Source organism: Streptomyces sp. bgisy027, assembly GCF_057710365.1.
The window spans coordinates 114219-154690 of record NZ_JBYIVZ010000022.1; the positions used below are offsets into that span (position 1 = coordinate 114219).

The following is a 40472-nucleotide window of genomic DNA, read 5'->3' on the forward strand; positions in this document are numbered from 1 at the left end:
CGATCGCCTCGCGGAGGTTCTCGGCGATCTCGTTGATCTGCTTGTCGGTGACGTGGAAGGGGCTGTTGAGCAGCCAGTTGCGCAGTTCGTCGATGCCGTCCTGGACCTGGTCGGAGAGGTTGTCGATGTTCTCCATGACCTGCCAGGTCACGAACCAGCCCATCAGCCCGATGACGACGAACCCGAGAATCGCGGTCAGCGCCGTCGCCGGTCCGCGCGGCAAGCCCCGCCGGGTCAGCCAGGCCACCGAGGGCTGCATCAGGGCGGTGAGCAGCAGGGCGATGACGAAGGCCAGCACGACGAGTTGGACGGCACTGATGACCCGCATCAGCACCCAGACGGTGCCGGCGAGCACCAGCAGCCGCCAGCCGGCCTCCGCGGCGACCCGTACGCCCCACGGCACGACCTGTGCCGGGTCGGGGCGCGGTGCCGCAGCCGCGGGCGCGTGGTCGGGCGGCCGCGGCACGTGGTCGACGGGCGGCGGGTCCACGGTCGGGGGCGGCTCGGTGGCGACGGCGGTCCGCCCCACCGGCCCGGGGCGGGCGCTCTCCCGCTCCACCGCGGCCCGGCGCTCGTCCAACCGCTCACTCATCTCGGTCAGACCGGCACCGACCCGGCCGAGCCACCCTGGCACTCGCGACATGATCCGTCCTCTTCCCCCGTCTTTCCCCACCACTCCCCCCTGGAGTCGTTGAATCCGACCGTACATGGCACTGCGCGGGGAAACGCGAAAGCCCCTCACCGAAAGACGGTGAGGGGCGATGCAGGGTTGAGAAGCGCCGCCGGTTCCCGGCGGAGTCTCTAGTACCAGTTGTTGGCCTGCCAGAAGTCCCAGGCGCCACACGGGCTGCCGTAGCGGTCGTTCATGTAGTTCAGGCCCCACTTGATCTGCGTGGCGGGGTTCGTCTGCCAGTCGGCGCCGACCGACGACATCTTCGATCCGGGCAGGGCCTGGAAGAGGCCGTAGGCACCGGAGGAGGGGTTCACGGCCCGGTAGTTCCAGTCGGACTCGTGGTCCACGATGTTGCTGAAGCACTGGAACTGGTCGCTCGGCACCATCGAACGCGCCATCGACTGGATCTGCGAGATGCTGTACGAGCTCTGGACCGGGAAGTCGGCCGCGGAGGACCGGGAGGCCTTGGCCTCGGCCTCTTCGCGCTCCTTGGCTTCCTGCGCCGCCTTCTCGGCCTTCTCGGCGGCTTCCTTCTTCTCGATGGCGCTCTGGGCGGCAGCCTTGCGGGCGGCCTCCTCGGCGTCCTTCTTTGCGCTCACGTCCGCGGCGATGGCCTGGACATCCGCCTGCGCCGACAGGGACTCGGTCTGCACCTGGGCCTGCTGGCCCGCGGGTATGTCCGCGAGGAGCGTCGAATCGGCAGCCGTCGCCTCGGCGTCGTTGTTCTGCGCGGTGCTGCCCGAGGCAACGCCGACGACGCTTCCGACAGCGGTGACCGCGGTGGCAGAGGCCACTGCGAATCCCCTGACCGAAATCGGACTCACACGGTTTCCTTCCAGCATCGCCCGCTTCGGTGACCCTGGCGGACGCAATCGTGCCCCTGGCTCTGGCCTCCCAACTGCGGGGTCACGGGAGGCGCGGACCCGGTGGGCAACTCCCTCGCGAGGAGCGCCGCGTGAAGACTCGGGCGGCATACGACGACGTTATGGAGTTGGCTGTGGTGCTGGTGTGGTGCCGTACTGCTGGGGGCACAGATGTGTCGCATGCGGGGCCTGACAGGAGTGAGACTCTGCCGTACCCCGACGCCGCAAGGCAATTCTGTGTTGCGTGTGAAAGCTCACACCTCGTTTGCCCCAGGGATTTTGCGGAAAGCCGCACACACCGAGGCGCCGCCCGGATAGGCTCACTGCCTTTCCGGACGGCGCCAACCAACGAGTAGCTACCGCAAGTTGAGCACTTGGGTCAGATCTGGCCGTCCTCTAGCATTTCGGTCACAAGGGCGGCGATCTGGGACCTCTCGGACCTTGTCAGCGTGACATGGGCAAAGAGGGGATGTCCCTTCAGCTTCTCCACGACGGCGACGACACCGTCGTAGCGACCGACCCGCAGATTGTCCCGCTGGGCCACGTCATGGGTCAGAACCACCCGCGAGTTAGCACCAATTCGGGACAGAACGGTCAGTAGGACATTCCTCTCCAGGGACTGCGCCTCGTCCACGATGACGAACGCGTCGTGCAGCGAGCGTCCGCGGATGTGGGTGAGGGGCAGTACCTCCAGCATGCCGCGCGCGGTGACCTCTTCGATGACCTCGCGGCTGGTGACCGCGGACAGCGTGTCGAAGACGGCCTGCGCCCAGGGGCTCATCTTCTCGGCCTCGGTGCCGGGCAGATAGCCGAGTTCCTGCCCGCCCACCGCGTACAGCGGCCGGAAGACCATCACCTTCTGGTGCTGGCGGCGCTCCAGCACCGCCTCCAGACCCGCGCACAGCGCCAGCGCCGACTTGCCGGTGCCGGCCCGGCCGCCCATCGACACGATCCCGACGTCCGGGTCGAGCAGCAGGTCGAGCGCGATCCGCTGCTCGGCACTGCGGCCCTTGATGCCGAACGCCTCCCGATCACCGCGCACCACACGGACGTTGCCCTCGGGCGTGACCCGGCCCAGCGCCTTGCCGCGCTCGGAGTGGATCGTCAGTCCGGTGTGCACGGGCAGGTCGGCGACCTCGGGGACGTAGACATGCCCTTCCTCGAAGAGGATGTCCACCTGTTCGCCCGGCAGGGTCAGTTCGGACATTCCGGTCCAGCCGGAGGAGTCCGTGATGGCGAGTTCGGCGCGGTACTCCTCGGCGAGGAGACCGACCGACGAGGCCTTGATCCTGAGCGGCAGGTCCTTCGACACGACGGTGACGTCGAGTCCCTCGGCCTGCAGATTGCGGGCGACCGCGAGGATGCGGGAGTCGTTGTCCCCCAGGCGGTAGCCGCTGGGCAGCACGCTGGGGTCCGAGTGGTTGAGCTCGACACGGACGGTCCCGCCGAGGTCCCCGATCGGAATGGGGGCGTCGAGTCGGCCGTTCTTCACCCGGAACTCGTCGAGCAGACGCAGCGCCTGCCGGGCGAAGTAGCCGAGTTCGGGATGGTGCCGCTTGGCCTCCAGTTCCGTCACCACGACGATGGGGAGCACGACCTCGTGCTCGTCGAAGCGGTTCAGGGCGTTCGGGTCGGCCAGCAGGACGCTGGTGTCGAGAACGTAGGTGCGCCGGTCTGGCTTGTGGCGCTTTGTGCTGGTCACCACGGAAGGACGTACCCCCTCGGATGAGGTCGGGGAGCGACGGAGTGGGGCTGGACCGGTCGTCGGCCGCTGTGCACGGGCCGAAAACCGGCCCCCCGCGTCTTCTTCCGTGCCGTGACCGCACGGTGGGGCTGGTGCAAAGGGCCTCCCGGGCGGACGGCTCCGGCGCCGCCCGCTGAGATACGACACCCGTGGTTCGGGTGTCGACCTGCTTGGCTTATGCCCTCGAACAAGCGGTGCCATGCCAGTGCATATGACGGCGCGCTGGTGAACTCCTTGTTACTTCCGTCCCGGAGAAGGTCGGTTCTGTCGCGCCGGTATACGGCCGCGACAGCGCCGGAAGGGGCTCAGCCGCCGTAGCGCCGGTGCCGTGCCGCGTAGTCGCGCAGGGCACGCAGGAAGTCCACCTTGCGGAAGGCCGGCCAGAAGACCTCGCAGAAGTAGTACTCCGAATGGGCCGTCTGCCACAGCATGAATCCGGACAGCCGCTGCTCGCCGCTGGTGCGGATCACGAGGTCGGGGTCGGGCTGGTCACCGGTGTAGAGGTGGCGTCCGATCAGCTCGACGCTGACGGACTCGGCGAGGTCCTCCATCGAGGTGCCCTTGTCGTGGGCGTCGACGATCATCGAGCGCACGGCGTCGGCGATCTCCTGGCGGCCGCCGTAGCCGATGGCGACGTTGACCAGTATTCCGTCGACGTGCGCGGTGGACTCCTCGGCCTCCTTCAGCGTCATCTGCATCGGGGAGGGCAGCAGATCGGGGGTGCCGACGTGGTGCACCCGCCAGCGGCCGTCGGCGGCGAGGGAGCGCACGACGTCCTCGATGATCCCGAGGAGCGGGCCGAGTTCCTCCTGCGGGCGGTCGAAGTTGTCGGTCGACAGCAGCCACAGGGTGACCACCTCGACGTCGGTCTCGGTGCACCAGCCGAGGAACTCCTCGATCTTCTCGGCACCCGCCCGGTGACCGTGCATGGTGGTGGAGCCCGCGGCCTTCGCCCAACGCCGGTTGCCGTCCATGATGACGCCGATGTGCTTGGGCACCTGAGCGTGGTCCAGGTGACCTTCCACCCGGCGCGCGTACAGCCTGACCAGCAGGCCGCGCAGCTTGTCGCGCAGGTTCACGTGTTCGTCAGCCCCTCCGTACGGATCGGACAGGCGCGAGGCGCTGCGCGCGGCGCAGTCGAGTGCGGTTCCTGTCCGTATGGCGGTCCCCGGGGGCGAAGCCTACCCCTGCGGGGCCTGGGCCGTGGTTGTGGGGTGCGGTGGGTGGGGGCGCCGCGGGTGGGGGTGTGTGGGGCGCCGCGGGTGCGGGTTCGGTGGGGGCGTTGGCGGGTGCGGGTTCGGTGGGGGCCGGTCGCGCAGTTCCCGCGCCCCGCGCCCCGCGCCCCTGAGGGCGTTGTGGTCCCGCGCCTCAGGAAGTCGCGGTCCCGGGCAAATAAAACGGGCCGGTCCGTGGGGGGGAGACGGACCGGCCCGAGGGGGGGTTTCCACCATAACCCTTCGTAAGTGATGCTGCGTGCATCGGCGTGCCACAACTACTCTCCGAAGTCGCTCGGCAACGGGCCGGTGGCCACCGGAGGGCTCTTCCGTGGCGGATTCGTGGCGAGATCGGGCCTGATTTCCAGGGGAAACGCGGGGGATGCTGATGGATCCGGAGGGTTTGCCGCTCCTTGGGGCCCGAACTGGCGACTTGTCCGGCCTTCCCCCGCGCGGGTGACCCCGACCGTGAACGCCCCATTGACGGCCCCCGGGAGGCGACGGAGCGGAAGCGGTTCCGGCGCGACGCGCGTCCATCAGGAGGGGCGGCCGAGGGCATGGCACCGCGCAGCCCCCTCCTCTGCGCGGTGCCGCCGCGCAGCTTTGCGTACGCGAATTACCTTGGTCTGAACTTACGTGAGGGATAGGAGGAAATCGAGTCGGCCGCCATAACAATGTGGAAAAGGTCAGCCTTCCTTGGATGCGCAGGGGCTCAAGGGTGTTCGCTCATGGATGCACGGTTTGCACCTTCCGGGCACACGGCCCCTGGGGCGGCGGACAGGTTCTGACCTGTAGCCGGCCTACGGCCGGTCCGTGACAGCGACGTCGGGCAGTGCGACGGGCGGCGCGGGCAGGGCGATCACCTGGGACGAGGTGAGTGCGCGACGGCTGGAGCACCGACGGCTCGGCAGGAGCGGGAGCTGGGGGAACAGGTGGAGCGGGTGGGGAGGGGGAAGTGCTGGAGGCGGAGGCGAGGCGGAGGCGGAGGCGAGGCGGAGGCGGAGTCGGTGATCGGGAAGGTGACCGTCGGCCCGCACGCGCAGCCGGACGGCACCCGAAGCCCCCGGCGGGCTCGGCGGGCGGCTCGCGGCACCCTCACGCGTCCGGCTTGCGGGCCTCGAAGAGGTGGCGGGTGCTGTGGGCGACGAAGGGGCCGTCGGACTCGATCTGCTCGTGCAGGGCCCGGAGCCGGGGCCGGTGGGCCTCGACGGTGAAGCCGGGGACCATCCAGACGACCTTGCGCAGGAAGTGCACGACCGCGGCGATGTCGTGGAACTCCATGCGGAGTTCCTCGGCTCGCAGGTCGACGATCTCCAGGCCGGCGGCCTGGGCGTCGGCCCGCTCCCGCTCGGGGTCACGGCCGCCGCGCACCTCCTCGGGCTGGGGGCCGAGGAAGTACTCGACGAGTTCGAAGACGCTGTGCGGTCCGACGTGCTGGGCGAAGTACGTGCCGCCGGCCCGCAGCACCCGGGCGATCTCCGTCCAGTGGGCCCGAACCGGGTGGCGGCTCGTGACGAGGTCGAACGCCGCGTCGGCGAACGGCAGCGGCGCGTCCTCGGGCGAGGCGACGACCGCGACGCCGCGCGGGGCGAGCAGCGCGGTGGCCTTGGCGACGTTCGGGGGCCAGCCCTCGGTGGCGACGGTGAGCACGGGGGCCTTCGGGGCCCGGCCGAGGGCGAAGTCCAGGACCTCCCCTCCCCCGGTCTGGAGGTCGAGCGCGGCGGTCGCGCCGGCCAGCCGGTCGGCCAGCGAGACGGCGTAACCCCAGCTGGGCCGCGCCTCGGTGGCCCGCCCCCGGAACCAGGAGAAGTCCCAGCCCTCGGTGGGCACGGCGGCGCCCTCGGCGAGAAGCTCCTCGAACGGCCTGTTGTCCAGTCCCATACGGCTCATGATCGCAGGGCGTTGTCGGCGGCCGCTGCTAGTTTTCGGCGCCATGACGGACCCGACGTACACGGCGGATGAGAAGGAAACGCTCCGGGCGAGCCTGGACCGGCACCGGGACGCGGTGCTGTGGAAACTCCGGGGCCTGGACGACGAGGGGCTGCGCCGGCCGATGACACCGACCGGCACGAATCTGCTGGGCCTGGTCAAGCATCTCGGGTCGGTGGAGTACGGCTGGTTCGTGTCGAGCTTCGGCGGCGAGGTGGAGCCCCTGTGGTTCGACCCCTGCACCGACCAGGACATGCGGGCCGACCAGGGCGAGACGACGCAGCAGATCGTCGAGTTCTACGACCGTGCGCGCGCCGCGGCCGACCGTGTGATCGCCGGGCGGGCGCTGACGGAGCTGGGGCGGCCGGCGTGGCGGGACGTGGAGGTGTCGCTGCGCTGGGTGCTGGTCCACATGATCGAGGAGACGGCACGGCACGCGGGCCACATGGACATCCTGCGGGAGCTGATCGACGGGGCGACGGGGGATCAGCCGCGGGGCTGAGCACCGAGCACGAGCAGCACGTGCTCGTCGTCGCCGTGGTGCACTGACAACGCCCCCGAAGCGGCCCGCGCCCGGGACGGACCCGAGGCTACGGAACCAGCGGCCGTACTTCCTCCGCCACGAACCGCACGAACCCCTCCGGGTCCGGCTCGTCGCCCGTCGGCTGGAGCACGACGGTGTCCGCGCCGGCGTCCGCGAGCCGCTGTACGGCCTTCGCCACGGCTCCCGCGTCCCCGGCGACACCGAGGTCGGGCACGGATGCCACGCCCTCGGCGGCGAGTTCGGCCTTCAGCCGGGCGGACGCGTCGGGCCCGGTGGCGGCGAGCAGATACACGACGATCCCGTGCGGCTCGGCGCTGTCGCGTCCGGCTGCCGCCCGGCCCTCGTCGACGAGCTGCCGCGCCTTGCGCACGCCGTCCGGCGGTGTCGACGCGGTGAGCAGCGTCCCGTCGGCCGCCTCACCGGCCAGCCGCAGCGAGCGGGGCCCGGTGACCCCGGCGATGATCGGCACCGCCTCGGCGGGCGGCCAGTCGAGGGCGACGTCGTCGAGCCGGACGTACCGGCCCTCGACGGTGACCCGCTCGCCGCGCAACAGCGCCCGCAGCACGTCGAGATGCTCGCGCAGCAACGTCACCGGTGACTCGACCCGCGCACCGACCTGCCCCATCCAGTCCTGCACACCGTGCCCCACGGCGAGGATCGGCCGCCCCGGGAACATCCGGTACAGACCGGCCGCCTCCATGGCGGTGATCGCGACGTTCCGCAACGGCACGGGCAGCAGTCCGACGCCGACCCTGATCCGCTCGGTCCAGGCCAGGGCGGCGGCCGCGGTGGAGATCCCTCCTTCCCGGAAGCAGTCCTCCCAGAGCCAAAGCTCTTCGAGTCCCGCCTCGTCGGCGAGCCGGGCGACGGATCGGAGTCGTTCGGGGGCCAGCTGGGGACGGAATACTGCGCCGAGTCCGGTCATGGGGCCTTCCTACCCGGGCAGCACTCGGCGGACAACAGAAAATCCTGGAGGTGGCTGAGGATGGGGCGACGCCTGCGAGACGGGCGGGGGGTGCTGGTCGTTCACGGGGAGCACGGTGCTGTGCGGGTCCCCCTGGAGATCGCCGCGTCGTACCGGGCCCGTACGAAGGGGCTCCTCGGGCGGGACGGCATCGACGGCGCGATGCTGCTCACGCCGGCCGGCTCGGTGCACACGCTCCGGATGCGCATGCCCATCGACGTCGCCTACCTCGACCGCGGGCTGCGCGTCATCGCCGTGCGCACCATGGGCCCGGGGCGGCTGGGCCGGCCCCGGCTGCGCTCACGACATGTCCTGGAGGCGGAGGCCGGGGCGATGGCGGGGTGGGGGCTGGGGGCGGGGGTCCGGGTGAGCGTGACGGAGGAGTGAGGGGCAGGATCGCCGGTCAGCCGTCCGAGCGGGGGAAGGACACCTCCACACGCCGGTTCTTCTTGCGGCCCGACTCCGTCTCGTTCGAGGAGATCGGGTACTGCTCGCCGTAGCCGCGCACTTCGTACGTCACCGACGAGTCGTTCAGTTCGGCCTCCAGGACTCCCTGTACGGCGTTGGCGCGCTTCCGGGAGAGGACGTCGCCGTGGGCCGAGGAGCCCAGGTTGTCGGTGAAGCCGAAGACACGGATCCGCGTGGCGTTCTGCTTCCCGATCTCGTCCGCGATCGAGGCGATACGGGCTTTGGCCTCGCCGGTCAGCTTCGCGCTGTCCTTGGGGAACAGGACTTCGGCCTGGAGCGCGAACTTCACGTCCGCGTTGGTGTCTTCCCGGCGCTCCTCACCGGCCTGATCCTCGACGACCTGCTTGATGTCGAGAACCTTGGCTTCGGCCAGCGTGGCACCTTCCGGCAGCTTCAGGTCGGGGTCGTTGGCATCCACCTCGACGGGCGCGGTGGCGCTCGCCTCGGTCCCGGGCGGCACGCCGGGGTCGTCGTCCGCGTCGGCGGTGGTGGCGACGAGGAGGTTGGCGGCGACCATGATCGTGGCCGCGGTGAGGGTCAGGGTGAGGCGGGGGGCGCGGGTCATGGGGGCCTCACCCGGAGATCGTGATCGGGGCGCTGGCGAACGTGGGCAGTTGGAAAGTGACTTCGGCCGTTTCCTCCGGCGGCGAAGGGAACTGCATGAACACCGGGACGGACGCACCCGGCTTGATCCTCGGCATGTCCGTGGTCGCCAGGGGACGGCCGTCGGTGTCGCGCAGCACGTAGTACCGCTTCTTGTTGCTGGAGTCGACGAGCGTGGCCCCGCCCAGCGAATCACCGTGCCGGGTGATCTCGGTCTCGTCTCCCCGTGTCTGGATCGGGACCCGAACGGACTCGGCGCCGTCGTTCTTGATCTCGCCGCTCACAGTGACGAAGCCCCCGGAGTCACGCTGAGCGGAGGTGATCGTGAGGATCAGACCGTCCTCGCCCTTGAGTTCGGCAAGGGGATCATCCGTTCCCTCCTGGACACTCTGGTTGGAGCCGTCGTCCTTGGAGGCCGACGCGGACTTCTGCGGCTTCTTGCCGTCGTCGTCCCCACTGCCGCAGCCGGCCACACCGAGGGCCAGTCCGGCCGCGACGGTCATCGCGACCATCCCCCTACGGGCCTTCGTGGTGAACCGAATGCTCATTCCTCTGTTTCCTTCGTCATTCGTCGTTCGCGGTCAGTCGGCCAGATGGACGTCGAAGAGATCCTCGGGGTTCGGAAGGCTGGCCGGATCGTCCGGATCCGGGTCCCAGTTCCCGTCGTCACAGGTGAGTTGCGGCAGCGGCAGTGTGTCGTTGCCGTCGCCTTCGTCCGTGTCCTCGTCGGGGAGGTCGAACCCGCAGAGGGGCTCGATCACGGCGGTGGCCGACGCCGTCGATTTGAAGTCCTCCGTGCCGGGAACGATGGAGTCGCCCACGGACTTGTTGGTCTCCACGGACACCGTGTAGCCGAACAGCTCCGACTCCCCACAGTCCTCGACAGTGGCGTCGTTCTGGTCCGCCAGCTCGTACGCCCGCCAGCACCCGTCGAACACCGCTCCGTCGCCGTCGAGGATGTCCTGCCACTTCGTGGGGTCGTCCACGACCTCCGACCAGTCCCCCGCCATTTGGTTCCGGGTCTCCTGCGCCGCCGCCAGTGCCGCCGCGTCGGCGGCTGTCTGGGCGCCGTTCCTGTTTGCCGCGGCCTGGCCGACCGCAAGGTACGCGAACGCGAGAAAGAGCAGGCCCGCCACCACCATGATGTAGATGGGGAAAGCCTGCCCTGCGTCGCTGGACGTGCGGCGCCTGATCAGGTGAGTTCGTCGATCTTGTCGACGATGGCCTCGTAGATCGTCTCGCCGATGTCCGTCCCCGTGATCGCCAAAACAATCGCCACCACCACCGCGATGATGCCCAGATACTCCACCGCCGTCTGCCCCTTGTCGTCGCGCGCGGCGCGCGAGCGCAGGTAGGTGACGGTGGTGTTGATCCAGTTGCTCATGGTGTTCCCCTCTGGGCTCCAAGGTGCTGTGAGAAGTCTCGGGAGAAAAGTAAGCGGGAATTCCCCGAACACCAGAGGGTCCCTGGGCCCAATTCCGGGCCTCGGCCGAAAACCGTCGCTCCGTCATCGCCGGTCAGCTCCGTCCCGGGTGTGAACCAGGTGCCGTGCCGAGCCACTTGGCGGCGGCTTCCGCTCGGCTCGTGCTGTGGAGTTTGGCGAAGATCCGGTTGATGTGGTTCTTGACCGTCTTCTCGCTGATGAAGCAGGTGGCGGCGATCTGCTGGTTGTTCATGCCCGCCGCGATGAGGTCCATGATCTCCGCCTCCCTCCTGCTCAGCCGGAACCGTGACCTGTACGGGGACGACTGTCCCACATTTGATTGCACTTGCGAAAGCGATTCGAGGGGATTCCCTGTAACAGTTGGGAGTTCATCGTTTGCTTGCGCGAGCGAAGCCGTTGCTGCAGCTGCCGCCGTGGACGTGAGCCGGGTCCTGCCCGCCCTGATCTCCCGTACGGCCTCGATCAGTTCGTCCGTCGTGAACTCGCCGTGGACCAGATAACCGGAGGCCCCGAGCCGCAGCGCCTCGCGGACCGTCTCCGACTCTCCGCTGTAGGTCAGCATCATCACCGGTGCGATCCGCACGAGATGCGGAAGGGCGGTGATGCCGTCCGTGCCGGGCATCCGTACGTCCAGGAGGATCACGTCGGGGCGGTGGCGGCGGGCCGCCTCGTGGGCCTCGTGGCCGTTCGTCGCCTCGGCCACGACCTTTATGCCGGCGTGGGCGGAGAGCAGGGCTCTCAGGCCCGCCCGGACCACGGGGTTGTCGTCGGCCACCACCAGGCGCAGGGGCGTGGCGGGCGGGGGTGACTGGGCCGTCTTCATGGGTGGGTCGCCTTCGTCGTCGTGAGGGCCGCCAGCGGCAGTTCCAGGCGGACCTCCGTGCCGCGGGCGTGGATGCCCTTGCCGAAGTGGATGCGGGCGCCTATCGAGGAGGCTCGTTCGGCCATGCCGAGCAGGCCGAAGTGGCCGGTCCGGCGCAGGTTTTCGAGGGTGGTGCCGGGTGGCAGGCCCCGGCCGTCGTCCCGGACGGTCAGGCGGAGCACCTCGTCCTGGACACCGGCCCGCACCTCCACCTTCGTCGCGTCGGCGTGACGGTGGGCGTTCTCCATGGCCTCCGCCGTGACGGTGAGGAGCTGACGGGCGACGGCGGGCGGGACGGGAGGTGCTGGGGCGTCGCCCTCGGGGCCGTACGTCGCCGGTACGCCCGTGCGGGTCGTGAAGTCGGCGGTCTGTCGCGCCAGTTCGGGGATGACGTCCGTCATCCGGTCCGGGTCGGACTCGCGGCGCAGGTCCGCGAGGAGTTCGCGGGACTCCGCCGCCGCTCTGCGGGCGGAGCGGGCGACCAGTTCCGCCTGTTCCCTGATGCGGGCCGGGTCCATCGGGGCCGTCGCCGCGGAGGCCGCCAGGCCGTCCGCGGCCAGTGCCACACCGTGCAGGGTCTTCGCCACCGAGTCGTGCATCTCGCGGGCCAGCCGGGCCCGTTCCGCGCTCACCGCCTCGGTGACCGCGAGGCGTGCCTGGACCGTCGTCAGGGCCTGGGTGGCGGTGCCGAAGCGGAGCATGAGGTTGCGCAGGGTCGAACCCAGCGCGCCCGTGATGACGCACAGGCCCGGCAGGAGCAGCTTGTCCGCGAGGCTCGCCGACCTCGCGTCGGTGTTGATCGCGTAGGCCAGGAGCAGGATCAGGGACTGCACGCTCGCGAAGAGAGCGGCGCCCCGGTAGCCGTAGACGATGCCGGCCAGGAGCGGGGTGCAGACGCTGACGTAGGCCAGGGTCGTGTCCGGGCCGGCGGAGATGAGCAGCAGGGAGGTGAAGAGGGTGTCCGTGGCGAGCAGGGTGGGGTGGCGCAGGAGGAGCGGGCCGAAGCGTTCCCAGTCGCGGAACAGGGCGTAGGAGCCCATGAACGTGACCACGACCGCCGCGCCCATCAGCCGGGTGCCGAGCCCCGGCGCCGCGTTGAGCAGGGCCGCCGGTGCCGAGAGGGCGATCATGGCGAGCCGGAAGCCGAAGACCTGGCGGCACATCGCCTGTAGTGCGTTGACCTGGAGCGGTATCGTCACGGCCGGCTCGGTCCGCCGGGTGTGCGCGCCCTGCCCGGCAGACTCGCTCTGCGCACCCGGTCCGGCGAGTTCGCCCCGCGCGCCCTGCCCGGCAGACTCGCCCCGCACGCCCTGCCCGACGAACTCGCCCCGCACGCCCTGCCCGGCAAACTCGCCCCGCACGCCCTGCCCGGCAAACTCGCCCCGCACGCCCTGCCCGACGAACTCGCCCCGCACGCCCTGCCCGGCAAACTCGCCCCGCACGCCCTGCCCGACGAACTCGCCCCGCACGCCCTGCCCGACGAGCTCGCTCCGCGCGGCCGGTCCCGAGCGCCGCGACAGCCGGCCCCCGCGCAGGAACCCGGGGCCGAACCGAGACGTCCGCGCGTCCGGCCCCGCTCCCGTCCCGGTCCTCATCCTCAACGGCATGCCCGCCACGGCCCCTCCCCCCTACTCCCCCGTCAGCGACCCGAAGTCCGTGCCCGAGCCCAGCAGCAGACCCGCCCCCAGCAGGATCATCGTCGCCGGGACCATGAACGTCGTGATCACCAGCGTGGCCCTGGGGACCGCGCGGGCGGCCTTGCGGCGGGCGTTCTGGGCGTCGGTGCGGCGCATGTCCTTGGCCAGGGCGACCAGCGTGTCCACGATCGGCGCACCGAGCTCCTCGCCCTGCTGGAGCGCCGTCACGAACATCGCCACCTGTTCGGAGTCGTTCCTGCGGCGCAGCTCCGCGAAGGCCTGGCGGCGGCTCATGCCGAGGTCCATCTGGCGCAGGGTGATGCGCAGTTCGTCGGCCCAGGGGCCCTCGTACCTGGAGGCGACCCGGTCGAGCGCCTGGCGGAAGCCCAGGCCCGCGCTGACGACGACCGCGAGGACGTCCAGGAAGTCCGGCAGGGTGCGCTCGATCTCGTCCTTCCTGATCCGGATCGCCGACCAGATGCCGACCTCCGTCCAGAAGGCGCCGAAGGCAAGGAGCAGCAGTGCGACCAGGACCTGGCCGCGCAGCAGGAACACCAGGAAGCCGACCGCGCCGAGGAAGCCGTACACCGCGCGCCGGGCCGCGTAGCGGTCGATGGTCAGACCGCCGGGGTTGCCCGCCAGGTCGATCTTGCGGCGGTACCTGGCGACCAGCTTCGGGCCCATCAGGCGCAGTACGGCGGGCGCGTAGCGCATGCCCATGCGGTCGACGAGCGAGTCGACGGCGCCGGTGCGGGTCGCGCCGACCTCCAGGGCCAGCGCGAGGTCGCTGGGCAGCCTGGTCTCCGCCCGGTACAGGCGGATCGCGGCGAAGACGCCCCCGACGCCGAGGGCCATGACCGTCGCGAGGAGGATTCCGATTCCCATCAGCCGTCCCCGCCCCTCAGACGTCGATTCGCGACATGCGGCGGATCAGGACGAAGCCCACCGCGTACAGCCCGAACGCGATCAGCACCGCCGCCTGCCCCAGCGGCGAGCCGGTCATGCGGTCGAGGGCGCCGTCCTTCACCCCGTTCATCAGGAACAACGACCCGATGCCAAGGACCGGAACGGCGTACGACGTCATGCTGACCTGCGAGAGCTGGGTGCGGACCTCGCGCCGGGTCTCCTTGCGCTCCTCCAGCGTCTCGGTGAGGTTCCGCAGGGCGCTGACCACTTGGCCGCCGGCCCGGTTGGACAGCACCAGCGTGGTCACCAGGACGACCAGTTCGCGGGAGGGGAGGCGTTCGGCGAGCTCGCCGAGGGCGTCGTCCATCGAGGCGCCCAGCGCCAGCTGGTGGGAGACCTTGGCCAGTTCCTCGCCGGCCGGCGCCTCCAGCTCCTCCGCCGCGAGGCCGATCGCGGTGCGCAGGGCGAGGCCGGCGTGGGCGGCGTTGGCCAGGATGCGGGCGAGTTCGGGGAGTTGGTTGATGAAGCGCTCGATGCGCTTCTGCCGCTGCCAGTTGAGGAACTGGACCGCGGCCCACACGCCCAGCAGGCCGGCGATCGGGCCGAAGAAGGGGGCCAGCGCGGCCTGCCCGATCAGCCACAGGCCGGCCACCGTCGCCAGCATGCAGACGAAGAACTCTCCGGGGGTGACGTCCAGGCCCGTCGCCGCCAGCCGCAGTTCCAGCTGCTTGCCCAGCCGCGTACGGCGCAGGCGCCGGTCCAGGTCGGCGAAGCGGCGCCGCCGGCCGCCGGCCCCGGTGAGCTGACCGGTGGCGGAGAGCCGGTCGACCAGAGCCTGGCGCTGGGCGCGGCCGGCGGCGTAGGCGTGTACGCCCACCACGGCGAGCGCGCAGGTCATGAGCGCGACGCCGGTGGTGAGCGTGATGCGGGTCTGGAGGTCCATGGGGGGTCCTACCTGGCTTCTCGGGTGGCGAGCTCGAGCGGTGACTGGGCGACGCCGAAAGCCTGGGGGATCGGCTGGCTCGCCATGTAGAGGCGGTCCGCGGTGCGGCGGGGCAGCGGGAAGTACGCGAAGGCGCCGTGGACCCGGCCGTCCGGCGCCATGGGCTGGGCGTGGAAGCGGGCGACCGTCGCCAGCCGGTACGGCTCCGCCCCGTGGCTGTCCAGGATGGCGATCTCGGTGATCCGGCGGGCGCCGTCCGGGAACCGGGTCAGCTGGATGAGCACGTCGACCGCGCTGTTGATCTGGTCGTGCAGCGCCTCGAAGGGGACGGAGACGTCGGACATGGACGCGAGGGTCTTCAGCCGCATCAGGGCGTCCTCGGCGCTGTTGGCGTGCACGGTGGCCAGCGAGCCGTCGTGGCCGGTCGACATCGCCTGGAGCATGTCGAGGGACTCGCCGCCGCGGACCTCACCGACGACGATCCGGTCGGGGCGCATGCGCAGGGAGTTGCGGACCAGGTCGCGGATGGTGACCTGGCCCTTGCCCTCGACGTTCGGCGGGCGGGACTCCAGCCGGATCACATGGGACTGCTGGAGCTGGAGTTCGGCGGAGTCCTCGATGGTGATGATGCGCTCGGACTCGGGGATCAGCCCGGACAGGGCGTTCAGCAGGGTCGTCTTCCCGGTGCCCGTCGCACCCGAGACGATGACGTTGAACTTCGCCTGCACCAGCCCGGCCAGCAGATACACCATGGGTTCGTCGAGCGAGCCGAGGCCGGTCATCTCGTGCAGGGTGAAGGAGCGGGGGAAGCGGCGGATGGTGAGGGTCGCGCCGGTCAGGGACAGCGGCGGGATGATGACGTTCACGCGCTCGCCGGAGGGCAGCCGGGCGTCCACCATCGGGTTGGACTCGTCGACCCGCCGGTTCACCGTGGAGACGATCCGCTCGATGGTCTGCATCAGCTGGTCGTGGGAGGGGAAGCGCAGCGGCAACTGCTCGACGCGCCCCGCGCGTTCGACGAAGATCGCGTCCGGGCCGTTCACCATGATCTCGGTGATCGACGCGTCCTCCAGGAGCGGCTCCAGGATGCCGAGGCCGAGTGCCTCGTCCACGACCCTGCGGATGAGCTGCGAGCGCTCGACGGTCGAGAGGACCGGGCCCTCGCGGCTGATGATGTGCCCGAGCACCCGCTCCAGGCGGGCCCGGCGCTCGGCCGCGGCCAGCGAGCTCATCTCCGCGAGGTCGATCTCCTCCAGGAGCTTGGCCCGGTAGGAGGCGACCAGATGGCCGTCCTCGCCCCGGCCGGTGCTCTCCTCCGGGGTGTTGATGCGGGACCGCAGACTCATGGGTACCTCGTTCAGTGGTCGAGCGGCATGGTGGCGGTCTTCTGGGCATCGTCGAACTCCCAGCCGGGGACGATGGAGGGGATCTGGACGGTGGCGGTGACGGTGACCTCGTCGCCGCCTTGCGCCTCGGAGCAGGAGACGGTCAGCCAGTCGCTGATCGCGTTGACGCACCCGTCCTGCGCGCTGCCGGGAAGAAGGGAGGCGGCCCGCGCGCCCGCCCTGGCCGCCGTCCCCGCCTGCTGGGCGGTGTAGGCGATCAGCCCGACCTGCACGCCGGCCATGGCGACGAGGATCAGGACCGGGATGAACCCGAGGTACTCCAGGGCGACCTGACCGCGGTCCCGGCCGCCCGCACGGCGGGGGAAGAGTCGGTACGGCATCTCAGTCCTTCTCCTCCTGGACGGCTCCGGCATGGCCCTCGACCGTGAACGGGAAGCCGATCGCGCCGGGGAAGAGGACGGGCACCCGGAGGGTCACATCGGCCGTGACATAGCCGCCGCCCGCCCCGCACCGCACCGAGGCGTCCCCTTGCCACGCCTGGGGAAGGTGTTGCAGCCCCGCCTCCTCGCAGCCCGCCTGCCCCTCCGACGCCGTCCCCGCCCTGACCGCCTCGTCCGCAGCATTCCCCGCGAGCGTGAAGGTGTACCCCACGAGCACGAACTGCCACATCAGCACCAGGGTGACGACGATCAGCGGCAGCATCCCGAGGAACTCGACCGCCACCTGCCCCCTGTCCCCTCGGCTCCGCCGCCTCACCGCCCTATTTCCTTCCGCCTGCGGAAGGTGAGCGCCGCCCGGTCGCCGGCGCTGCCGCGTGCCCGGCCGTTGCGGCGCGGCTGGACCGCCCCCTCGGTGCCCTTGACCAGCCCCAGCTCCCCCGCGAGCCCCCAGAGCGCCTGCTTGACCGTGCTCTTGGGGTCGAGTTCGTGCACCCGGCCGGCGTCGACGGGGCCCTGGAGTTCCTTGAAGTTGGCGGGGACGGCGGTCGCGGCGATGCCCGTGCCGGTGATGCGCTGGATCAGGGCGGGCTGGATCTCCGCGCTGCGCGTATGGCGGTTGACGACGATCATGGTCTCCTCCGCCTTGCGGATCTGGAGGCGGTCCCACATCCGCACGGTGCGTTTGGCGCCGCGCACCGCGACCACGTCGGGGGTGGTGACGAGGAGGGCGGTGTCGGCCATCTCCACGGCGGCCGCGCTCGCGCCCGACAGCTGGGAGCCGCAGTCGATGACGACGACCTCGTAGCGTGAGCGCAGGGCGCTGACGATGTGGCGGGCGGCCCGGTCGGTGACCTCCTCGCCGCGTTCGCCGTCGCCGGGGGCGAGCAGCAGCGCCACGCCCGTGTCGTGCCGGAACACCGCGTCCGCGAGGACCCGCGGCGTGATGTCGTTGATGGCGGCGAGGTCGACGACCGAGCGGCGGAACTGGATGTCCAGGTAGGAGGCGATGTCGCCGGTCTGGAGGTCCATGTCGAGCAGCGCGGTGCTGCGACCCGACGCCTGGGCGGCCAGGGCCAGCTGGATGGCGGTCAGGGTGGCCCCCACGCCGCCCTTCGCGCCGCTCACCGTGACCACGGTGCCGCCGACACCGCTGAACACGTCGCCGCCGGCGCCCAGATGACGCCGTACGCCCATGGACCACTGGGCCACCGCGTTGACCCGGCTGGCCAGTTCCTCGTAGCTCAGGGGCAGCGCCACCAGTCCCCGTGCGCCGTAGTCCATGGCGGCCTGGAAGAGGCCGGGGCTCGCGTCGGAGGTGACGAGGATGACGCCGACGGCCGGGAAGCGCAGGGCGACCTCGCGGATGAGCTCCAGGGCCGGGACGGGGCCGATGCGTTCGTGGACGACGACGACCTCGGGGAGTTCGTCGATGGACTCGGCGGCCAGGCGGGCCAGCGTGTCGACGAGCTGGGTGGAGTCGGCGACCGGAGCGACCGGCTCGGCGTCGGGGAGCTGGCTGAGCAGCGTCGTGAGGGACCGGACCGCGTCCGCGTCGCCGACCGCCGGGAGGATCCTCGTGGGCATGGGGGCCTCTCACTTGTCCTTGGCGAGTTCGTACGTGCGGTTCGTCGCGGGGATGTCGGAGTCGGAGCCGGGCGCCACCAGGGCGAGCCGGACCTCGTCGGCGAACGACTCGGCGTACGTCAGGCGCTGGGCGTCGATCGGCTCCAGCGCGAAGGTGATCGGCACGGCCTCGGTGGGTTCCCGGCCCCGGTCGCCCTCGTCGGGCCTGAGCGAGGTCAGCTCGCCCACGTCGATGACGCGGGCGTTCTCCACGATGAGCCGGGACTGGTCGGGGTCGGAGTCGCGGGCGCCCTCGAAGGTGGCGTACACGTTGACCTTGGCGCCCGCGGTGATCTTGCCGGCCACGCCGGTCGCCGCGTCGATCATGATGGCGAGCTCCTGCTCGCCGGTCTGCAGGGCGGGCTGGTCGACGATCATGTCGCTCTGGAGCAGGGAGCCCGACTTGAGGGTCGTGACGGCGATCTTGCCCTGGATCTCACGGAGGCTGGTGACCGCGTTCTTCGACAGCCACCGCTCGGGCATCTCGATCTTCTCGAACTGGCCCGCGCTGAGCGGTGTGTAGGGGGCCACGTCCTTCTTGAGCCGGTACGCCGTGACCTCGGGGCCGACCTTGGACTTCACGTCGTTGATGACGGACAGGACACCGGCGAAGGCGCCGAGGGCGCAGACGATCGACAGGAGCAGGAGTATCACGCCGCGGCGCTGACGGGAGTTCATGAACCGTGGAACCTCATCGGGGGAATCGGTCGGGGGCGGTCGGACAGGGTCGTGGCGGCCTTGCGGCCTTGCCGGCCGGGGTCCGGTCAGCCTGCGCGGGCCGGTTGCTCGTGGGTGGGCGGGGTGGCGGAGCAGAAGACGCAGCGGTCGCCGATGACGTCGATGCCGCACCAGTGACAGGAGTTCTGCCGTACCGAGGTGACGAGCTGGTAGAGCACCGACAGGTCGGGCAGGTGGGCGCAGAACTCGATGAGCTTGCCCGTCCCCCACCAGGTGGCCGACTCGGCGGGCAGCACGACCTCGCGCAGCCCCTGCGCGTTCCAGGACTTGGCCAGGGTCGCGGTGACCCAGTCCGACTGCAGCTGTCCCTGTGCGACCAGCATCGACGTGCCGAACTCCGGGCCGGGCAGGGTGACTGAAGGGGCGATGCGCACGAGGTGCGGGGCGGGGTGGGCGAGGACGCCGAACTGGCTGCCGGGCATCCAGGACTTGGCGTGCGACTTGAGGTCGACGGGGACGCGGTCGAGCCGGGTGACGGAGCCGAGGAGCGCCCCGGCGTGTATGTAGTGGGTGAGCAGGCGGCCGGCCGAGGCGAGGACGCCGGGGCTGAGGTCGCAGGAGGCGAGCTGGCGCAGCTGGCGGGCCAGGACGGCCAGTGCGAGCGGGGGCAGTTCGGGACGGAAGACGGCGATCCGGTCGCTCTCCAGCAGGGACCGTACGGTGTGCAGCCGCTGCCGCACGCCCCGGGGGACGGCGGCCGAGCAGACGACGATCACGTGGCCGTGCTGCTCCACGAGCGTCTGCATGCCCGCCAGCGACCGCTCCAGCGGCTCGCGTTCGAGGTCCTGGAGCACGACGGCGGGCACGGTTCGCTCGTCCTGCGCCGGCAGCGCCATGTCGGCGCTGGTCACGGCAATGGCAGTTGGCACGCGTCGCTCCCCGTTCCCGCCCGGTCCGGTGAACCGGTGTTACTGCGGTGCACCGGAATGACTTCATTGCGTGACTATCTCAGCACTGTATCCACGGCTCGATGACCGGAGAACAGCGTTTGTGCAGCCGGGAAGGAACTCTGCGCGCACAACTCACGCCAAAACGGGGCAGGTTGCGCACACCAATTCTCCACGACCGGAATCTCTTGACACTCGGATTGGTCTGGACCAACTTGGTTGACATGTTCATACTTAGACGACAGAGGCGTCGTGGCCGACCGGCACGCCTCTGGGCGGCGGTCGTCACCTCCGCCCTCTCCCTGACCTTCCTCGGCGCGGGCCACGCGTCCGCCGCGGACGTCAACAACGCCAAGAACGCCGGCTTCGAGGCCGGCCTGAGCAACTGGACGTGCTCCGCGAACAGCGGCACGACCGTCTCCTCCCCGGTGCACGGCGGCGCGGCCGCGCTCAAGGCGACCCCGGCCGGGCAGGACAACGCCCGCTGCACCCAGGCCGTGGCCGTCAAGCCCAACTCGACGTACACGCTGAGCGCCTGGGTCCAGGGCGGCTACGCCTACCTGGGCGCCACGGGCACGGGCACGACGGACGTGTCGACCTGGACCCCGGACTCCTCCGCCTGGAAGCAGCTGTCGACCACCTTCACCACCGGCTCCTCGACGACCTCGGTGACGGTGTACACGCACGGCTGGTACGGGCAGGCGGCCTACCACGCCGACGATCTGTCGGTCTTCGGCCCCGACGGCGGCGGGGGCACCGACCCGGCCCCCACGATCCCCGGCGCCCCGGGCGGGCTCAGCGTCCCGGGTACGACCTCCTCGTCGGTCTCGCTGGCCTGGAACACCGTCTCGGGCGCGACCGGCTACAACGTCTACCGCGGCGGCACCAAGGTGACCGCGGTGACCGGCACCTCCGCGACCGTGACCGGGCTCGCCGCCTCGACGTCGTACTCCTTCCAGGTCACGGCGACCAACTCGGCCGGTGAGTCGCCGAAGTCGGCGGCCGTGACGGGTACGACCACGGCCGGGCCGGTGGGTCCCGCGCTGCCCAAGCACGCGGTGACCGGCTACTGGCAGAACTTCGACAACGGCGCCACGGTCCAGAAGCTCGCCGACGTCCAGTCGCAGTACGACATCATCGCGGTCGCCTTCGCGGACGCGACCGGAACGCCGGGCGCGGTGACCTTCAACCTGGACTCGGCCGGGCTCGGCGGCTACACCGTCGACCAGTTCAAGGCGGACATCAGGGCGAAGCAGGCCGCGGGGAAGAAGGTCATCGTCTCGGTGGGCGGCGAGCGCGGCACGGTGGCCGTGAACGACTCCGCCTCGGCGGCGAACTTCGCGAACTCGGTGTACTCGCTGATGCAGACGTACGGCTTCGACGGCGTCGACATCGACCTGGAGAACGGCCTCAACGCCACCTACATGACGCAGGCCCTGCGCTCGCTGTCGTCGAAGGCGGGCTCGTCGCTGATCATCACGATGGCGCCGCAGACCATCGACATGCAGTCGACGTCGAACTCCTACTTCCAGACGGCCCTGAACATCAAGGACATCCTCACGGTCGTCAACATGCAGTACTACAACAGCGGTTCCATGCTGGGCTGTGACGGCAAGGTCTACAGCCAGGGCTCGGTGGACTTCCTGACCGCGCTGGCCTGCATCCAGCTGGAGGGCGGCCTGGCCCCGTCCCAGGTCGGCCTCGGCCTGCCCGCCTCGACCCGCGGCGCGGGCAGCGGGTACGTGTCGCCGACGATCGTGAACAACGCCCTGGACTGCCTGGCCAAGGGCACCAACTGCGGCTCGTTCAAGCCGTCCAGGACCTACCCCGACCTCAGGGGCGCGATGACCTGGTCCACGAACTGGGACGCGACGGCGGGCAACGCCTGGTCCAACGCGGTGGGGCCGCACGTGCACGCGCTGCCGTAGCCACCGCGCCCGACCCCGGTGGGGTGAGGGGCGGCGGCCCCTCACCCCACCGGCCGGTAGTGACCGAGCACCCAGGCCAGCTGCTGGAACCACTCCTGGAGCCGTGCCCGGGGCCTGGCCTCCACCACGCATTCGAAGAACCGGCCGTCCAGGTGCACCACGGCCACCATCAGGGCCTTGCCGTCCGGGCTCGCCTTGTAGTGCACGCCCTGGATCTCCGGCCAGCGGAACTCCATGGTGAAGGCCGACATCTCGAAGACGACGCCGGACGCGTCCACGACGACCGCGTTGCGCTTGTCGACGGCCAGGAACTCCGGACCCGCCGGCTCCGGCTGGGGCGGGACGGGGGCATACGGGGGTTGCGCGGGCGGGTACGGGGGCTGCGCGGGCGCGTACTGCGGCGGGGGCGGGCCGAAGCCCGGGCCGGGTGGGGGTGGCTGCTGGGTCATCCGTCGGGTCCTGGGTCCTGGTCTCTCGTGGTCGCGGTGAACTTCTCGGGCTTGCGGTGAAACATTCTCCCCGGCCCGCCGCATCAGTGAAGTGGGGGACCTCACGAACAGCCGGCGCACAGCAGCAAGGGGGACACATGATCCAGGCCCGTGCGGACGACTACGCCCAGTTCGCGGTGGCCAGGGCCGGGCATCTGTACCGCTCGGCATGTCTGCTGACCGCCGGGGACACCCATCTCGCCGAGGACCTGGTGCAGGAGACCCTCGGGCGGCTGTACGTCCGCTGGGCGCGGGTCTCCCGGACGGAGAACCCCGCCGGCTACGCGCAGACCGTCCTCACCCGGACCTTCCTCGCCCATCAGCGGCGGCGCAGCAGCACCGAGCGGGCCACCGACGTGCTGCCCGAGCACGCGGCCGAGGGCGGGCCCGGTGACGTACCGCTGCGGCTGACCCTGCTCCAGGCACTCGCCGGACTGCCCGTGAAGGACCGGGCCGTGGTCGTCCTGCGCTACTGGGAGGACCGCTCCGTCGAGGAGATGGCGGACGTGCTGAACTCCAGTTCCGCGGCGGTGCGCACGCGGTGCACCCGGGCGCTCGGGCGGCTGCGCGCGCTGCTCGGCGAAGACCTCGGCGAGTACGCGACCTCCTGACCCACGGCCTGCCGGCCGCACGGCCCCCTCCTGACGACCCGACCCTCACGAACGGTGGTTTGCCATGCCTGTGGAACACGACGAGGAACACTTCGAAGGGCGGCTCGGTCACGCCCTGCACGACCTCGGCGACCGCTTCGAGGCCGACCGCACCGCGCTCGCCGACGCCGGCCGGGCACGGGGACGCCGGCTGCGGCTCAGGCGCCGGGCCGCGGTGGCCGGCGGCGCCGCCGGTATCGCCCTGATCGGCGTGGGCGGGGCGCTGCTGGTGCCCTGGGGCGGCACGCCTGCCCCGCGGCCGTCGGGCTCCGACGTGGCGCAGCAGCCCTCGGGCACCCCGACCGCGACTCCCGTCACGGGCAGCCGGCTCATCGAGGCGCTCGAAGGGCTGCTCCCCGAGGGCGAGTTCAGCGCGCAGGAGGCACGCGGCACCGACGAGGGCCCCATGCTGCCGCCGTACGTCCGTCTCGTGTTCGACGACGGAAAAGGCCCCGCGGCCGTCGCCGTGGGCCTCGACCGGATCGAGCCCGGCAGCGACCGGGCCCGTGAGACGACGGACTGCCCGGACAAGGCGCTGGTCCCGCACGACAGCTGCGTCACCGACCGGCTGCCCGACGGATCCCTGCTCAAGCTGTTCCAGGGCTACGAGTATCCCGACCGGCGCGCCGACACCAAGCTGTGGTCGGCCGACCTGCTCACCCCGACCGGGCAGCACATCTCCCTCAGCGAGTGGAACGCCGCGGCCGAGAAGGACGCGCCGATCAGCCGGCCCACGCCCCCGCTGTCCACGGCCGGGTTGAAGGAGCTGGTGACGGCGCAGGTGTGGCGCACCGTCGTCGACTCCCTTCCCGAGAACCCGAAGAAGCCCACGACGGCGGCCACCCAGGACGACGCAACCGGGGAGCCGGGCACCGAGGCGGTCCTCGGCACCCTGCGGCCGCTCCTGCCCGAGAACGTCGACGTCGTCGACAAGGGCAGCGACTACACCTACCTCGTCCTCGACGACGGCAAGGGCCGCAGCTACGTCCAGATCGACGTCCAGCACGGCATGGGCGACGTGGCGGACGAGCTGTTCGGCGGCGGCTCCGAGACCCTGCCCGACGGCACGAAGGTCGCCTTCCGCGAGAGCGGCGGCGACAAGGGCGTCGCGGGCGCCGTGATGTGGACCGTCGACACCCTGCGCACCGACGGCTTCCGGGTCGTCGTCAGCGCCCTGAACGCCGGGACCCAGCACGGCGCCCCGACCCGCAAGGCCCCCGCCCTCACCAAGGACCAGCTCAGGGAGATCGCCCTGAGCCCCGAGTGGGACCGGTACCGCTAGAAGAACTCCGACCACGGCTGGTCCCAGACCTGCTTCACGCACAGCACCACGAACAACAGCCCGGCGATCGCCAGCATCACGTTGCTGAGCGGGCCGTTGCGCCATGGCGCGGGCGTGCGGGAGGAGTTGAGGAGCCAGATCAGGGTGCCGGCGAGGAACGGCAGGAAGGCGGCGCCGAGGACGCCGTAGATGATGATCAGGCGGAAGGGCTGGTCCTGGAAGAGCAGGACCATGGGCGGGAAGGTCAGCCACAGCAGGTACGCACGGAACGGCCAGGAGCGTTCGCGTGCGCCGGAGGCGACCTCCTCGCCCTTCTGCTCGTCCTGGCCCCGGAAGCGGGCCACGAAGTCCGCGAACATCAGGCTCACGCCGTGCCAGACACCGATCAGGGACGTGAAGGAGGTGGCGAAGAAGCCGATCAGGAAGAACTTGGCGGTCGCCGTGCCGTACTCCTCCTCCAGGATGCCGCTGAGCTGGAGCAGCCCCTTGTCGCCGCTCGCGATGGCCACGTTCGCGGAGTGCAGCAGCTCCGCGCCGACGAAGAGCATCGCGACCACGAAGATGCCGGTGGTGATGTACGCGACGCGGTTGTCGAGCCGCATCACCTTCATCCAGCCGGTGTTCGTCCAGCCCTTGGCGTTGACCCAGTAGCCGTACGCGGCAAGGGTGATGGTGCCGCCGACGCCGCCGATCAGGCCCAGGGTGTTGAGGATCGAGTCCTTCTCGTCGGGCAGGACCGGCAGCAGTCCGGCGAAGGCGTCCCCGAGGTTGGGCGCGACACGGATCGCGAGATACACCGTCACCACGAACATGACGCCCACCAGGACCGTCATGACCTTCTCGAAGACCGCGTACTTGTTGAACCAGACGAAGACCAGGCCGACCAGACCGCAGGCGATGGCCCACCACCGAAGGTCCATCACGTCCGGGAACAGGGCCTGCAGCGGCAGCGCGCTGGAGGACATCGCGGCGGCGCCGTAGACGAAGCCCCAGATCACGACGTAGACGCCGAAGAACCAGATGGTCCAGCGGCCGAGGCTCGCCCAGCCGTCGAACAGGGTGCGGCCGGTGGACAGATGCCAGCGTCCGGCCGCCTCGGCGAGGGAGATCTTGACCAGACAGCCGATGACGGCGGCCCACAGCAGGGTGTAGCCGAAGTTGCTGCCCGCGATGAGGGTGGCGACCAGGTCGCCGGCGCCGACGCCGGTCGCGGCGACGACGATGCCGGGCCCGATGTAGCGCCAACGGGACTTGCCCGATGGGGTGTCGGAGGATGCCTCAGTGTCCGTGGGGTTTCCTGTGGTGTCCGCCATGCAGATCAAGAAAGCCTAAAGAGGCGGACCCGGCAAGGGGGCGGGAGGGGATCAGTCCGCTCCGCGGAACGATCCGCCGACGACCAGCCCGGGCGCACACCGGCACGTGCCGAGCTCGAACCACACCGTTTTGCCCACCCCGTCGCGCACCTCGCAGCGCAGGATCCCGTGCGCGGCGGACAGGGTGAGCCGGAAGCGGGTCGCAGCCTGCCGCAGCGCGTTCGCGGCGAGGTCGCTCACCAGGCGCTCCGCCACGTCCACCAGGTCGTCGAGGTCCGCGAGCCCCCATCCCTCCAGCTGCCGGCGGACCGCCGCGCGGGCCTCGCCGACCGCGGCGGGGCGGGGCTCGTACTCGACGCTCAGATGACCTGCGCCCAGGGGCGGCTGGGGATAGGAGCCGTACAGCATGGGTCCAGGGTGACGGGTGCGAGGGCACGGCCGCAGGGGGAGAAATACCCGATTCCATACCTGCGTGCGCACTCCGCTACCCGTACTGGAGCCGTACGCTCGCACCCTCCCGGTCGTCGCGGACGTCGACATATGCGCACACCTGGCGGGCGAACCACAGTCCCTGCCCGGGTTCCGGTTCCACGCGCGGCGGCGGTACGAACCCGGCCAGCGGGTCCTCGACGCGGCGCACGGCACGCAGTTCGCAGACGCATGCCGGGGCCTCGCCCCACAGCAGGGCGCCCTCCAGCGGGCCGAGCGCGGCGGCCGCCTCGGTGACGGCCGTGGCGAACAGCTCCCCGTCCGCCGCGGACAGTCCCTGGACGGTGGCCCAGGTGCGCACGGCGTCGGCGGCGGGGACCGGACCGGACAGGTACTCGGCGTCGGCGGGCGGCGAGGGCAGCGGCACGGCGTCGAGCTCGGCGGCGAGCCGGACCGGGTCCACGTACACACCGGTGTGGGGGTGGGCCCGGCGTGCGGCGGCGACGATGGCGTGGCCGGCGACCCGGGTGTCGTAGGCGCACAGGGCGGTCGTGGCGAGCGGGGCGAACAGGAGGTTGGCGAGCGCCTCGTAGCGGATCCACTCGGCGGTCTCGCGCGGCGAGCGTCCGGCCCGCCCGCCCCAGACGGGTTCCATGAGCAGATGGATACGGCCGCCGGGGCCGGCGTTGGCGGCGAGGTGACCGGCGCTGCGGGCGATGGCGTTGGCGGCGGAGCCGGTGTACCACTCGGTGTGCGGGACGAGGACGACGTCCTTCACCTCGTCGCCGAGGGCGTCGCGCAGGAGGTCCAGGTTGCCGGGCGCGGCGATGGCGACCGGCGGCGGCTCGTCGGGCGCCCCGAGGGCCTCGGTGAGGAAGGGCAGGGCGGCGGCGAGGAATTCGTCGTCGCTGCGGAAGACCGCCATGCGGTGGTCGAAGCAGTCCTGCGGCGGGGTGGACGGGACGGGTCGGGTGGTCATCGGTACGGACTCCCCTCGGATACGGGTCGACGGCGGTGGGGCGGCCTCGTGGGCCGTGGGCGTCAGCGCTGCGCCGCCACCCAGGCGGCGATCTGACTGCGCTTGTTGAAGCCGAGCTTGCGCAGGACGCGTTCGACGTGGCCCTCCGCTGTGCGCCGGGCGATGACCAGGCGGTCGGCGATCTGCTGGTTGGCGAGGCCCTGGGCGACGAGTTCGGCGACCTCGCTCTCGCGGCGGGTGAGGCGGACGCCGGTCGTCGACGGGGCGGATCTGTGACGGCCGTTCGTCCTGCGGCCGGCCGTGGGCCGGGTGGCGTCGCCGACGGCGTACTCGACGGTCCGGGCGAGGTCGAGCGCGGCGCCGCGCTCGTAGGCCCGCCGGTAGTCGGACGGGCCAAGTCCCGCACGTGCCCGGGCCTCGCTGTCGCGGCGGGCGGAGGTGAGGGTCGCCGAGCCCCAGCGGCCGCGGTCGATGGCGGTCCAGGTGCGGTCGGCGGCGCCGAGCAGGGCGGCCGCTCGCTCGTGGGTGCCCTGCTCGACGGCGGTGCGGGCCAGCAGGTCGAGGGTGAGGGCGATGCCGATGACGTCGTGCACGGCGATCTTCAGACGCAGGGCGTGGCGGGCGTGGTGCTCGGCGCGGTGCCAGTCGCGCCGCACGGTGTGGGCGAGGGCGAGCATCCGCAGGACGTAGGAGTGCACCCACTCCTCGCCGTGCCGCTCGCACATCCGGCGGGCGGTCTCGCAGACCTCCACGGCACGGTCGGCCTCGCCCAGGAAGCCGAGGGCGCAGGCGAGTTCGACCTGGTCGAGCCCGTGCAGGCTGAGGTGCTGGCCGGGGACGGGGCCGCGCGCGACGCTCGCCTCGAAGTGCCTGAGCGCGGTCGGCAGGTCGTCCATGAACAGGGTGATGACGCCGATGACGTACTCGGCGTGTGCCGTCTCCGCCGCGTCGTCGAGGTCCTGGGCCAGGAGACGGGCGTCGCGGGCGAGGGCGAGGCCCGCGGTCAGGGCGTGGGTGGCGGCGGCCAGGAGGCCCGCGATCCACAGGCCGCGCGCCCGCTCGGGGGTGGGCTCCGGGTTGGCGGCGAGGGCGCGGTCGAGCCAATGGCGGCCCTCGCGCGGGGCACCGCAGGCGTGCCAGTAGAACCAGAGGGTTCCGGCGAGCCGCAGGCCCGCCAGGCGCTCGTGCGCGGTGGTGAGGCTGAAGTCGAGGGCGGTGCGGAGGTTGTCCTGGTCGGCCCGCAGCCGGGCGGCTGTTTCGCGCTGGCCCGGCCCGAACCAGCCCCGCTCGCAGGCGGCGGCGCGGCGCAGCATCCAGTCGCGCTGGAGCCGGCGTGCGGCGGCCTCCTCGCCGGGCAGGGCGCGCAGGCGGTCCAGGCCGTAGTGGCGGAGGGTGTCGAGGAGGCGGTAGCGGATGCCGTCGGGGCCGGACTCCCGGGACAGTACGGACTTGTCGACGAGGCCGGTGACGGCGTCGAGGACGTCGTGCCGCTGGATGGCCTCCTGCTCCTCGTCTCCCCCGTCGGCCGCGCCCGTCGCCGTGCACACGGCCTCCGCCGCCTCCAGGTCGAAGCTCCCCGCCAGTACCGACAGCCGTGCCCACACCGACCGTTCGCGTTCGGTGCACAGTTCGTGGCTCCAGTCGACCGCGGCGCGCAGGGTCTGGTGGCGGGGCAGGGACGCGGGGCTGCCACCGGTGAGGAGGCGGTAGCGGTCGTCGAGGCGGTCGAGGAGCTGCTCGACGTCGAGGACCCGTATCCGGACGGCGGCGAGTTCGATGGCGAGGGGGAGCCCGTCGAGGCGGTGGCACAGGCGGGCGACGGCGGCCCGGTTGGCGGCGGTGAGGCGGAAGCCGGGGACCACCGCGGCGGTCCGGTCGGCGAACAGGGCGAGTGCCGGTGAGCCCTCGGGCGCGGACAGGTCGCCGTCCGGGTCGGGGACCGGCAGGGGCCGCACCTCCAGGAGGTGTTCCTCGGTGAGGCCGAGGCGGTGGCGGCTGGTGGCGAGGATCCGTACGCCGGTCGTGCCGTGCAGCAGGGCCGCGGTGAGTTCGGCGCAGGCCGTCGGCAGGTGCTCGCAGTTGTCGATCAGCAGGAGCAGCCGGCGGTCCCTCAGCTGTGTCACCAGCGCGTCGAGCGGTGGCCGCGCGGAACGGTCGGGCAGGTCGAGCGCGTCGGCTGCGGCGAGCGGCACGAGCGCCGGGTCGTCGAGGCCGGAGAGCGGCACGAAGCGCACGCCGTCCGGGAAGGTGCGCCGCAGGCCGGCCGCGAGACGTGCGGCGAGGCGGGTCTTGCCGACGCCGCCGGGCCCCGTCAGGGTGACGAGCCGGGCCCTGGCCAGCAGTTCGCGTCCGGCGGCGAGTTCACCGCGCCGGTCGACGAAGCTGGTCGTCTCGACCGGCAGCTGCCGGTCCCGTCCAGGCGCCGATCCGCCCATGATCAGCCGTTCCTCCGGGGTGATGTCGAAGGGAGCGGGAAGTCCGCGGCCCGGGAGGCGGCGGGTGCGCCGGTCCCCACCGACCCGTCGCTCCCGCCGTTCCCCCCTTGCGCGGATCACCACACTCCCCCACCCGGCACCGTCCCGCATGCCCGGCTCACACCCGCGGGTGGACTTCCCCGTGGACCGCTCGGCACCAGGGCCGTACGCGTACACTGCGCGGCCGATTTTCGGATGGTTCACACCCCCGAGCCCCTTCGCACCCTTGACCTGTTCATGCCACCGCCGCACCATGAGCGCCACACCCGCACCAAGTACGTACGTCGCACTGAACCCCACCCCCCACTCCCACAAGGAGAATTCATGCGACTTCGCATACGCGGCTCAGGCGCCCGGAGCGGCAGACGGACCGCCGCCCTCGCCGGCCTGCTCGCCCTCGCCCTCGCGGCGCCGCTCTCGGCGAACGTCTCCGCGAACGCCGACAGCGCCACCAAGGCGGCCTCCTCGGCCGACGACATCCGTCAGTACGAGGTCCGGCTGCACGGCGGCGCCGAGGCCCGCACCGCACTTCAGCGCACCGGCGTGAGCGTGGACGCCACCGACGACCACGGCGTCGTCGTCTCCGGCCGGGCCGACCAGATCAAGAAGCTCAGGTCGCTCGGCTACGACGTCACCCCGCTCGGCGCGGTCCCCGACCGGTCCGCCGGCGAGGACGACGTCCGGCTCCACGACTTCCCGTCCGGCGACTCGCGCTATCACAACTACGCGGAGATGACGAGCGAGATCGACTCGATCGTCTCGGCCAACCCCTCCATCGCGAGCCGGCGTGTCATCGGCACGTCGTACCAGGGCCGCAACATCGTCGCCATCAAGATCAGCGACAACGTCGGCACCGACGAGGCCGAGCCGGAGGTGCTGTTCACCCATCACCAGCACGCCCGTGAGCACCTCACCGTCGAGATGGCGCTGTATCTGCTGCGCGAGCTGACCTCGGACTACGGCAGCGACTCCCGGGTCACGTCCATGGTGAACAACCGTGAGATCTGGATCGTGCCCGATCTCAACCCGGACGGCGGCGAGTACGACATCGCCACCGGCTCCTACCGGTCGTGGCGCAAGAACCGCCAGCCCAACTCCGGTTCGTCGGCCGTCGGAACCGACCTCAACCGCAACTGGGCCTACCGCTGGGGCTGCTGCGGCGGCTCGTCGGGGTCGACGTCCTCACAGACCTACCGTGGCGCGTCCGCCGAGTCGGCGCCCGAGGTGAAGGTGGTCGCCGACTTCGTGCGCAGCCGCGTCGTCGGCGGCAAGCAGCAGATCACGGCCGGGATCGACTTCCACACCTACAGCGAGCTGGTGCTGTGGCCGTTCGGGTACACGTACTCGGACACCACGACCGGGATGACGGCCGACGACCGCAACGCGTTCGCCGCGGTCGGGCAGAAGATGGCCGCGAGCAACGGCTACACGCCGGAGCAGGCCAGCGATCTGTACATCACCGACGGGTCGATCGACGACTGGCTGTGGGGCAACCAGAAGATCTTCTCGTACACCTTCGAGATGTACCCGCGGTCCGGCGGAGGCGGGTTCTACCCGCCCGACGAGGTGATCGAGCGGGAGACGTCCCGCAACCGCGATGCGGTGCTGCAGCTGCTGGAGAACGCCGACTGCATGTACCGGTCCATCGGCAAGGAGGCCCAGTACTGCTCCTAGCTACTGGGCGTCGGACTCCTCGGCGGCCTCGGCTTCGGCACCCTCTTCGAAGTAGGCGTCGAGGACCGCGTCGAGCTGTTCGTCCCACTCCTTGAAGCTGCTCCTGGCCGTCGCCTCGATCTCGATCGGGTACCAACGGCGGTCAGGAGTGTGCACCGTGACGGTGTAGCGCTTCCCGAAGCGCGGGGACTCGGTCTCGATCGCGCCGATCTCGTCCCAGCGGAATTCGCACTCCTGGTCGTCGAGGGTGAGCCGAACGCCCTTGTGATCGACGACGATCCGGGCCCGGCGGTCGGCGGCCTCGAAGACGGGGCCGTCCACGGGGGCGTCCTCCTCGTCGTCCTCGTCGACGGCGTCTTCCACGTCGTCATCGGCCTCGTCGATGCCGTCGGCGGCCTCCGTCCCGGGCTCGTCGGCGTCGTCGAGGGCGGTCTCCTCCGCGTCGGCCTCGTCGGCCGCGTCCTGCTTCTTCGCACCCTTGGGCGCGACGGACGCGGGCGAGGTGAGACCGGGGATGAAGGCCGGGTCGAACCCGGCGCCCTCCAGGGGCTGGCTGCCTGAACCTATGCGCTGCTCCACAGCCGAGCAGTATGGTCGACAACCCTGTGTCCCGCGCAACCAGCCCCCGCATCGTTATACGAACAGGCTCAGCGCCGCCGCCACCACGAACCCGGCCACCGACAGGACACTTTCCAGCACGGTCCACGTCTTCAGCGTGTCCCGCTCGCTGATGCCGAAGTACTTGGCGACTATCCAGAAGCCGCCGTCGTTGACGTGCGAGGCGAAGATCGAGCCGGCCGAGATGGCCATGATGACCAGGGCGACGAAGGCCTGGGAGTGGTCGCCCCCGGTGAGCAGCGGAGCCACGATGCCGGCCGTGGTGACGATGGCGACCGTCGCCGAGCCCTGGGCGACCCGAAGGACCACCGAGATGAGGTACGACAGCACGAGCACGGGCAGCCCCACGTCGTTGAAGGTGTCGGACAGGGCCTGGGCGACGCCGCTGGCCTTGAGGACGGCGCCGAAGACACCGCCCGCGCCGACCACCAGGAGGATGTTGCCGACGGGCTTCAGGGAGGAAGTCGACACCGCTTCGAGGGACTTGCGGGACCAGCCGCGGCGGATGCCCAGCAGGTAGTAGGCAAGCAGCAGGGCGATCGTCAGGGCCACGAACGGGTTGCCGAAGAACTCGACCACCGAGCGGAGGGTGGAGGGGTCCAGGGCGATCGAGGAGAACGTGGCGGCCAGGATCAGCACCAGCGGCGTACCGATGATGCCGAGCACCGTGCCGAGCGGGACCGGGTTCTCCTGGGGCTCGACCCCGGCCTCCCGCTGCTCGTTGACGACCGCGAGCTTCGCCTCGGCGGCCGCCTCGACCATGTCCTGCGGCACGGCGACGAAGATGCGCTTGCCGATCCAGGCCGAGAACACCCACGCGGCCAGCACCGCCGGGACGCCGCAGACGATGCCCATGAGGATGACCCAGCCCAGCTCGACGTGGAGCAGGCCGGCCGCCGCGACCGGACCGGGGTGCGGGGGCAGGAAGGCGTGGGTCATCGACAGGCCCGCCAGCAGCGGCAGGCAGTACAGCAGGACGGACTTGCCGGAGCGCTTGGCGGCGGCGTAGACGAGCGGCGCGAGGACGAAGATGCCGACGTCGAAGAAGACCGGGATGCCGAAGATGAGGCCGGTGAGGCCCATCGCGAGCGGGGCGCGCTTCTCGCCGAAGAGGCGGAGCAGACGGGACGCCAGCACCTCCGCGCCGCCGCTGACTTCGAGGATCGCGCCGAGCATGGTGCCCAGGCCGATGATGATCGCGACATGGCCGAGGATGCCGCCCATGCCGGACTCGATGGTGGACACGGCGTCCGAGCGCTGGACGGTGCCGAAGAGTTCGGTGACGGAGAGACCGGCCATCAGGCCGACGGCTATGGAGACGGCGAGGAGCGCCACGAACGGCTGGAGGCGCGTCTTGATGATCAGGAAGAGCAGCAGGGCGATGCCGATGGCGGCGACGGTGAGGAGACCGGCCGTGCCGTCGATCAGGAGGAGCAGGCCGCCGGTGTGGGACGGGGTCTCGGGGGTGGCGGCCGCGGCGAGCGGATGGGGCATTGGGGGGGGTCCTCTGCGTAAGTACATGGAGCTTTCGGGCAGGGGGGATCGCGGCACGGCGCCCAGGGGGTGCGGGCCGCCGTGCCGTTCACGGGTGCGGGGGGTTGAGGAGGCGTCAGCCCAGTACGGCCAGCGCGTCGATCTCGATGAGCAGGCCCGCGGGCAGACCGACGTAGACGGTCGTGCGGGCGGCGGGCGGCTGGGTGAGCCCCTGCTCCCCGAAGTAGGTGTTGTAGAGGTCGTTCATCTCGGCGAAGTGAGCGACGTCCGTGAGATAGACGCGGATCATCATCACGTCGTCCCAGGAGGCACCGCCCTCCTGAAGGATCGCCTCGACGTTGGCGAGGGTCTGGAGGGTCTGCTCGCGCAGGGTGGGACCGGCCGGCGTCGGGGGCTGCCCCTCGACCGCGGGGAGGAAGCCGACCTGACCCGCGACCTGGAGGATGTTCCCCTTCTTCACGCCGTGCGAGAACTTCGCCGGGGGCGTGGTGTGGGTCTTCGGGGTGAGTGCGGTCTTCTCGGTCATGCCGTGCCCTTCGCTGGGTTTCTGCCGGAGTACTCGCCGCTGATGTCGTCCGCCGTACGGCGCACCAGCGGGAGCAGGGTGAGGAGTTCGTCGGCGGTGACGACCACGTTCGGGGCGGAGACCGACATCGCGGCGACGACACGGCCGTCGGCGCCGCGGATCGGCGCGGCGACGCAGTTGATGGACTCCTCGTGGCCACCGAGGTCGGTGGCCCAGCCCTGTTCGCGCACCTTGGCCAGTTCCCTGAGGAAGGCCTCCGGGTTCGGTGTCGAACGGGCCGTGTACATGGGGTAGTCGAGCTTCTCGGCCAGCGGGCGGCGCTCGTGCTCGGGCAGGTCGGCGAGCAGCAGCTTCGCCACCGCGGCGACGGTGATGGCGACGGGCTTGCCGATCCGCGAGTACATCCGCACCGGGTAGCGGCTCTCGACCTTGTCGATGTAGAGCACCTCGTCCTCCTCGTACACGGCGAGGTGGACGGTGTGCCCGCAGCTCTCGTTCAGCCGGACGAGATGGGGGTGGGCGATCTCGCGGATGTCGAGGTTCTCCATCGCCTCCTGGGCGAGGGCGATGAGGCGGGCGCCGAGGCGGTAGCGCTGGTCGGACTGGCGGTAGACCATGCCGTGCTCGTGCAGGGTGCGCAGCAGGCGCAGCGCGGTGGACTTGTGGACGCCGAGGCGGTCGGCGACCTGGCCCAGGTCCGCGGGGCCCGCGGCGAGCAGCGGCAGGATGCTGAGCGCCCGGTCGACGGTCTGGCTCATGGCGTACGTACCTCCTCGTCGGCCCGCTCGATGGCTTGCGTCCAGCCGGGGCCGAGTCGAAGTCTCTCCCACCCGGCGTCGCCCAGGGCGGCCAGGCGGTCGGCGGTGTCGCGGGCGGGGGGTGCGGCGAGGTCGCCGGGGGCGGTGAGGGTGGCGGCGGCCCAGAGGTGGCCGTGGCGCAGGCGATCCCGTACCGGCAGCCCGCGGAGGGTGGCGGAGAGGAATCCGGCGGCGAAGGCGTCGCCGGCCCCGGTCGCTGCCACGATCTCGACCGAGGGGGCCGGGACGAACACCGTCGGCTCCGAGGTGTCCGGCGCCGCGGCTCGGGCGGGCCGAGGGGGCTGTGCCGGCCCAAGGGGCGCGGGGAACTGCGCGACCGGCCACGACGAACCGGCAGCCGACACGAATGCGGCCGCCCCCGCCCCTCCTTGCTTCACCACCAGCACCAGCGGCTCGGGCAACGCCGCCCGCACCGCGTCCGGTCCGCCCGTGATCCCCCAGACCTCCTCCGCCTCGTCCTCTCCCACGAACACGACATCGGCACCACGCGCCAGTTCCAGCAGCACCCGCGGACCGTCGGCGTCACGCCACAGCCCCGATCGGTGATTCACGTCGAAGGACACGAGCGGGCGCCCCGCACGCGGTGCCGTCAGCTCCCGCATCAGGCCGAGACAGTCCTGCGACAACGCCGCCGTGATTCCCGACAGATGCAGCACCCGCCCTGACCGCACCGCGGCCAGGTCCACGTTCTCCACGGACATCGCCGACGCCGCCGAACCCGCCCGGTAGTACGCCACCTCGTGCGCGTCCGACGCCCGGTCGCCCGCCGTGCGGAAGTACACGCCGGTCGGACGCCCGCGGTCCCTCCCCACCGCCGAGACGTCGACGCCGTGTCCCGCGATCGCCTCCAGCAGATGGTCGCCGAACCCGTCGGACCCGACCCGGCTCACCCACCGCACGGTGTGCCCCGCGGCGGCGAGCCCGCAGGCGACGTTGGACTCCGCGCCCCCGATCGCGCGCTCGAACGACGGCACGTCGGCGAGGCGTCCGGGCCGCGAGGGAAGGAACGTGACCATGGACTCGCCGAGCGCGACGACATCCACGCCGTCGGGGGCATTGCAGGGTCCGGTGATGGTCACGATCGTCGTAGCTCCAGGGCTTGTGCGGGTGGAACGGCGGCTCCGTTGACCCGCGGTTGGCCGAGATGTTAGACAGCGGTAAGCGATATACGCAATGGGCGTTGCAGCAAATGCAACACCACAGATCAGGGAGGTTCCATGAGCAACGAGGCGCTCGCCGGTCTGGCCGAGGAACGCGTCGACCACCGCTTCAAGGGCCTCCCCCCGGACGCCGACGGCCTGACCGTCGCCGAGCTCGCGGCCCAGCGCCGCAACCTCTTCACCGGCGGCTTCGCCACGCCCGTGCTCGCGCTCTCCGCCGAGCGCCTGGAGCACAACCTCGACCTGATGGAGACGTACGCCACCCGGCACGGCCTCGCCTTCGCCCCGCACGGCAAGACCTCCATGGCTCCGCAGCTCTTCCAGCGGCAGATCGAGCACGGAGCCTGGGGCATCACGCTCGCCGTGCCGCACCAGGTCCGGGTGGCGCGGGCGTACGGCACCGAGCGGATCTTCCTGGCGAACGAACTCGTCGACGCCGCGGCCCTGCGCTGGATCGCGGCCGAGCTCACCGCCGACCCGGCCTTCCGTCTGGTCTGTTACGTCGACTCCGTGCGCGGCGTGGAGCTGATGGACGCGGCGCTGCGCGACGCCGGGGCCACCCGGCCGGTGGACGTCGTGGTCGAGCTGGCGGCCGGTGAGGGCGCCCGGACCGGGGTCCGTACGGAGGCGGAGTGCGCCGCCGTCGCGGACGCCGTGGCGGGCGTGACGACGCTGCGGCTGGCCGGAGTGGCCGGCTACGAGGGCGAGGTCCCGCAGGCGGACCCCGAGCGGGTGCACGCATGGCTGCGCCGGCTCGTGGCGCTGGCCGTCGAGTTCGACAAGGCGGGCCGGTTCACGGGGCTGGAGGAGATCGTCGTCAGCGCGGGCGGCAGCGCCTGGTTCGACGCGGTGGCCGACGTGTTCGCCGAGATCCCCGAACTCTCCGTGCCCGTGCTGAAGTTGCTGCGCTCGGGCGCGTACGTCTCGCACGACGACGGCCACTACCGCAAGCTGACCCCCTTCAACCGGGTCCCGCAGGAGGGCGCCCTCGAACCCGCCTTCCGGCTCTGGGCCCAGGTCGTCTCCCGCCCCACCCCCGAGCAGGCCTTCGTCAACGCGGGCAAGCGGGACGCGGCCTACGACCTCGACCTGCCGTTCGCGCAGGTGGTGCGGCGCGACGGCGCCGAGCGCCCGGCCACCGGCATCTCGGTGACCGCACTGTCCGACCAGCACGCGTGGCTGGCGACGACCGGGGAGGCGGACCTGGAGGTCGGTGACTGGGTCGGGATGGGGCTCTCCCACCCGTGCACGTCGTTCGACAAGTGGCAGCTGATCCCCGTCGCCGAGGCGGACGGGACGGTCGTCGACTACATCCGTACGTTCTTCTAGGAGGGGGCGGTCGTGGAAGAGCTCGTCATCCGGGACGCGGAGGTCGTGGACGGCGGCGGCGGTGCGTCCTACCGCGCCGACGTCGTCGTGGACGGCGGCCGGATCGTCTCGATCGTGCAGGAGGCCGCGGCGGCCGGCTGCCAGCGCCCGAAGGCGCGCCGGGAGCTGGACGCGGAGGGCCTGGTCCTGGCGCCCGGCTTCATCGACATGCACGCCCACAGCGATCTGGCGCTGCTGCGCGACCCCGACCACAGCGCGAAGGCCGCGCAGGGCGTCACCCTGGAGGTCATCGGCCAGGACGGCCTGTCGTACGCGCCGGTCGACGACCGCACCCTCGCCGAGGTCCGCCGCGCGATCACCGGCTGGAACGGCTCCGGCGACGACATCGACTTCGACTGGCGGTCGGTCGGCGAGTACCTGGACCGGCTCGACGCCGGATTCGAAGGCCGTGGCATCGCGGTCAACGCCGCGTATCTGATCCCGCAGGGCACGGTCCGCGCGCTCGCCGTCGGCTGGGAGGACCGCGAGGCCACTGCGGACGAGCTCGACCGGATGCGCCGGCTGGTCGCCCAGGGCCTGGAGGAGGGCGCGGTCGGCCTGTCGTCGGGGCTGACGTACACGCCGGGCATGTACGCGGGGGACGCGGAACTGACCGAGCTGTGCCGGGTGGTGGCGTCGTACGGCGGCTACTACTGCCCGCACCACCGCTCCTACGGGGCCGGGGCTCTTGAGGCGTACGAGGAGATGGTGGCCCTGACCCGGGAGGCGGGCTGCTCCCTGCACCTGGCGCACGCCACCATGAACTTCGGCGTGAACGAGGGCCGGGCGCCGGAGCTGCTGTCCCTGCTGGACAAGGCGCTCGCCGACGGCGCCGACATCAGCCTGGACACCTATCCCTACACGCCCGGCTGCACGACCCTCGTCGCCATGCTGCCGAGCTGGGCGAGCGAGGGCGGTCCGGAGGCGGTTCTCGCCCGGCTGGCTGACGACGACACCGCCGAGCGCATCCGCCACCACATGGAGGTCATCGGCGCGGACGGCTGCCACGGCGTGCCCATCGAGTGGGACACGATCGAGATCTCGGGCGTGAGCGACGCGTCGCTGGGGGACTTCGTGGGCCGCACGGTCCAGCAGTCCGCGCAGGCACGCGGAGAGGCGCCCTGGACGACCGCCCGCCGGCTGCTCCTCGACGACCGGCTGGGCCCGACGATCCTCCAGCACGTCGGCCACGAGGAGAACGTGCGCACGATCATGCGGCACCGCGTCCACACGGGTGGTTCGGACGGCATCCTGCAGGGCGCGAAGCCGCACCCGCGGGCGTACGGCACGTTCCCGCACTATCTCGGCCACTACGTGCGGGAGTTGGGGGTGCTGTCGCTGGAGGAGTGCGTGGCCCGTCTGACCTCGCGCCCGGCGGCGCGGCTGCGGCTGCCGGACCGGGGTCTGGTCCGCGAGGGACACCGGGCGGACCTGGTGCTGTTCGACCCGCGGACGGTGGCGGCGGGTTCGACGTTCGAGGAACCGCGGCGACTGCCGACGGGCATCCCGTACGTCCTCGTCGACGGCCGTTTCGTGATGGAGGACGGCCGCAGGACGGATGTACTGGCGGGACGGGCGGTCCGCAGGACGACTCGATGACGTACGGACCGCCCGCCGCGGGGCCTTACGGCTTGGGCAGCACGCACCCGCTCGCGTTCAGGTCGAGCTTGTTGTCGACGCCGAAGCAGGCGGGGATCTGGTAGGTCTGCTGGGCGTAGTTGATGCCCTGGTGAACGGTGACGTTGCCGCTCTCGTCGACCTCGCACGGGTTGTTGACCGTGCAGCGCTGGCCGTCCTCGTTGCCGGTGTTGTTGACGGCGACGACCTCGTTGGTGGCCTGGTCGATGACGGGGGAGCCGGAGGTGCCGCCGATGGTGTTGCAGGCGGAGGTGTAGCGGACCGAGTCCTTGAAGGTCCAGTCGCCTTCCTTGAGGCGGTAGGCGAACCCGTCGATGTTGCAGCTGTACAGCCGCTTCCAGTAGCCGGAGGCGACCGTGATGGCCGTGCCGGCGGTCGGGTGGCTGTCGGCCACGGTCAGCGCGTTGATCCCGTACGAGCTCTTGATCTGCGCGTACGTGGTGGTGAGCTGATAGATCGACACGTCCGTGTCGGTCATCGTGCCGTAGGCGATCTTGCCGGCGCGCAGGGTGGCGACCCGGCTGCCGTTGGCGTTGAGCAGACCGAACGTCCGGCTGGAGGCCCGGTCGACGACGACCTCACCGGGGCCCGGCATGCCGGTCTCCAGACAGTGGCCGTTGGACATCACCAGCGCGGGGTCGTTGTCCTCCGAGGCGGGGAACCGGACGACCGAGCCGGAGCAGTTGCTGAGCGAGACGGTACCCGCGAAGTTGACGGCCTTGACCTTGGGGGTCAGGACCTGGCCGAGCGTCTCCGCCGTGGCGGCGAGGGTGTCGTTGGCGACCGACGTGACGGAGGCCGTGTCCACCCCCTTGCCGAAGGAGCCGGCCGAGTCCACGTCAGCCGCGGCCGCGGGTGCGGCGCCGGCCCCGGCTATCGCCAGGGCGAGGAGGGCGGCGCCGAGCGGTTTTCTCATGTGGGGGTCCCCTCGTACGAGGAGGGTGACCGAAGAATCTCCGGCCACCCGCACTTTTGTCATGCGCATTGTCACGCAGGAGGGGGGCTCGGACAAGGAGTTGATTACCGGCGGGTTCGGGCCGTAGGGGTTTCCCTATCACGGGGAGCCAGGGGTGGCGGGCGGGCGGCGCAGGACGTTCACGGGAGGGCGATGAGATCGCCATACCCAGCACACCGGGGCTCCCCGAAGCGTTCCTCCAGCCCGGCGCGCAGCCTCCGGTTGCCGTCCACTATCCGTCAGGGCGTAAACGAAGCAAGCGCGAACCATGCCACAGGCAGTATCGCCGGTGGCTGACGGAGCCGCAGATGTCTCACACGTACTCGAAGTACCGGTCGTGCCAGTACGCCTTCCCCGCCTCCTCCTCATCGTCCTCGTCTCCGGTCACCTCGCCCGCCGCTACGAGCGCCGCGACCAGTTCCTCGTCTCGATGCGCCTCCAGGAACGTCGGTCCGTCGTACGGCTCACGGAGCAACTCGGCCGGGACGAAGGTGCACCCCGCTGCCGTACAGACGCCGTCGAGCCACGTCACGAGCTCCTCGGTCAAGCCCGCATCGCCGCTGGGCACCCCCTCACCGACCACCACGTCAGCAGTGACGAAGTAGTCGCCGAAGTTGCTCATCACGAACCGCATGGGCCGGCCAGGACCCGTCGCGTCCGCCGGGACATCGATGACACCGTAGAAACTGGCGTCCTGAGCCAGGCCCCCTGAGCAGGACGGACCGAAGCGTTCCCTCAGTGCGCTCACCAGCCGGGCGAAACACTCCCGCGAAGTGTCCAGGTCGAAATCCGCGGGGCGTTCCAGGTCGTGAGGGTCATCGTGCTCCAGCAGGAGCGCCCGGATCCGGTC

40 protein-coding genes (1 of these 40 only partly in view) are annotated in these 40472 nt (G+C 71.1%); 8 read left to right on the forward strand and 32 right to left on the reverse strand.

Annotation, left to right across the window (positions count from 1 at the left end; all coding sequences use genetic code 11):
• The 5 genes from AC3ETA_RS23510 to AC3ETA_RS23530 form a co-directional block, all read right to left on the reverse strand.
• Positions 1-643 carry the start of an AI-2E family transporter gene (locus AC3ETA_RS23510; protein ID WP_432194865.1) on the reverse strand. It extends 770 nt beyond the left edge of the window, so 643 of the gene's 1413 nt are visible here — the first part of the coding sequence; its start codon is at positions 641-643; its stop codon lies off the left edge, out of view.
• A 158-nt stretch (positions 644-801) separates the two neighbouring features.
• Positions 802-1497 (reverse strand): aggregation-promoting factor C-terminal-like domain-containing protein, encoded by a 696-nt coding sequence (locus tag AC3ETA_RS23515; protein ID WP_488187645.1) that lies wholly within the window; start codon positions 1495-1497, stop codon positions 802-804.
• Positions 1498-1915: 418 nt separating this feature from the next.
• Positions 1916-3241 carry an RNA 5'-3' helicase PhoH2 gene (phoH2, locus tag AC3ETA_RS23520; protein WP_432194867.1) on the reverse strand — a complete coding sequence of 442 codons (1326 nt, stop codon included), beginning with the start codon at positions 3239-3241 and terminating at the stop codon, positions 1916-1918.
• A gap of 344 nt (positions 3242-3585) precedes the next feature.
• A complete protein-coding gene (locus AC3ETA_RS23525; RefSeq protein ID WP_432194868.1) occupies positions 3586-4359 on the reverse strand; it encodes an isoprenyl transferase in 774 nt (257 codons plus the stop codon).
• Between the two features lie 1230 nt (positions 4360-5589).
• The gene (locus tag AC3ETA_RS23530; protein WP_432194869.1) at positions 5590-6375 is read right to left on the reverse strand and encodes a methyltransferase domain-containing protein; all 786 of its coding nucleotides are present in this window, start codon (positions 6373-6375) and stop codon (positions 5590-5592) included.
• Between the two features lie 52 nt (positions 6376-6427).
• On the opposite strand from AC3ETA_RS23530, the gene AC3ETA_RS23535 reads away from it, so the two are divergent.
• Positions 6428-6925, forward strand: a complete 498-nt coding sequence (locus tag AC3ETA_RS23535) for a DinB family protein (RefSeq protein WP_432194870.1) — start codon at positions 6428-6430, stop codon at positions 6923-6925.
• Between the two features lie 88 nt (positions 6926-7013).
• On the opposite strand, the gene AC3ETA_RS23540 is transcribed toward AC3ETA_RS23535, so the two are convergent.
• On the reverse strand, positions 7014-7892 hold the full coding sequence (locus tag AC3ETA_RS23540) for an LLM class flavin-dependent oxidoreductase (RefSeq protein WP_432194871.1): 879 nt from the start codon (positions 7890-7892) through the stop codon (positions 7014-7016).
• A 60-nt stretch (positions 7893-7952) separates the two neighbouring features.
• Here AC3ETA_RS23540 and AC3ETA_RS23545 point away from each other — a divergent pair, with 60 nt between their 5' ends.
• Complete coding sequence (locus AC3ETA_RS23545) at positions 7953-8318, forward strand: DUF192 domain-containing protein (RefSeq protein WP_432194872.1); 366 nt, start codon at positions 7953-7955, stop codon at positions 8316-8318.
• A 16-nt stretch (positions 8319-8334) separates the two neighbouring features.
• Here the strand turns inward: AC3ETA_RS23545 and AC3ETA_RS23550 are convergent, their stop codons facing one another.
• From AC3ETA_RS23550 to AC3ETA_RS23615, 14 genes are all read right to left on the reverse strand, one after another.
• Positions 8335-8964, reverse strand: coding sequence for an OmpA family protein (locus AC3ETA_RS23550; RefSeq protein WP_432194873.1), 630 nt, complete (start codon positions 8962-8964; stop codon positions 8335-8337).
• Between the two features lie 7 nt (positions 8965-8971).
• Positions 8972-9550, reverse strand: coding sequence for a hypothetical protein (locus tag AC3ETA_RS23555; RefSeq protein ID WP_432194874.1), 579 nt, complete (start codon positions 9548-9550; stop codon positions 8972-8974).
• A 33-nt stretch (positions 9551-9583) separates the two neighbouring features.
• Positions 9584-10195, reverse strand: a complete 612-nt coding sequence (locus AC3ETA_RS23560) for a pilus assembly protein TadG-related protein (protein WP_432194900.1) — start codon at positions 10193-10195, stop codon at positions 9584-9586.
• The gene (locus AC3ETA_RS23565) at positions 10195-10386 is read right to left on the reverse strand and encodes a Flp family type IVb pilin (protein ID WP_432194901.1); all 192 of its coding nucleotides are present in this window, start codon (positions 10384-10386) and stop codon (positions 10195-10197) included. The genes AC3ETA_RS23560 and AC3ETA_RS23565 overlap by 1 nt, the downstream gene beginning before the upstream one ends.
• Positions 10387-10519: 133 nt before the next feature.
• Positions 10520-11269: a response regulator gene (locus AC3ETA_RS23570; RefSeq protein ID WP_432194875.1), complete on the reverse strand. Its 750-nt coding sequence runs from the start codon at positions 11267-11269 to the stop codon at positions 10520-10522.
• Entirely contained in the window at positions 11266-12903 is a 1638-nt protein-coding gene (locus tag AC3ETA_RS23575; RefSeq protein WP_432194876.1) for a sensor histidine kinase, read from the reverse strand. Before AC3ETA_RS23575 ends, AC3ETA_RS23570 begins: the two co-directional genes overlap by 4 nt.
• 33 nt (positions 12904-12936) lie before the next feature.
• Positions 12937-13830 carry a DUF5936 domain-containing protein gene (locus AC3ETA_RS23580; RefSeq protein ID WP_432194877.1) on the reverse strand — a complete coding sequence of 298 codons (894 nt, stop codon included), beginning with the start codon at positions 13828-13830 and terminating at the stop codon, positions 12937-12939.
• Between the two features lie 16 nt (positions 13831-13846).
• Complete coding sequence (locus tag AC3ETA_RS23585; RefSeq protein ID WP_432194878.1) at positions 13847-14794, reverse strand: type II secretion system F family protein; 948 nt, start codon at positions 14792-14794, stop codon at positions 13847-13849.
• Positions 14795-14802: 8 nt separating this feature from the next.
• Complete coding sequence (locus AC3ETA_RS23590; RefSeq protein ID WP_432194879.1) at positions 14803-16140, reverse strand: TadA family conjugal transfer-associated ATPase; 1338 nt, start codon at positions 16138-16140, stop codon at positions 14803-14805.
• Between the two features lie 11 nt (positions 16141-16151).
• Entirely contained in the window at positions 16152-16520 is a 369-nt protein-coding gene (locus tag AC3ETA_RS23595; protein WP_432194880.1) for a TadE/TadG family type IV pilus assembly protein, read from the reverse strand.
• Between the two features lies 1 nt (position 16521).
• The gene (locus tag AC3ETA_RS23600) at positions 16522-16842 is read right to left on the reverse strand and encodes a pilus assembly protein (protein WP_432194902.1); all 321 of its coding nucleotides are present in this window, start codon (positions 16840-16842) and stop codon (positions 16522-16524) included.
• 50 nt (positions 16843-16892) lie between these two features.
• Positions 16893-18164 carry a CpaE/TadZ family protein gene (locus tag AC3ETA_RS23605; protein ID WP_432194881.1) on the reverse strand — a complete coding sequence of 424 codons (1272 nt, stop codon included), beginning with the start codon at positions 18162-18164 and terminating at the stop codon, positions 16893-16895.
• Between the two features lie 9 nt (positions 18165-18173).
• Positions 18174-18881 carry a Flp pilus assembly protein CpaB gene (cpaB, locus tag AC3ETA_RS23610; RefSeq protein ID WP_432194882.1) on the reverse strand — a complete coding sequence of 236 codons (708 nt, stop codon included), beginning with the start codon at positions 18879-18881 and terminating at the stop codon, positions 18174-18176.
• A gap of 86 nt (positions 18882-18967) precedes the next feature.
• On the reverse strand, positions 18968-19777 hold the full coding sequence (locus AC3ETA_RS23615; protein WP_432194903.1) for a hypothetical protein: 810 nt from the start codon (positions 19775-19777) through the stop codon (positions 18968-18970).
• A gap of 275 nt (positions 19778-20052) precedes the next feature.
• Here AC3ETA_RS23615 and AC3ETA_RS23620 point away from each other — a divergent pair, with 275 nt between their 5' ends.
• Positions 20053-21756: a chitinase gene (locus AC3ETA_RS23620; RefSeq protein ID WP_432194883.1), complete on the forward strand. Its 1704-nt coding sequence runs from the start codon at positions 20053-20055 to the stop codon at positions 21754-21756.
• A gap of 41 nt (positions 21757-21797) precedes the next feature.
• Here the strand turns inward: AC3ETA_RS23620 and AC3ETA_RS23625 are convergent, their stop codons facing one another.
• Positions 21798-22205 carry a hypothetical protein gene (locus tag AC3ETA_RS23625; protein WP_432194884.1) on the reverse strand — a complete coding sequence of 136 codons (408 nt, stop codon included), beginning with the start codon at positions 22203-22205 and terminating at the stop codon, positions 21798-21800.
• A gap of 137 nt (positions 22206-22342) precedes the next feature.
• On the opposite strand from AC3ETA_RS23625, the gene AC3ETA_RS23630 reads away from it, so the two are divergent.
• Positions 22343-22855: a SigE family RNA polymerase sigma factor gene (locus tag AC3ETA_RS23630; RefSeq protein WP_432194885.1), complete on the forward strand. Its 513-nt coding sequence runs from the start codon at positions 22343-22345 to the stop codon at positions 22853-22855.
• 64 nt (positions 22856-22919) lie between these two features.
• On the forward strand, positions 22920-24176 hold the full coding sequence (locus AC3ETA_RS23635; protein WP_432194886.1) for a hypothetical protein: 1257 nt from the start codon (positions 22920-22922) through the stop codon (positions 24174-24176).
• Here AC3ETA_RS23635 and AC3ETA_RS23640 read toward each other — a convergent pair.
• The 4 genes from AC3ETA_RS23640 to AC3ETA_RS23655 form a co-directional block, all read right to left on the reverse strand.
• A complete protein-coding gene (locus tag AC3ETA_RS23640; RefSeq protein ID WP_432194887.1) occupies positions 24173-25489 on the reverse strand; it encodes an Nramp family divalent metal transporter in 1317 nt (438 codons plus the stop codon). The genes AC3ETA_RS23635 and AC3ETA_RS23640 overlap by 4 nt on opposite strands.
• A 51-nt stretch (positions 25490-25540) precedes the next feature.
• On the reverse strand, positions 25541-25897 hold the full coding sequence (locus AC3ETA_RS23645) for a hypothetical protein (protein WP_432194888.1): 357 nt from the start codon (positions 25895-25897) through the stop codon (positions 25541-25543).
• A gap of 76 nt (positions 25898-25973) precedes the next feature.
• Complete coding sequence (locus AC3ETA_RS23650) at positions 25974-26897, reverse strand: anti-sigma factor RsbA family regulatory protein (protein ID WP_432194889.1); 924 nt, start codon at positions 26895-26897, stop codon at positions 25974-25976.
• A gap of 62 nt (positions 26898-26959) precedes the next feature.
• A complete protein-coding gene (locus AC3ETA_RS23655; RefSeq protein WP_432194904.1) occupies positions 26960-29332 on the reverse strand; it encodes an ATP-binding protein in 2373 nt (790 codons plus the stop codon).
• A 363-nt stretch (positions 29333-29695) separates the two neighbouring features.
• On the opposite strand from AC3ETA_RS23655, the gene AC3ETA_RS23660 reads away from it, so the two are divergent.
• Positions 29696-31045: a M14 family metallopeptidase gene (locus AC3ETA_RS23660; protein ID WP_432194890.1), complete on the forward strand. Its 1350-nt coding sequence runs from the start codon at positions 29696-29698 to the stop codon at positions 31043-31045.
• On the opposite strand, the gene AC3ETA_RS23665 is transcribed toward AC3ETA_RS23660, so the two are convergent.
• The 5 genes from AC3ETA_RS23665 to AC3ETA_RS23685 all read right to left on the reverse strand — a co-directional run bounded on the left by AC3ETA_RS23665 (position 31046) and on the right by AC3ETA_RS23685 (position 35580).
• Complete coding sequence (locus AC3ETA_RS23665) at positions 31046-31624, reverse strand: hypothetical protein (protein ID WP_432194891.1); 579 nt, start codon at positions 31622-31624, stop codon at positions 31046-31048.
• A 54-nt stretch (positions 31625-31678) separates the two neighbouring features.
• Positions 31679-33157, reverse strand: coding sequence for a GntP family permease (locus AC3ETA_RS23670; protein ID WP_432194892.1), 1479 nt, complete (start codon positions 33155-33157; stop codon positions 31679-31681).
• A gap of 115 nt (positions 33158-33272) precedes the next feature.
• On the reverse strand, positions 33273-33683 hold the full coding sequence (locus AC3ETA_RS23675) for a RidA family protein (protein WP_432194893.1): 411 nt from the start codon (positions 33681-33683) through the stop codon (positions 33273-33275).
• Positions 33680-34441: an IclR family transcriptional regulator gene (locus AC3ETA_RS23680; RefSeq protein WP_432194894.1), complete on the reverse strand. Its 762-nt coding sequence runs from the start codon at positions 34439-34441 to the stop codon at positions 33680-33682. The genes AC3ETA_RS23675 and AC3ETA_RS23680 overlap by 4 nt, the downstream gene beginning before the upstream one ends.
• Positions 34438-35580, reverse strand: a complete 1143-nt coding sequence (locus AC3ETA_RS23685; protein WP_432194895.1) for a sugar kinase — start codon at positions 35578-35580, stop codon at positions 34438-34440. Before AC3ETA_RS23685 ends, AC3ETA_RS23680 begins: the two co-directional genes overlap by 4 nt.
• A 138-nt stretch (positions 35581-35718) precedes the next feature.
• On the opposite strand from AC3ETA_RS23685, the gene AC3ETA_RS23690 reads away from it, so the two are divergent.
• Positions 35719-36990 (forward strand): amino acid deaminase, encoded by a 1272-nt coding sequence (locus AC3ETA_RS23690; RefSeq protein ID WP_432194896.1) that lies wholly within the window; start codon positions 35719-35721, stop codon positions 36988-36990.
• Positions 36991-37002: 12 nt separating this feature from the next.
• Positions 37003-38628: an N-acyl-D-amino-acid deacylase family protein gene (locus AC3ETA_RS23695; RefSeq protein ID WP_432194897.1), complete on the forward strand. Its 1626-nt coding sequence runs from the start codon at positions 37003-37005 to the stop codon at positions 38626-38628.
• Between the two features lie 25 nt (positions 38629-38653).
• Here AC3ETA_RS23695 and AC3ETA_RS23700 read toward each other — a convergent pair whose 3' ends face one another.
• Both AC3ETA_RS23700 and AC3ETA_RS23705 read right to left on the reverse strand, forming a co-directional pair.
• Positions 38654-39583, reverse strand: a complete 930-nt coding sequence (locus AC3ETA_RS23700) for a S1 family peptidase (protein WP_432194898.1) — start codon at positions 39581-39583, stop codon at positions 38654-38656.
• Between the two features lie 352 nt (positions 39584-39935).
• Positions 39936-40472 (reverse strand): hypothetical protein (locus AC3ETA_RS23705; RefSeq protein ID WP_432194899.1); only part of this gene is annotated, 537 nt, incomplete at its 5' end.

What these genes read in the sequence shown, in the direction of transcription:
- cpaB (WP_432194882.1), bottom strand. Translation starts at nt 18,881, where the DNA reads ATGAACTCCCGTCAGCGCCGCGGCGTGATACTCCTGCTCCTGTCGATC.
- AC3ETA_RS23645 (WP_432194888.1), bottom strand. Translation starts at nt 25,897, where the DNA reads ATGCTGTACGGCTCCTATCCCCAGCCGCCCCTGGGCGCAGGTCATCTG.
- AC3ETA_RS23595 (WP_432194880.1), bottom strand. Translation starts at nt 16,520, where the DNA reads ATGCCGTACCGACTCTTCCCCCGCCGTGCGGGCGGCCGGGACCGCGGT.
- AC3ETA_RS23575 (WP_432194876.1), bottom strand. Translation starts at nt 12,903, where the DNA reads ATGAGGACCGGGACGGGAGCGGGGCCGGACGCGCGGACGTCTCGGTTC.
- AC3ETA_RS23700 (WP_432194898.1), bottom strand. Translation starts at nt 39,583, where the DNA reads ATGAGAAAACCGCTCGGCGCCGCCCTCCTCGCCCTGGCGATAGCCGGG.
- AC3ETA_RS23675 (WP_432194893.1), bottom strand. Translation starts at nt 33,683, where the DNA reads ATGACCGAGAAGACCGCACTCACCCCGAAGACCCACACCACGCCCCCG.
- AC3ETA_RS23545 (WP_432194872.1), top strand. Translation starts at nt 7,953, where the DNA reads ATGGGGCGACGCCTGCGAGACGGGCGGGGGGTGCTGGTCGTTCACGGG.
- AC3ETA_RS23605 (WP_432194881.1), bottom strand. Translation starts at nt 18,164, where the DNA reads ATGCCCACGAGGATCCTCCCGGCGGTCGGCGACGCGGACGCGGTCCGG.
- AC3ETA_RS23570 (WP_432194875.1), bottom strand. Translation starts at nt 11,269, where the DNA reads ATGAAGACGGCCCAGTCACCCCCGCCCGCCACGCCCCTGCGCCTGGTG.
- AC3ETA_RS23680 (WP_432194894.1), bottom strand. Translation starts at nt 34,441, where the DNA reads ATGAGCCAGACCGTCGACCGGGCGCTCAGCATCCTGCCGCTGCTCGCC.
- AC3ETA_RS23655 (WP_432194904.1), bottom strand. Translation starts at nt 29,332, where the DNA reads ATGGGCGGATCGGCGCCTGGACGGGACCGGCAGCTGCCGGTCGAGACG.
- AC3ETA_RS23535 (WP_432194870.1), top strand. Translation starts at nt 6,428, where the DNA reads ATGACGGACCCGACGTACACGGCGGATGAGAAGGAAACGCTCCGGGCG.
- AC3ETA_RS23600 (WP_432194902.1), bottom strand. Translation starts at nt 16,842, where the DNA reads ATGCTGCCGCTGATCGTCGTCACCCTGGTGCTGATGTGGCAGTTCGTG.
- AC3ETA_RS23585 (WP_432194878.1), bottom strand. Translation starts at nt 14,794, where the DNA reads ATGGACCTCCAGACCCGCATCACGCTCACCACCGGCGTCGCGCTCATG.
- AC3ETA_RS23550 (WP_432194873.1), bottom strand. Translation starts at nt 8,964, where the DNA reads ATGACCCGCGCCCCCCGCCTCACCCTGACCCTCACCGCGGCCACGATC.
- AC3ETA_RS23540 (WP_432194871.1), bottom strand. Translation starts at nt 7,892, where the DNA reads ATGACCGGACTCGGCGCAGTATTCCGTCCCCAGCTGGCCCCCGAACGA.
- AC3ETA_RS23565 (WP_432194901.1), bottom strand. Translation starts at nt 10,386, where the DNA reads ATGAGCAACTGGATCAACACCACCGTCACCTACCTGCGCTCGCGCGCC.
- AC3ETA_RS23555 (WP_432194874.1), bottom strand. Translation starts at nt 9,550, where the DNA reads ATGAGCATTCGGTTCACCACGAAGGCCCGTAGGGGGATGGTCGCGATG.
- AC3ETA_RS23615 (WP_432194903.1), bottom strand. Translation starts at nt 19,777, where the DNA reads ATGGCGCTGCCGGCGCAGGACGAGCGAACCGTGCCCGCCGTCGTGCTC.
- AC3ETA_RS23580 (WP_432194877.1), bottom strand. Translation starts at nt 13,830, where the DNA reads ATGGGAATCGGAATCCTCCTCGCGACGGTCATGGCCCTCGGCGTCGGG.
- AC3ETA_RS23660 (WP_432194890.1), top strand. Translation starts at nt 29,696, where the DNA reads ATGCGACTTCGCATACGCGGCTCAGGCGCCCGGAGCGGCAGACGGACC.
- AC3ETA_RS23690 (WP_432194896.1), top strand. Translation starts at nt 35,719, where the DNA reads ATGAGCAACGAGGCGCTCGCCGGTCTGGCCGAGGAACGCGTCGACCAC.
- AC3ETA_RS23625 (WP_432194884.1), bottom strand. Translation starts at nt 22,205, where the DNA reads ATGACCCAGCAGCCACCCCCACCCGGCCCGGGCTTCGGCCCGCCCCCG.
- AC3ETA_RS23640 (WP_432194887.1), bottom strand. Translation starts at nt 25,489, where the DNA reads ATGGCGGACACCACAGGAAACCCCACGGACACTGAGGCATCCTCCGAC.
- AC3ETA_RS23635 (WP_432194886.1), top strand. Translation starts at nt 22,920, where the DNA reads ATGCCTGTGGAACACGACGAGGAACACTTCGAAGGGCGGCTCGGTCAC.
- AC3ETA_RS23630 (WP_432194885.1), top strand. Translation starts at nt 22,343, where the DNA reads ATGATCCAGGCCCGTGCGGACGACTACGCCCAGTTCGCGGTGGCCAGG.
- AC3ETA_RS23590 (WP_432194879.1), bottom strand. Translation starts at nt 16,140, where the DNA reads ATGAGTCTGCGGTCCCGCATCAACACCCCGGAGGAGAGCACCGGCCGG.
- AC3ETA_RS23530 (WP_432194869.1), bottom strand. Translation starts at nt 6,375, where the DNA reads ATGGGACTGGACAACAGGCCGTTCGAGGAGCTTCTCGCCGAGGGCGCC.
- AC3ETA_RS23670 (WP_432194892.1), bottom strand. Translation starts at nt 33,157, where the DNA reads ATGCCCCATCCGCTCGCCGCGGCCGCCACCCCCGAGACCCCGTCCCAC.
- AC3ETA_RS23620 (WP_432194883.1), top strand. Translation starts at nt 20,053, where the DNA reads ATGTTCATACTTAGACGACAGAGGCGTCGTGGCCGACCGGCACGCCTC.
- AC3ETA_RS23650 (WP_432194889.1), bottom strand. Translation starts at nt 26,897, where the DNA reads ATGACCACCCGACCCGTCCCGTCCACCCCGCCGCAGGACTGCTTCGAC.